49 protein-coding genes and 1 pseudogene (1 of these 50 running past the window's edge) are annotated in these 57,671 nt (G+C 67.2%); 31 read left to right on the plus strand and 19 right to left on the minus strand.

Translation table 11 applies throughout. The features are described 5' to 3' along the window. On the plus strand, positions 1–307 hold a 307-nt coding region (locus AC1RU4_RS15810; RefSeq protein ID WP_492892068.1), incomplete at its 5' end, for a hypothetical protein. Positions 308–591: 284 nt separating this feature from the next. Beyond that, positions 592–1,557, plus strand: coding sequence for an IS481 family transposase (locus AC1RU4_RS15815; RefSeq protein ID WP_492892069.1), 966 nt, complete (start codon positions 592–594; stop codon positions 1,555–1,557). Positions 1,558–2,096: 539 nt separating this feature from the next. On the opposite strand, the gene AC1RU4_RS15820 is transcribed toward AC1RU4_RS15815, so the two are convergent. From AC1RU4_RS15820 to AC1RU4_RS15855, 8 genes are all read right to left on the minus strand, one after another. Then, a complete protein-coding gene (locus AC1RU4_RS15820) occupies positions 2,097–3,272 on the minus strand; it encodes a fumarylacetoacetate hydrolase family protein (protein WP_492892070.1) in 1,176 nt (391 codons plus the stop codon). Positions 3,273–3,292: 20 nt separating this feature from the next. Further along, a complete protein-coding gene (locus tag AC1RU4_RS15825; protein ID WP_492892071.1) occupies positions 3,293–4,321 on the minus strand; it encodes a heme-dependent oxidative N-demethylase family protein in 1,029 nt (342 codons plus the stop codon). Between the two features lie 15 nt (positions 4,322–4,336). After that, on the minus strand, positions 4,337–5,278 hold the full coding sequence (locus AC1RU4_RS15830; protein ID WP_492892072.1) for a PDR/VanB family oxidoreductase: 942 nt from the start codon (positions 5,276–5,278) through the stop codon (positions 4,337–4,339). After that, on the minus strand, positions 5,275–5,733 hold the full coding sequence (locus AC1RU4_RS15835) for a dimethylamine monooxygenase subunit DmmA family protein (protein WP_492892073.1): 459 nt from the start codon (positions 5,731–5,733) through the stop codon (positions 5,275–5,277). Before AC1RU4_RS15835 ends, AC1RU4_RS15830 begins: the two co-directional genes overlap by 4 nt. Before the next feature lie 40 nt (positions 5,734–5,773). Then, complete coding sequence (locus AC1RU4_RS15840) at positions 5,774–6,532, minus strand: SDR family NAD(P)-dependent oxidoreductase (protein ID WP_492892075.1); 759 nt, start codon at positions 6,530–6,532, stop codon at positions 5,774–5,776. A gap of 61 nt (positions 6,533–6,593) precedes the next feature. After that, positions 6,594–7,553, minus strand: coding sequence for an ABC transporter substrate-binding protein (locus AC1RU4_RS15845; RefSeq protein ID WP_492892076.1), 960 nt, complete (start codon positions 7,551–7,553; stop codon positions 6,594–6,596). A 63-nt stretch (positions 7,554–7,616) separates the two neighbouring features. Next, positions 7,617–8,672 (minus strand): ABC transporter permease, encoded by a 1,056-nt coding sequence (locus AC1RU4_RS15850; RefSeq protein WP_492892077.1) that lies wholly within the window; start codon positions 8,670–8,672, stop codon positions 7,617–7,619. Positions 8,673–8,725: 53 nt separating this feature from the next. Beyond that, entirely contained in the window at positions 8,726–9,508 is a 783-nt protein-coding gene (locus AC1RU4_RS15855; RefSeq protein WP_492892078.1) for an ATP-binding cassette domain-containing protein, read from the minus strand. Positions 9,509–9,858: 350 nt separating this feature from the next. Here AC1RU4_RS15855 and AC1RU4_RS15860 point away from each other — a divergent pair, with 350 nt between their 5' ends. Both AC1RU4_RS15860 and AC1RU4_RS15865 read left to right on the plus strand, forming a co-directional pair. Further along, positions 9,859–10,866 (plus strand): LacI family DNA-binding transcriptional regulator, encoded by a 1,008-nt coding sequence (locus tag AC1RU4_RS15860; protein WP_492892231.1) that lies wholly within the window; start codon positions 9,859–9,861, stop codon positions 10,864–10,866. Positions 10,867–10,903: 37 nt separating this feature from the next. Beyond that, positions 10,904–11,761 carry an amidohydrolase family protein gene (locus AC1RU4_RS15865; RefSeq protein WP_492892079.1) on the plus strand — a complete coding sequence of 286 codons (858 nt, stop codon included), beginning with the start codon at positions 10,904–10,906 and terminating at the stop codon, positions 11,759–11,761. 50 nt (positions 11,762–11,811) lie between these two features. On the opposite strand, the gene AC1RU4_RS15870 is transcribed toward AC1RU4_RS15865, so the two are convergent. Beyond that, on the minus strand, positions 11,812–12,276 hold the full coding sequence (locus AC1RU4_RS15870) for an NADAR family protein (RefSeq protein ID WP_492892080.1): 465 nt from the start codon (positions 12,274–12,276) through the stop codon (positions 11,812–11,814). Positions 12,277–12,369: 93 nt separating this feature from the next. Between AC1RU4_RS15870 and AC1RU4_RS15875 the strand changes: the two genes are divergently transcribed. Then, positions 12,370–13,290 carry a threonine/serine dehydratase family protein gene (locus AC1RU4_RS15875; RefSeq protein ID WP_492892081.1) on the plus strand — a complete coding sequence of 307 codons (921 nt, stop codon included), beginning with the start codon at positions 12,370–12,372 and terminating at the stop codon, positions 13,288–13,290. Positions 13,291–13,742: 452 nt separating this feature from the next. On the opposite strand, the gene AC1RU4_RS15880 is transcribed toward AC1RU4_RS15875, so the two are convergent. After that, the gene (locus AC1RU4_RS15880; RefSeq protein WP_492892082.1) at positions 13,743–14,597 is read right to left on the minus strand and encodes a response regulator transcription factor; all 855 of its coding nucleotides are present in this window, start codon (positions 14,595–14,597) and stop codon (positions 13,743–13,745) included. Between the two features lie 276 nt (positions 14,598–14,873). Here AC1RU4_RS15880 and AC1RU4_RS15885 point away from each other — a divergent pair, with 276 nt between their 5' ends. The 3 genes from AC1RU4_RS15885 to AC1RU4_RS15895 are packed head-to-tail and all read left to right on the plus strand — an operon-like array spanning position 14,874 to position 22,811. Next, a complete protein-coding gene (locus tag AC1RU4_RS15885) occupies positions 14,874–21,905 on the plus strand; it encodes a hypothetical protein (RefSeq protein ID WP_492892083.1) in 7,032 nt (2,343 codons plus the stop codon). A gap of 31 nt (positions 21,906–21,936) precedes the next feature. Further along, positions 21,937–22,275 carry a GCG_CRPN prefix-to-repeats domain-containing protein gene (locus AC1RU4_RS15890; RefSeq protein ID WP_492892232.1) on the plus strand — a complete coding sequence of 113 codons (339 nt, stop codon included), beginning with the start codon at positions 21,937–21,939 and terminating at the stop codon, positions 22,273–22,275. 35 nt (positions 22,276–22,310) lie between these two features. After that, entirely contained in the window at positions 22,311–22,811 is a 501-nt protein-coding gene (locus tag AC1RU4_RS15895) for a hypothetical protein (protein WP_492892084.1), read from the plus strand. A 96-nt stretch (positions 22,812–22,907) separates the two neighbouring features. Here the strand turns inward: AC1RU4_RS15895 and AC1RU4_RS15900 are convergent. Continuing rightward, a pseudogene (locus AC1RU4_RS15900) lies at positions 22,908–23,177 on the minus strand (pyridoxamine 5'-phosphate oxidase family protein); the annotation flags it as partial. 438 nt (positions 23,178–23,615) lie between these two features. Between AC1RU4_RS15900 and AC1RU4_RS15905 the strand changes: the two are divergent. The 15 genes from AC1RU4_RS15905 (at position 23,616) to AC1RU4_RS15975 (ending at position 41,773) form a co-directional block, all read left to right on the plus strand. Continuing rightward, positions 23,616–24,509 carry an ABC transporter substrate-binding protein gene (locus tag AC1RU4_RS15905; protein ID WP_492892233.1) on the plus strand — a complete coding sequence of 298 codons (894 nt, stop codon included), beginning with the start codon at positions 23,616–23,618 and terminating at the stop codon, positions 24,507–24,509. 69 nt (positions 24,510–24,578) lie between these two features. Then, positions 24,579–26,204 carry an amino acid ABC transporter permease/ATP-binding protein gene (locus tag AC1RU4_RS15910; protein WP_492892085.1) on the plus strand — a complete coding sequence of 542 codons (1,626 nt, stop codon included), beginning with the start codon at positions 24,579–24,581 and terminating at the stop codon, positions 26,202–26,204. Between the two features lie 57 nt (positions 26,205–26,261). Next, on the plus strand, positions 26,262–27,500 hold the full coding sequence (locus AC1RU4_RS15915) for an acetamidase/formamidase family protein (RefSeq protein WP_492892086.1): 1,239 nt from the start codon (positions 26,262–26,264) through the stop codon (positions 27,498–27,500). Positions 27,501–27,589: 89 nt separating this feature from the next. After that, complete coding sequence (locus tag AC1RU4_RS15920; RefSeq protein ID WP_492892087.1) at positions 27,590–29,926, plus strand: acetamidase/formamidase family protein; 2,337 nt, start codon at positions 27,590–27,592, stop codon at positions 29,924–29,926. Between the two features lie 334 nt (positions 29,927–30,260). Continuing rightward, a complete protein-coding gene (locus AC1RU4_RS15925) occupies positions 30,261–31,115 on the plus strand; it encodes a MurR/RpiR family transcriptional regulator (protein WP_492892088.1) in 855 nt (284 codons plus the stop codon). Positions 31,116–31,415: 300 nt separating this feature from the next. Next, the gene (locus AC1RU4_RS15930; RefSeq protein ID WP_492892089.1) at positions 31,416–32,978 is read left to right on the plus strand and encodes an ABC transporter substrate-binding protein; all 1,563 of its coding nucleotides are present in this window, start codon (positions 31,416–31,418) and stop codon (positions 32,976–32,978) included. Between the two features lie 68 nt (positions 32,979–33,046). Then, entirely contained in the window at positions 33,047–33,970 is a 924-nt protein-coding gene (locus tag AC1RU4_RS15935; RefSeq protein ID WP_492892090.1) for an ABC transporter permease, read from the plus strand. Between the two features lie 5 nt (positions 33,971–33,975). Continuing rightward, the gene (locus AC1RU4_RS15940) at positions 33,976–34,884 is read left to right on the plus strand and encodes an ABC transporter permease (protein WP_492892091.1); all 909 of its coding nucleotides are present in this window, start codon (positions 33,976–33,978) and stop codon (positions 34,882–34,884) included. Continuing rightward, positions 34,881–36,587: an ABC transporter ATP-binding protein gene (locus tag AC1RU4_RS15945; protein WP_492892234.1), complete on the plus strand. Its 1,707-nt coding sequence runs from the start codon at positions 34,881–34,883 to the stop codon at positions 36,585–36,587. The genes AC1RU4_RS15940 and AC1RU4_RS15945 overlap by 4 nt, the downstream gene beginning before the upstream one ends. Next, positions 36,584–37,546: a DUF6963 family protein gene (locus AC1RU4_RS15950; protein ID WP_492892092.1), complete on the plus strand. Its 963-nt coding sequence runs from the start codon at positions 36,584–36,586 to the stop codon at positions 37,544–37,546. The genes AC1RU4_RS15945 and AC1RU4_RS15950 overlap by 4 nt, the downstream gene beginning before the upstream one ends. Positions 37,547–38,263: 717 nt before the next feature. Continuing rightward, the gene (locus AC1RU4_RS15955; RefSeq protein ID WP_492892093.1) at positions 38,264–38,680 is read left to right on the plus strand and encodes a VOC family protein; all 417 of its coding nucleotides are present in this window, start codon (positions 38,264–38,266) and stop codon (positions 38,678–38,680) included. A gap of 12 nt (positions 38,681–38,692) precedes the next feature. Further along, complete coding sequence (locus tag AC1RU4_RS15960; RefSeq protein WP_492892094.1) at positions 38,693–39,778, plus strand: WD40/YVTN/BNR-like repeat-containing protein; 1,086 nt, start codon at positions 38,693–38,695, stop codon at positions 39,776–39,778. Between the two features lie 22 nt (positions 39,779–39,800). Further along, positions 39,801–40,121, plus strand: a complete 321-nt coding sequence (locus AC1RU4_RS15965) for a ubiquitin family protein (protein ID WP_492892095.1) — start codon at positions 39,801–39,803, stop codon at positions 40,119–40,121. 27 nt (positions 40,122–40,148) lie between these two features. Then, positions 40,149–40,520: a YciI family protein gene (locus tag AC1RU4_RS15970; RefSeq protein WP_492892096.1), complete on the plus strand. Its 372-nt coding sequence runs from the start codon at positions 40,149–40,151 to the stop codon at positions 40,518–40,520. Next, entirely contained in the window at positions 40,517–41,773 is a 1,257-nt protein-coding gene (locus AC1RU4_RS15975) for an RNA polymerase sigma factor (RefSeq protein WP_492892098.1), read from the plus strand. The genes AC1RU4_RS15970 and AC1RU4_RS15975 overlap by 4 nt, the downstream gene beginning before the upstream one ends. 136 nt (positions 41,774–41,909) lie before the next feature. On the opposite strand, the gene AC1RU4_RS15980 is transcribed toward AC1RU4_RS15975, so the two are convergent. The 5 genes from AC1RU4_RS15980 to AC1RU4_RS16000 form a co-directional block, all read right to left on the minus strand. Further along, on the minus strand, positions 41,910–42,614 hold the full coding sequence (locus tag AC1RU4_RS15980; RefSeq protein WP_492892235.1) for a DUF2161 domain-containing phosphodiesterase: 705 nt from the start codon (positions 42,612–42,614) through the stop codon (positions 41,910–41,912). 30 nt (positions 42,615–42,644) lie between these two features. Then, complete coding sequence (locus AC1RU4_RS15985) at positions 42,645–43,358, minus strand: spermidine synthase (RefSeq protein WP_492892099.1); 714 nt, start codon at positions 43,356–43,358, stop codon at positions 42,645–42,647. A gap of 75 nt (positions 43,359–43,433) precedes the next feature. Further along, positions 43,434–43,598 carry a hypothetical protein gene (locus AC1RU4_RS15990; protein WP_492892243.1) on the minus strand — a complete coding sequence of 55 codons (165 nt, stop codon included), beginning with the start codon at positions 43,596–43,598 and terminating at the stop codon, positions 43,434–43,436. After that, positions 43,588–43,887, minus strand: a complete 300-nt coding sequence (locus AC1RU4_RS15995; protein WP_492892100.1) for a putative quinol monooxygenase — start codon at positions 43,885–43,887, stop codon at positions 43,588–43,590. Before AC1RU4_RS15995 ends, AC1RU4_RS15990 begins: the two co-directional genes overlap by 11 nt. Positions 43,888–43,900: 13 nt before the next feature. Then, on the minus strand, positions 43,901–44,692 hold the full coding sequence (locus AC1RU4_RS16000) for an SDR family NAD(P)-dependent oxidoreductase (RefSeq protein WP_492892101.1): 792 nt from the start codon (positions 44,690–44,692) through the stop codon (positions 43,901–43,903). Between the two features lie 97 nt (positions 44,693–44,789). Here AC1RU4_RS16000 and AC1RU4_RS16005 point away from each other — a divergent pair, with 97 nt between their 5' ends. Next, complete coding sequence (locus AC1RU4_RS16005; protein WP_492892236.1) at positions 44,790–45,710, plus strand: LysR family transcriptional regulator; 921 nt, start codon at positions 44,790–44,792, stop codon at positions 45,708–45,710. A 21-nt stretch (positions 45,711–45,731) separates the two neighbouring features. Here AC1RU4_RS16005 and serA read toward each other — a convergent pair whose 3' ends face one another. Next, positions 45,732–47,000: a phosphoglycerate dehydrogenase gene (gene serA, locus AC1RU4_RS16010; RefSeq protein WP_492892102.1), complete on the minus strand. Its 1,269-nt coding sequence runs from the start codon at positions 46,998–47,000 to the stop codon at positions 45,732–45,734. Positions 47,001–47,312: 312 nt separating this feature from the next. Here serA and AC1RU4_RS16015 point away from each other — a divergent pair, with 312 nt between their 5' ends. Beyond that, a complete protein-coding gene (locus AC1RU4_RS16015; RefSeq protein ID WP_492892103.1) occupies positions 47,313–49,637 on the plus strand; it encodes a Tex family protein in 2,325 nt (774 codons plus the stop codon). 181 nt (positions 49,638–49,818) lie between these two features. Here the strand turns inward: AC1RU4_RS16015 and AC1RU4_RS16020 are convergent, their stop codons facing one another. Beyond that, positions 49,819–50,202, minus strand: a complete 384-nt coding sequence (locus tag AC1RU4_RS16020) for a transposase (protein WP_492892105.1) — start codon at positions 50,200–50,202, stop codon at positions 49,819–49,821. Between the two features lie 398 nt (positions 50,203–50,600). On the opposite strand from AC1RU4_RS16020, the gene AC1RU4_RS16025 reads away from it, so the two are divergent. From AC1RU4_RS16025 to AC1RU4_RS16050, 6 genes are all read left to right on the plus strand, one after another. Next, positions 50,601–51,851, plus strand: coding sequence for a transporter substrate-binding protein (locus AC1RU4_RS16025; RefSeq protein WP_492892106.1), 1,251 nt, complete (start codon positions 50,601–50,603; stop codon positions 51,849–51,851). 73 nt (positions 51,852–51,924) lie between these two features. Beyond that, on the plus strand, positions 51,925–53,529 hold the full coding sequence (gene urtB / locus AC1RU4_RS16030; protein WP_492892107.1) for an urea ABC transporter permease subunit UrtB: 1,605 nt from the start codon (positions 51,925–51,927) through the stop codon (positions 53,527–53,529). Continuing rightward, the gene (gene urtC / locus AC1RU4_RS16035) at positions 53,526–54,623 is read left to right on the plus strand and encodes an urea ABC transporter permease subunit UrtC (protein WP_492892108.1); all 1,098 of its coding nucleotides are present in this window, start codon (positions 53,526–53,528) and stop codon (positions 54,621–54,623) included. Before urtB ends, urtC begins: the two co-directional genes overlap by 4 nt. Beyond that, positions 54,620–55,348, plus strand: a complete 729-nt coding sequence (gene urtD, locus AC1RU4_RS16040) for an urea ABC transporter ATP-binding protein UrtD (protein WP_492892109.1) — start codon at positions 54,620–54,622, stop codon at positions 55,346–55,348. Before urtC ends, urtD begins: the two co-directional genes overlap by 4 nt. Positions 55,349–55,350: 2 nt before the next feature. Then, positions 55,351–56,043 (plus strand): urea ABC transporter ATP-binding subunit UrtE, encoded by a 693-nt coding sequence (urtE, locus tag AC1RU4_RS16045; protein ID WP_492892110.1) that lies wholly within the window; start codon positions 55,351–55,353, stop codon positions 56,041–56,043. A gap of 47 nt (positions 56,044–56,090) precedes the next feature. Beyond that, entirely contained in the window at positions 56,091–57,026 is a 936-nt protein-coding gene (locus tag AC1RU4_RS16050; RefSeq protein ID WP_492892111.1) for an acetamidase/formamidase family protein, read from the plus strand. Between the two features lie 78 nt (positions 57,027–57,104). Here AC1RU4_RS16050 and AC1RU4_RS16055 read toward each other — a convergent pair whose 3' ends face one another. After that, positions 57,105–57,671 carry the 3' portion of a helix-turn-helix domain-containing protein gene (locus AC1RU4_RS16055; protein ID WP_492892112.1) on the minus strand. 165 nt of this gene lie beyond the right edge of the window, so 567 of the gene's 732 nt are visible here — the last part of the coding sequence; the start codon falls outside the window, past its right edge; the stop codon is at positions 57,105–57,107.

Below are 57,671 nucleotides of genomic sequence, written 5' to 3' on the forward strand. Positions count from 1 at the left end.
GGACGTGCCGCTCCAAGCTGAACTCGTAGAACAGCGCCTCCTGCGCCACCGCCCGCTCACCCATCATCGCGTCGCCCTCAGGTTGAAGACGACTGAATCAGGACTTCACCCCCGCAGCAACGCCGACTTTTTCAACGACATCCGCCAGAAGCGGACATTCGAGGAGCTTCTGGTACCCCGCTCCCGAACGAGCCAACCTGGCCGCCAGACAACCGGCGGCTTCGGGACTAGCTCTGGGCATACCTGCGATTCCGTGGCCACCCTCAACCTTCCGAAATTTGTGCCGCGTGCCTGTCAGCCGCGTTGAAATGCAACCCCGGACCCGCCCTCAGCCGTTCGACCAACCATCGAGCGCCGGGGCCAACCGGTCTCCCGTGAGATAGGCACATCCCATGACTAGACGAGCGATACGAGGGTCGAAGTCTGCCGGTTGGATGACATTCAAACGTCCCCGCTCGATGTCATCTTCAACTATGTGGAAGGGCATGTTGCCCTAGCCGAGGCCCGCCAGCAGCATCGACCGCTTGGCACTAGCTGTTTGATCCCGGACTTTGATGGTGCAGTCTTTTCGCAGGGATGGAAGGATGCACTATGGGTCAGGTTCTGCACGGGAGCGCCATGACGACGGAGGCGGTCCGTCGAGCGATACAACATAGTCAAGAGAGCCTGAGAGCCCCGGCCAAGCGCTACGGGGTCAACCAGAAGACCGTCGCGAAGTGGAAGAAGCGGACCTCGGCCACCGATCTGCCGACTGGCCCGAGGGAGCCGAAATCGACGGTTCTGTCGATCGAGGAAGAGGCGATCATCGTCGCCTTCCGGCGGCATACACTGCTTCCGCTGGAGGACTGCCTCTACGCGCTGCAGGCGACGATCCCGCATCTGACGCGCTCATCGCTGCACCGATGCCTGCAGCGGCACGGCATAGGCCGGCTACCGGACATCGAGGGCGACAAGGAGCCGAAGAAGCGGTTCAAATTCTACCCGATCGGCTTCTTTCACATCGACATCGCCGAGGTTCAGACCGCCGAGGGAAAGCTCCATTTGTTCGTCGCCATTGATCGGACGAGTAAATTCGCCTTCGTGCAGTTGGTGGAAAGCGCCAACCGCGTCACCGCCTCGGCCTTCCTGGTCGCCCTGATCGCGGCCGTGCCTTACAGGATCCACACGATCCTGACCGACAACGGCATCCAGTTCCGCTTCCCACCGCGCTACGCCGACGGCTCGACCGCCCGCTACATCACCCACATGTTCGCCATGCGCTGCCGCGAGAACGGCGTCGAGCACCGCTTCACCAAGATCAATCATCCCTGGACCAACGGCCAAGTGGAGAGGATGAACCGCACGATCAAGGATGCGACCGTCAAGCGCTATCACTACGACAGCCGCCACCAGCTCGAACGCCACCTCGGCGACTTCCTCAGCGCCTACAATTTCGGGCGCCGGTTGAAGACCCTGAAAGGCCTCACTCCCTACGAGTTCATCTGCAAGTGCTGGACTTCACAGCCGGAACGATTCACGCTCGATCCAATCCATCAAATGCCGGGACTGAACAACTAAGGTCTGCCAACCGCCCCTACTCTGACCCTCGGAACATCCGCTGTGGGGAATTCTCAATGAAGCGAAACGCGGTGCTCATCGCCTGCTTTTGACGGAACTAGCCACGACCCGCCACTACTGCTTCAGCTTGCCGCACCACGAGACGGGCGGCAGCCTTTTGGACATCGCGTGCACCGGCAACGTACGGATTCTCGACCCGAATCCCAACTCGCGCGCTCTCCATTCGTGTCCAGTCAGGCCGATCCAACCGGTTCGAACGCCTTCCAAGGCTAGTTATCCGAGAATAAATGCCCGTGCATGGTCCTGAATGGGATCGGCTTTTCGGGTCGTTCTCGTCGTGCGCCATGTGGACACCCCCCGATCGCTGCAAGATCGACAGGGGTAAGTGTCTTCTTCGCAACAGCCTCGGCGCTCGCCTCAAGGCTTGCGACGCGGTCCTGCGCAACCTTGACCTCGGCTTTCAGCTGCTTGATCTCGGCTGCCGTGACCGTCTCGCCCGCTACCGCGCGGGCTTCGGTCCCATTTTGGAGAATTGTCGCCTAGCGCCCCAGCAGGCCGCGGCGGGCAAGATTGTCCATCAGCGCCAGCACCCCGAAGGTCCATTCCGCGATCGCGTCCGAGCGCTCCACCCAGTTGATCAGCGTGCCGAGCTCCGGCGTGTGGATTCGCACCTCGTCACCCATGTGATGGGTGAAGCCCAGCCCCTCGCCGTCGCGGTCGACCACCGGAGCGAACATGGTGCCGAGGAACAGCACGAAGCCATCCGGATACTGGTGCGAGCGATTGATGGTCTGACCGACGAGATCGGAAATGCTGCGGGAGATGCGCGCCATCTCGCTGACGCTTTCCAGCTTGAACCCGTCCGCACCCTCGACGTCGAGGCTCACCGTCATCCGTCCGGCATCGGCGAGGGAGAACCCGGCGTCTAACAGGCGGATGAAGGGACCGATGGCGCAGGAGCCGTTATTATCCTTCGCCTTGCTGAGCAGCAGCGCCGAGCGCCCTTCGACATCGCGCAGATTGACGTCGTTACCGAGGGTGGCGCCGCGGATCTCGCCCCGCGCATTCACCACCATCACCACTTCGGGCTCGGGGTTGTTCCATTGCGAAATCGGGTGCAGGCCGACCTGCGCGCCGCAGCCAACGCTCGACATGGGCGGCACCTTGGTGAATATCTCCGCATCCGGCCCGATGCCGACCTCCAGATATTGCGACCAGTAGCCGAGTTCCTGCAGCAGCGCTTTGACGCGCGAAGCCGCCTCGGAACCCGGCACGATGCTGCTGAGCCGGTCGCCGATCGCCGCATGCAGGTCGCGACGGATGGTGTCGGCTACAGAAGCGTCTCCCTTGGTGCGCTCGTCAATGACCCGCTCCAGCATGGAATCGACGAAGGTCACCCCCGCCGCCTTCACCACCTGCAGGTCGATCGGCGCCAGTAGCCGCCCGGCCGGCCCCTCGCCATTCTCGCCGAGATAATCGGCCAGCGCGCCGAGATCGGGATAGGCAGCAGCCTCCTGCGGGAACCAGTCGGGCAGGTTCATCAGTCCCGCTACGGTTGGCGCTGCCGCCGATAGGTCGCGCACGTTCCCCTCCGCAATCAGAACAGGGCATGGCCCGCCCGCTTGGTGCGACCAGACGCGTCCGATGAGAACGGCACGCCCGTCGGACGGAAGGATCTCGGCGGGCGTGAGAGGGCGGGGTTTCGACAGGGACATGGCAGACGCTCCGGCTTCGGTCAGAACGGCGCCCGTCCAGGCGCGAGCGGTGCGCCGTCGTCGAACGGCGCAAGATAGGCGATGATGTCGGGCAGGAAGGGCAGCCCCTTGGCACGGGCGACGGTGGGATCGAGATCCCGCAGCACGCGGTGCAGCCGTGCCGCCCATTTCGGTACCGTCGCGATCTCGGCGAGGCGCGCCATGTACACCCGGATGGCGAACAGGATCACATGGCTGCGCCGCAGCCGGTAGAGCTGCTGGATCTCGACGCGCAGCAGCAGATCCGCGCCGGGATCGGCCGGTGGAGCCCCGCCATAGAGTCCGCTCCATTCGGCCGCTGTCTCCAGCCCGTTGTCGAGGCGCGGCGTGACGCAGATCACCCAGTTGGGCCGGCGTACCCGGGTCTCCGGCTGCATCTGCAGCGCGAAGGCGAGGCCGCGCTCGATCGCCGCCTGCTCGCGGGTGCCGGTCACCTCGCCATGGATCTCCCGCCAGCTCATGCCGAGGTCGAAGGGCAGCGACCACCCTTGCGCGGCCGTGAGCATTCCGCCGTCCAGATAGAGCATGTCGCCGCGCTGGCCGAGCAGCACCATGTCGCCCTGCGTCTGACGGGCAATGTACTCGAAGGGCCGGCACGGCAGGCTGTCGACCTCGCCGAAGACGAAGCGCTGGTCGATGTCGAGTACCTTGTTGCGCCAGCGCCAATCACGCCCCACCCGGTCGAGGTGGAAGAGCTGCGGGAAATCCTGCGCGAGGCTGGTCATCGTGAGTTCGACCACGTCCCATTCGGCGAGATCGAGATGCGGCATCAGCGTGCAGCGCTGCGGATCGTGCGCAAGCACGAAGGCCTTCTCCTCCATCTCGTCTCGGTAGTGCTCGTCGACGTCAAACAGGGCATGGAGCGAGGTGGAGGGGCCGGTCCGGTCGTTCTGTTCGAGATTGGCCGCCGCCTCGTAGCGGTCGGCGGCGAAGGGGAAGGGAAAGCGCAGCAGCGTCTCGCGGCTGTTGCGGAAGGTGAGTGCGTTGCGAAAGGTCTGCGGTTCGGCCATGCTCGCGTGCTCCCCCTAGAGGTCCAGCGTCAGCGCAGCGGTATGTGCCCGCGATACGCAGGCGAGCATCACCGCGCCTGCAGCACGCTCCGCCGGCTCCAGCACATGGTCGCGATGCTCCGGCGTGCCGGCGAGCACGCCGACGCGGCAGGCGCCGCACACCCCGCCCCGGCACAGATGATCGACCGCCACACCCTCTGCCTCCAACACCTCCAGCAGTGACTGACCGGCGCCGACGGTGAGGCGCCGTCCGGTGCGCGCCAGCCGGACCTCGAAGGGCCGGCCTTCGGCGGCGGCGAAGCGTTCGACATGTACCCGCGCCGGCACCCAGCCAGCCGTGGCCGCCCCCAGCCGGATCGCCTCCAGATAGGCGGCGGGACCGCAGGCATAGAGGTGTGTTCCGAGCGGCTGATCGAGCCAATCCGGCAGCGCGCAGGCCTCGCGACGATCGAGAAGGGTGACGCGGGCGGGATCGAGCGAGCCTGTGAGCCGGGCGAAGGCGGTCCGCTCCTCCTGTCGGCAGATCTGCACCAGATGCCAGTCCGCATGGCGGCCGAAGGCCTGGGCATAGGCAAGGAAGGGGGTGATGCCGACCCCGGCGGAGAGGAGGAGATGTCGCCGAGCCCCGGCGACCGGTGCGAAGAAATTGCGCGGTGCGCTCACCGTCAGCGGCGTGCCGACCTCAAGTGCGTGCAGTCGCTGCGACACGCCCTCGCGCCGCTCCGAGCGGCGCACGACGATCTCATAGGCACCGATCACATCCGGATCGGCGATCAGCGAATAGGCGGTGGTGCGGCCGGCAGATGGCACCGTCACCAGAATGTGCGAGCCGGGCGAGGCCGCTTCCGGCTCGCCGTCGAGAGGATGAAGCCGCAGCCGGCGCAGCCGAGGGGAGAGATCCTCCATCTCCACCACCCTTACCTGCCGCCCCGCCGGCGCGCTGCGCGGATGGCTCATGGGCACGGCACTCCGAGGCAGGCGCCGAGCCGGGGCGAGAACTGGCGGCGAACCGCCAGCCGCAGGCCGCAGGCGCAAGCGACTGTGGCCGCTTCGACGGGTGCGATCTGGATGCGCCGGCACGTCGCGCAGACGACGCGCCGCCCCGACCCGTCCACGACCTGCTGGCGGATTTCCTCCGGCAGCATCCCGGCCGCGCGCGCCACCGCGGTGAGCCGCGCGAGCAAAGGCTGGCCGCCCTTGAGATGGAGCCGTTCGCCGATCCGCGCCGCCGCCAGCCGCGCCGCCAGCGTTTCGGCGAGGTCGTCCGGCGTCGCGTGGCTCGAACCGAGCTGCCAGCGCTCGACCGGCGCCAGCGCCGCGTCGTCGGGCGCCGCGACGCCGGCATCGAGGATCAGCAGATGCCGCCGGCCGGTCGGGTCGAGGCAAAGCGGCGGGGAGATGAGCTCCTGCATGTGCGTGCCTGCCTCTTGCCGCGCCCTCCGGTCGGCGCACCTAGCACTTGCCTTCCGGCAGCGTCTGGCCACCATCGATCAGGATCGAGGTGCCGGTCACGAAGCCTGCTTCCGCCGAGGCGAGATAAGCCACGGCCCCGGCGACGTCCTCCGGCGTTCCGATCCGGCCGATCGGGATGGAGCGGGTCATGATGTCGATGAAGTCAGCGCTGCGGCCGGCGGTCAGGCCCTCGGTCATGATGTTGCCGGGCTCAACCCCGTTCACGGTGATGCCGAAGCCGGCGAATTCCAGCGCGGCAGTCTTGATGAGGCCGTTCATGCCTGCCTTGCTGGCCGAATAGGCGGCCGTCCCGCAGGCGGTGACACGCGGGCCGGTGATGGAGGAGGTGAAGACCATGCGCCCGTAGCGCTGCGCCTGCATGGCGGGCAGCACGGCGCGGCAGGCGTAGAAGGTGCCGCTGAGGTTGACGCCCAGCACGCGCTGCCATTGCGCGGGCGAGGTCTCGGCGATCAGGCTCGCGGGATAGATGCCGGCGTTCTGCACGAGAATGTCGATGCGCCCGAAGCGCGCGAGCGTGAAGGCGGCGAGCGCCTCCAGCGCTTCCGGATCGGCGATGTCCACGCCCATGGAAGCCGCCGCGCCCGGCAAGGCGTCGGCCACCTCGGCGGCGCCCTGCGCGTTGAGGTCGGCGACAACGACGCTCGCCCCCTCGGTCGCCAGACGCTGTGCGATGGCTCGTCCAATTCCCTGTGCCGCCCCGATGACGATCGCGGTGCGGCCGGCCATGCGCGCGTGCATGCCTTACTCCTTGTTCATGCCCGTCGGGAGCCGGCGGCGACATGCGGCCGGCTCCCCGTTCTCACTTGCAGGACGTCTTGTAGAAGGCGCCCTTGATGCTCGGATCGTTCATGTTGGCGCGGGTCACCACCACCGACGGCAAGAAGTGGTCGTGCTGGACGTCCGCCTTCTTCACCTCGCCGCGCAGGATGGCGGCGAGGTTCTTCACCGCGTCGTAACCCATCTGGTAGGGCTCCTGGACGATCAGCGCGTCATAGACTCCGTCGCGCAGGTCGCGGATCTGCTGCGGGTCGGCGTCGAAGGAGACGAGCTTGACCTTGCCGCGCAGGCCGGCCTCGAGAATGGCGGCCGAGGCGCCCTCGGCCGCCGCCGAATGGGTGACGTAGACGCCCTTGATGTCGGAGTTCGCCTGGATCGCCGCCGCCACCTGCTGCGCCGCCTTGGTGGAGGAGGTTTCCGGATAGAGCACCGGCAGGACCTTCGCCTTGGGATTTGCCTTGCTGAAGCTGTCGATGAAGCCTTTCATGCGGGCGTCGATGTCCGGCAGGCCGGGACGCATGCCGACCACCACAAAGGTGCCTTCGCCGCCCGCGACCTCGCCCATCGCCTTGCCGGCTGCCTCACCGCCCATATAGTGATTGGACTGGATGCTCTGGGTCTCGACCGGCTTGTCGAGCGGGGCGTCGACGGTGATGACCGGCGTGCCGGCCTTCTCCAGCGCCTCGACCTGGGAAACCAGCGCGCCGCTGTCGGTCGGGGCGAGGATCACGCCCTGCGGCTTGAGCTGCAGGGCGGCGTCGATGAAGGGCTGCTGCTTGGCGATGTCCCAGTCCGGCGGGCCGTCCCAAGACAGCGTCACGTCGAACTCGCCCGCCGCCTTCTCTGCCCCGCACTGCATGGAGGTGTAGAAGGGAATGCCCACCTGGCCCGGCAGCGCCGTGATGGTGACGGTCTTGGCGAAGGCCGGGACCGCCGCCAGCAGCACGATGGCCGCAACGCCTGACGTCAATGCGAACTTCATCAGCGGTTCTCCTGTGAGGATCTGGAAGGTTGCTGTTGTTTCTTGGAAGGCACGCGAAACGGCTCAGCGGCTCATGCGCTGGCGGTTTTTCTGGTCGATGGCCACCGCGACGATGACGATGATCCCGACGACGATGAGCTGGTAGAAGGCGTCCACCCGCATGATGACGAGGCCGGTGGCCAGTACGACGGGGATCAGCGCGCCGATCACCGTGCCGCTCATCGACGCGACGCCGCCGAACAGGCTGGTTCCACCGATCACCGCCGCGGCGATGGCCTGCAGCGCGTCGGTCTGGTGCCCAGAGATGTTGGTGGTGGCGAAGCGCGAAATGTCGAGCATGGCCGCAGCGGCCGACAGGCAGCCCATCAGCACGAAGAGCGCGAGCACATGCCGATCGACCGAAATGCCCGCGCGCTGGGCGGCCTCCGGCGAGGAACCGATGGCAAGAGTGTGAGCGCCGAAGCGGGTCTTGGCGAGCACGAACCACAGCACCGCCAGCACCAGCGCCACGATCACCACCGGCATCGGCACTCCTCCGAGCACCCGGCGCACCGCGAAGCCGGTCTGCAGCGCACGAGGAATGTCGGGCACGTTGGCGCCATGGGTGATGACCAGCGCCGCGCCGAGGCCGATCGCCGTGGTCGCCAGCGTGACGAGGAAAGACGACAGCTTGTAGCGCGTCACCAGCACCCCGTTCACCACGCCGAACAGCGCCCCCGAGAGGAAGGCGACGGCGGTGCCGGCGACGATTGCGCCGGCGAGGTTCGGGTAATCGCCCATCGCCACCTCGTCCGGCGAGCCGGCGAGCGCGGTGATGGTCTTGCCGGCCAGAACCGAGGCGAGTACCACGTTGGAGCCGACCGAGAGGTCCATCTGCCGGGCACCGAGCAGGAAGGTCATGCCGGCGGCGAGAAGGGCGAGTTGCGCGGTGTTGAGCGCAATGGTGAAGAGGTTGTTCACGCTCAGGAACACGTAGTTCGGCGAGATCAACGTGAATCCGGCCACCAGCGCGATAAGGATGATGAACATCCAGAAGGCGGTGGCCTCCATGAGGCGCAGTCCATGGGCGCCGGAGCCGGCATCCGGCGCGGCGTCGGCCGGGAGGGAGGCGTCGCTCATCGTGGTCTCCGCTGTCCTGGACGCAGGCGTGGAAGAGGTGGGCGGATTCCGGCTCATGCCGCCTCCCGCGCGCCCAGCATGATGTCGACGATGTCGCGCACGCTGACCTGCGCCGGCATCACATTCGCCACTGCCCGGCCCTGCCGCATGACGATGATGCGGTCGGCGAGCTCCAGCACCTGCGGCAGGTCGTGGGAAATGAGCAGCACGGCGAGGTTGCGGGCCGCCGACTTGCGAATGGCCTGGTAGACCATGTCGCGCTGGCGGGCGCCGAGCGCAGCGGTCGGCTCGTCGAGCAGGATGGCATGGCGGGCCCATTTCAGTGCACGGGCGATGGCAACGCCCTGCCGCTGGCCGCCGGAGAGCGACTGCGTCGCCGCGCGGTAGGACTTGATGCGCACCCCGAGCTCGACCAGCACGGCATGGGATTCCTCCAGCATCCGGCGGCGGTCGATCATGCCGAGCGTCCCGCGAAGGCCGGGCTGCAGCAGTTCGCGGCCGAGAAAGATGTTGGCGGGGATGGTCAGGTCAGGTCCCAGGGCGAGGTCTTGGTAGACCGTTTCGATGCCGTAGCGCTGCGCATCCTGGGTGGAGCGGAAGGCGACGGGACGGCCGCCGATCCGCAATTCGCCGGCGTCGGGAATATTCTCCCCGCTCAGCGTCTTCATGAAGGTCGACTTGCCGGCGCCATTGTCGCCGACCACCGCCGTGACCTCTCCCCGACGAAGCGCGATCGACACGCCGCGCAGTACATTCAGCGAGCCGAAGTTCTTGACGATATCGACCGCCTCGATTGCATAGCCACCCTCGGTCGGGCCAGCCGCATGTCCGCTCATGGAACCCCCTGAACCTTTCGGGCTATCAGCGCGGAGCTGATATACGTAATCGATTACTTATCGCACCCGGGAACGCAAGCCGGAAATCGCGGGAGCGCGGCTGGAAACGGCCGAATTTTTCGAGAATGTTCGGTTTTGTCTATAATTTGCGCCTGCCGCACACCGAATAGGCGGGTAGCGACTACGTAACGTGCATGAAGGGACGCTCTCCGGCGCGCCGTCAGAGGCGGCCGGGCGGTGATCTCAACCGCCTGTTCTGCTTGCAAATTTTGCGACGTGAAGGTAATTCATCAATCGATTGCTCGATCGATAGGAAAACCAGCGCGCCCATGCCGCCACGCCGACCGACCATGCAGGATGTGGCGAAGGCCGCGGGCGTCTCCAGCGCGACGGTGTCTCGGGTCTTCTCCGGTCAAAAGGGGGCCATGTCGAGCGAGACCGCCGAGCGGGTCCGCAAGATCGCCGACGAACTTGGCTATGTGGTCAACACGCTCGCCGCCAGCCTGCGCGTCCAGCACACAAAATCTGTCGGGCTCATCCTCGCCGACGTCGCCAACCCCTTCTTCGGAAAGCTGGCGAGCGGCGTCGAGAACACGCTGAGCGCGGCGGGATTCGGCGTCATTCTCGGCAATTCCAGCAACCGTATCGAGGAAGAGACGCGGCTGCTGCGGCTGATGATCCAGAAGCAGGTCGACGCCATCATCCTCGCCAGCGTCGCCAGCGACGGCGAGCATCTGCGTGACGTGCTCGCCCAGGGCCAGACCATCATCCTCGTCGACAGCGACCTGCCCGATACCCCGCTCGATTCAGTGGTGATCGACAACCGCGCCGCCGCCGCCCATGCGGTCGGCCATCTGCTCGATCTCGGTCACCGGCGCATCGCCATCGTTTGCGGCCCGATGACCGCCTCTTTTGATCGTGACCGGCTGGAAGGCTTCCGCAACGCCTTCCGCCAGCGCGGGCTGGAGCCGCCGGAAGACCTCGTGCTCTACGGCGATTCGACCTATGACGGCGGCAAGGCCGCGGTGGAGGAAATGCTACTCGGCGAGGCGCGCCCGACCGCGCTGTTCGCCTCGAACAACATGATGACCATCGGCACGCTGGCGGCGCTGCATGATATAGGCCTCAGCATTCCCGGCGACGTCTCGGTAGTCGGCTTCGACGACCTCGAATGGTACGCCATCTTCAAGCCGCGCATCACCGCCGTCGCCCAGCCGGCCTTCGCCATCGGCCGGACCGCGGCCAGGCGCCTGCTCGACCGGCTAAAGCTCGACACGCCGCCGCCGCCGCGCCGCTTCGTGCTGAACACCGACCTCATCGTCCGCGACAGCACCGCACCCCTTCGCCCCGCGACCTGAGACGGCCGCAGCCGGACCCGCCGAGAGACAGTCCTCCATGCCCGATTTTTCCGTCATCGACGCGCATGTCCATTTCATCGCGCCCGCGCGCCTTACCTATCCATGGCTCGCCAGCGTGCCGGCGATCGACGCTCCGCACGGGCCGGCGCAGTATCGCGCCGCGACCGGTGCAACCACCGTCGACAGGCTGATCTTCGTCGAGGTCGATGCGCGGCCCGAGGACCGCTTCGCTGAGATGGAATATGTCGCGGAGCTGCGGGCCGAGGAGCCGGGCATCGCCGGCATCGTCGCCTCCGCCCTGCTCGAGCGCGGGGCGGCGGCAGCCGGGGAGATCGAGCAATTGCGTGCGCTCGGCCCCCTGAAGGGCATTCGCCGGCAGATCCAGAACCGCCACGAACCCGGATGGTGTCTGGCACCGTCCTTTCTGGAGGGCGTGCGGCTGCTCGCCCGCTACGACCTGCCATTCGATATCTGCATCAAGCACCACCAACTGGGGGATGCGACGGAGCTGGTGCGACGCTGCCCGGAGGTCACCTTCGTGCTGGACCACATCGCCAAGCCTCCGATCGCGGCAGGCGGCTTCGAGCCGTGGGCCCGCGAATTGAAGGTGATCGCCGCGTTGCCCAACGTGGTGTGCAAGATGACCGGAGTGACCACCGAGGCCGATCACGCCTCCTGGCGCCCCGAGACCATCCGGCCCTATATCGACCACGCTTTTTCCTGCTTCGGCGCGGAACGGCTGCTGTTCTGCAGCGACTGGCCGGTTATCAATCTCTCCGACAGCTTCGAGGGCTGGGTGGCGACGCTCGACCGGGTGCTCGACGGCACCGATGCCCGGGCTCGCCGCGCCTTCTATCGCGACAATGCCATCCGCACCTATCGGCTGGAGGCCTGACCGCGCCATGCGCCGCTAGCCATCCCTCGTGGCGGAAGAGCGGCCTCGCGTCAGCGCCCGGCTGTCTCGTCGCGCAACTGCTGGCGCAGCGCCATTAGCAGGCGGCCCAGATGATTATCACCTTCCCCCTCGAATTCCCCCCAGAAGCGGGCGATGGCGCCGTCCTCTGGCGACCATTCGACCAGATAGGTCTCCCCCGTCGACAGTAGAAGGCTGCGAAAGGGCTCGGCAGCGAACTTGGCCGCAAGGATACGTGCCATGACCGCAAGCTGGACGCTCTCCCAACCTGGCGTCGTCTGCTCCGGGGTGAGTGCGTCGCCTGCCACCGCACTCAGCTCCGGCGTGGGCGCCGCTGCCAGCCAGGCCTTCATCCCGGCATCGCGCGCCCGATAGGCCTGAAAGGCGTGCTCCGGCGTCGCATAGATGACGCCCTCGAACAGCAGCGGCACCGGGTGGAGATTGCTCAGGCCGCAGAACGGGCCGAGGCGCGGATCATAGAAACGGATGGCGGGCACGACATCTCCGTTGACAAGGCGAGCAGAGGTCGCGAGTGTCTACGTAATCGATTGCGTTCGTCAAGGATTACCCGTGTGATTAGCCTTGCTGATGTGGAAGCCGCCGCCGCGCGCATCGCGCCGATGATCCGCCGGACGCCGATGATCCGGTTCGACTGCGCCCGCGAACCGTTCTGCGCGAATGAACTGTTCCTCAAGCTCGAATTCCTGCAGCCCACCGGCTCCTTCAAGGCCCGTGGGGCGACCAACAAGCTGCTCACCACGCCGAGGGAGGCGCTGGCAAACGGCGTCGTCACCGCTTCCGGCGGCAACCACGGGCTGGCCGTCGCGCGCGCCGCCTTCGTGAGCGGGGTGGCCGCCACCATCTTCGTGCCCAACACAGTGACAGCGGAAAAACATCAGCGCCTTCTCGGCTGGGGCGCGGATGTCCGGGTCATCGGCTCCGTGTTTGATGAGGCGAACGAGGCCGCGCAGGCCTTCGCCGCCAAGCGACAGGCTGCCTTCTTCCACCCGTTCGCCGATCCGGCGGTTGCCGCCGGCCAGGGAACGATCGGCCTCGAGATCCTTCAGGATCTGCCGGATGTCGACGTGATCATCGTCGCGATTGGCGGCGGCGGGCTCATGGCCGGCATCGCTACGGCGGTGAAGGCGCTGAAGCCCTCGGTACGCCTTGTGGGCATCGAGCCGGAAGGCTCCCCCACATTGCACGATTCACTGGCCGCTGGCCGTGTCGTGCGGTTGCCGACGGTCACCACCCGCGTTGCCACCATGGCCTGCGGGCGCACCGACGAGCGCATCTTCGAGATCGTACGCCCGGCGATTGATCACGTCGCGCTGGTCTCCGACGCGGAGATGGTGGCCGCAGCAAAGCGGCTGTGGGAGGAACTCGGCATCGCGGCCGATCTCAGCGGTGCGGCGGCCCTTGCCGGACTTGCGTCGAGCCGCATCCCGCTCAAGGCGGGAGAAAAGGTGTGCGCCTTGGTATGCGGAGCTGGCAGCGATATCTTCCGCTGACGCAAGTTGCTGACAGGCGAATGTTCCCACTGATCAAAATGCGAATGTAACGTCGGAAATCAAAATAATTTCAATGAGATACACCCGTTCGGTTGCCCTCTATAATGCGCTATAGCCGCCTAAACGACGCTCGCGCAAAGAGCAGAGGATAACCCATGTGTGAAAAATTGTAGAAATAGTGGCGATTGGCAGCGAAGAAGGTTCGTATCTCTCACGGTTGATTGGTAGATATTTTGACCCCGTAGCGACTCTGCAATTGTCTGCTTCTGGGTAGATCGTCCACTTCGGCTGCAACAACCGATGTTGAGCTGGAAATGGACCACGAATCCCGCCTATGCGCCAAGTCCACTTTGGCGTCCAAAGGCGCGGGGGGCAAATAGCTGCCAGATTTCGTGCGCGGCAGGTAGACCGGGGACGTCGTGCGGTTGCAGAGCGGCCACGGTCGCTCCCGCTTACGCAGGTGGATGACCGCCCCAGACCCTCTCGCCGATCCGCCACAGGGGCGGCATGCGGGCGAAAGGCGGGACGGTGTGTGCGATCACCGCAATGGCGAGACGTCCATCCGCGCCGATCTTGGCGTGGATTGCTTTCACATGCGCCTTGATCGTCTCGATACCGACATCGAGGATCGTCGCGATATCCTCGTTTGACTTGCCCCTGGCGACCCAGGACGCCACTTCGAGCTGGCGCGGGGTGAGCTCGGGAAAGGCGATGCGCAGCCGGTCGGTGGGCGTCATCGAGGCGAGCGTGCGGTCGCAGGCCTGCCGGTAGCTGCGCAGAACGTGCGGCCGGTAGGCTTCCAATAAATCCCGCTGCCGATCGCTGAACGCGGCACGCCCGATCACGCGGTGCCCGGAGATGGTCAGCACATAGTCTCCGCTCTGCATGACGATCGACATGATGCGCCGGGCCATGGATGGCAGGAACACTTCACGCGCGATCGGCAGGGTCGCGAACTCCTCCTCGCCGAAGAAGTCCGATTCGCGTAGCGCCCGCTCGCCGAAGAAGGCCGGATGGCAGCGCCAGAAATCGTGGCTGTGCATGTGGCGGGCAAAAGCGGCCATCGCCTCGGCGCGCCGCGAAGGGTCGTCCTCGATCGACAGCACGGAGCGGAACTCGCCGCTGGCGTGATGAAATTCGGAATAGGTCACGACATCGGCGTCGATCAGGCGGCCAACGCCGGCGAATAGAACTTCGGGCAGGTTGATCAGATCGGCCTCCGCCTCGTAGAGCTTGATGATCTCGCCCGGGAGATCCGCCTCGTCCGCTTCACTCTTCCGAGTAATGGCCTGATCTATCAGCAGCATTGCATCATCATCCCATCGGAACGCTTACCGGTCCACATGCTACGGCAAGACCGGAGCAGGCGTGAAATTTTTGTGTCTTCCGGCGGGGCCGGGAACGCCGATTGATTGCTTGGGGTAAAAATAGTGAAAATCGGAACAAATCGCCGGAATTGTGAAGCCAACAATTCCGACGCGTTCGATCCCGGCATCACGTCATCGTCTCCGAGGCTCCTTCCGCCGCGCCTTCCCACCCCCGGACATCCCGCGGGCCGCGGCAATCTGCTGACCGGCCTTCTGATGAGCACCGCCTGGTTCGCGCTTCCCGGACCGGCGTCGGCGCAGGCGACCTGCGCCGCGTCGGGCAGCGGCTATAGCTGCTCCATTCCCGGCGGGAGCTACTCCTCGCCCATTACCGTCACCGAGCCGGGTAATGCCCCCTCCGGCACGGCGCTGACCGTGAACAATGCCGGCGGCATCGGCATCGGCGTCGGCACAGCCCCGACATCCTCGGTCGGCGTCTACGCGCTTGGCGCGTCGATCACCGGCGACAGCGCAGTCAACAACGGTGATGCCTCCGGCCTGACCATCGTCAATACCGGGGCGATTACGCTCGGGGACGGCGCGTCCGCCTACTATAATTACGACATCTTCGGCATCTGGGCCCAGCAATCGGCGAGCGGGCTCGGCTCCACCACCGCCGATGTCGCGGTGTACAACTACAGCACCATCACCATCAATCCCTCGTCGGGCATCCAGGTGCCGGGCGTCGCCGGCATCTGGGCGGATGATCAGGGCGGGCCGACCTTCGGCAATTCCCATGGCGCCTCCGTCTACAATGCCGGCGCGGTCACGATCGTGGCGACCGGGCAGGCGGGGGGCGGCGGCATCCACGCGATCTCGACGGGCGCGTATCAGGGCACCGCCGGTTCCGATTCGGGAACAGGCGGCGCGGTTTCGGTGGTCAACGCGGCGCCGGTGAGCGTCGACTGGACCTGGCAGAACGTGGGCGCGACCAATGGCGGCGTCTACGGCATCCACGCGATCTCGACCGGCAGCAACGGGGCGAGCTTCAACGAGACGACCAATGGAAATGGCGGCGACGGCATCTGGGCCGGTAGCGCGCAGATCATCCTGAACGCCGGCGGCGACGTGACCGTGACGGCAACCGGCGCGCCGCCATCGGGCACGATCACGGGCACCTCGATCCTGAATTCCGTGTCCCCCGGCAGCGCCATCCAGGGCGCCGGGCTTTTCGCGGGAACCTTCGGGGGTAATGGCGGGGCGGGCTTCGGCACCGACCTGCAGGTCGGCGGCGACGGGGCGCCGGGAGCGCCGGCTCACATCTCGATCCTCGATGCGAATGTCACGACGACCGGGAACGGCCTGCCGGCTCTCGCGCTGCTGGAGCAGTCCGGGAACGGTGGACAGGCCGGCTGCCAGGACACCTATTATTGTTCGCACTACCAGACCGGTACCTATGGCGAGGAGAACAACGGAGGCTCGGGCGGAACGATCTATGACGATGGCGGCGGAGCCATCCATGTCGACGCGCGCACCGTGCCGGTCACCATCTCGACCAATGGCGACAATTCGGCGGGTATATTGGCGCTCCTGCTGGCCGGAAACGGCGCCGCCGGCGGGGCCAACGAGGCCAAGGGCACGGCCGGCAACGGCGGCAATGGCGGCGATGTCCTGGGTGCCATCGCCATCGAGCTCACCGGGCAGGGCCAGACGCTCGCCGTGGTGACGCAAGGCACCAACTCGCCCGGCATCGCCGCGTTCAGCATCGGCGGCAATGGCGCCGATGGTGGCCGGGCGGATGTCGGCCTCGGGGCGGTCACCAGCGGCAGTGGCGGTGCGGGCGGCAGTGGCGGCCCCATCGACATCGATCTGACGGCGGCTTCCGTGACCACCTACGCGGACACATCGCTTGGCATCTACGCCCTGTCGAAGGGCGGCATGGGCGCGGATGGCGGCTATGCCGACGGCGGCGCCGGAGGATCGACGGCCGGAACCGGCGGGGCCGGCGGGGCGGCAGGTGAGATAACGGTGACGCTCCATGAAGGGGCCGCCGTCACCACCTACGGGCTCTCCTCGTCGGGCATCGTGGCGACGAGCGTCAGCGGCGCGGGCGGAGAGGGCGGACAGGCGAGCGGCGGCAGCAGCGACGCCGGCACGGGGGGTGCGGGAGGCAATGCCGGCAATGTGACGGTCTCGAATGACGGGACGATCACCACCCACGGGGCCTCGGCACGCGGCATCGTCGCGCAGTCGATTGCCGGTTCGGGCGGCGGCGGCGGCTATTCCTATGGCACCTTCGGCAGTTCGGGCGGCACCGGCGCCTCGTCGGGGACGGCCGGCACCACCACCGTCACCAATGGCGGCGCCATCACCACCTATGGATCGAACGCGCATGGCGTGTTGCTGCAATCCATCGGCGGCGGCGGCGGTGCCGGCGGCCAGGCCGGCGGCTCCTTCGACACGGTCGGCGGCAGCGCCAGCGACACCCCCAATCAGTCCGACGGCGGTGATGTGTACTTCACCTCGGACGGCGGCAGCATCGTCACGGACGGCTTCGCGGCCTTCGGCGTGCTCGGCCAGTCGATCGGTGGGGGTGGCGGCGATGGTGGCGGCGCAGCCGGCGGCAATGTCGTCGTCGGCGGCAATGGCGGCGCCGGCGGCGCGGGTGGAACCGTGACCGCCGAGCTCAATGCCGGCACCGAAATCCTCACCCTGGACGATGGCTCGGCCGGCGTGGTGATGCAGTCGATCGGCGGCGGCGGCGGCAATGGCGGCAATGCCAGCGCCGACAGCATCTTCCTGACGGCAGCGGTCGGAGGTGCTGCCGGCGGCGGCGGCGACGGCGGCGCGGTCACCGTCAATGCTTCCGACAGCTCCATCACCACCGCCGGCACCAAGGCGCCCGGCATTCTCGCGCAGTCGATCGGCGGCGGCGGTGGCAATGGCGGCTGGGCGATCGCGCAAACGGCGTCGGCGGCCTTCGGTGTCTCCTCGGCGGTCGGCGGTGCCGGTGGAACCGGCGGAGACGCCTCGACGTCGACCGTCACCCTGGCGGGCACCTCGGTGCTGACCGGGCTGCAGATCATGCTGCTCGGCGAGGGCATCGTGCTCGACCAGTCGCACTGCACGGACGCGACCTGCAACATACTGCCCGTCGACAGCTACGGCGTCGTCGTGCAGAGCATCGGCGGCGGCGGGGGCGTCGGTGGTGCCGCGACGGCGCAGTCGCTGGTGCTGGCGGTTCCCAACCCTAGCGGCGACCAGGTCGCACTGGCCGTGAGCATCGGGGTGGGTGGAAAAGGCGGCGATGGCGGCAACGGCGGCACGGCACAGTTCTTCCAGACCCAGGGCAGCACCATCACCACCTATGGCCAGGGCTCTGCCGGCGTGCTGGCGCAATCGATCGGCGGCGGCGGCGGCGCGGGCGGCGATGCCTCCGCCAATGCCTCCGTGCTTGGCTACGATACGCCGGGAGACGTCACGTCGCTTGCCATCACCACGACCGTCACCGTCGGTGGCTCGGGTGGCAACGGCGGCACGGGCGGCGAGGTGATCGTGGCGCTGGGCGGCACGCTCGACGGCAGCGGCGATTTCACCGCCGACCCGGCCGGCAGCGCGGCGACCTCGATCACCACCTATGGCGACTACGCCAATGGCATAACGGCGCAGTCGATCGGCGGCGGCGGCGGCGATGCCGGCTTCGGCGCCGGCAACACCCAGTCCTTCGGCACCGGAAGCAGCACCTCGATCACCGCGACGCTGGGTTCGCAGGGCGGCGCGGGCGGTGATGGTGGCCAAGTCTACGCCTTTATCGGTCCTGGCGACGGCATCACCACCTGGGGCTCCGGCTCGGTCGGCCTGCTGGCGCAGTCGATCGGCGGCGGCGGCGGCACCTCGCAGGGCGGCTCGTTCAGCCTGGCGCAGACCATCGGCACCGGCGAGAACAATCCGGTGCTGAAGCCGAGCGTGACGGTCAATCTGGGGCTCGGCTCCAACGCCGTCGGTGGCAATGGCGGCAATCTGAACATCGACATCGCGGCACCGATCACCACTCATGGCGGCGACGCGGTCGGCGTACTGGTGCAGTCGATTGGCGGCGGCGGGGGAACGGCCGGATCGGCGGGCTCGGACGGCTCGGCGGACAACCCGATCGTCGCCACCAATGACGGCTATGCCGAGCGTGAGTTCTCCAGCGAGGTCTCCAGCTTCCTGCAGAACGTGTTCCAGGGCGATAACGACGGCAACAACATCCCTTCCATCGATACGAGCTTTACGCTGTCCGTCGGCGGCACCGGCGCGCAGGGCGGCACGGGCGGGAATGTCGGGGTCGTCATATCGGCGCCGATCACCACGTCCGGCGACTGGGCGAGCGGTGTGGTTGCGCAATCCATCGGCGGCGGCGGTGGCAAGGCTGGCTCGGCGGTGGCGACCGGCACCGGCGGCATTCCCGAGATCACCATCAATACGACCGTCGCGCTCGGCGGAAACGGCGGCTCCGGCAACAACGCCGGCGGGGTGGTCATCGACCTGCAACAGGGCGACGCTGTCATCCAGACCGCCGGCTATGCCGCGAGCGGCATCATCGCGCAGAGCGTCGGCGGTGGCGGCGGCATGGGCGCGGATGGTTCGGACAGCGCGACGGGTATCGTGACACTCGGCCAGGATGAGGGCGGGAATGCCGGCAGCGGCGGCACCGGCGGCCCGGTGCAGTTCGAATATGGCGATGACATCAACGGCTCGACGGTCGCCACCACCGGCGTCGCAGCCGATGCCATCATCCTGCAATCGGTGGGCGGCGGCGGTGGCATCGGCGGCGCGGGCAGCAGCCTGTTCGCCGGCGCGACGCAGCAATCCACCCAATGGAAGCTCACCGCCGGCGGGAATTCCGGCTCCGGCGGCGATGGCGGCACCGTGCTGGTGCAGCAGGGCGAGCCGAACGGCATATTGAACGTCTCCACCACGGGCGCCTATTCGATCGGCCTGCTGGCGCAGTCGATCGGCGGCGGCGGCGGCCTGATCAGCGTCCAGCCGACCGCCGAGACCGTGACCGCCAATCTCGGTGGCGACATGTCGAGCGGCAATGGCCAAGAGGTCACGATCAACGCCAGCAACGTCAATCTCAGCACGCAAGGCGTTGCCGCGCACGGCATCGTCGCGCAGTCGATCGGCGGCGGCGGCGGCTATATCCGGGTGAACGACACCAGCGATGCGTCGGCGAACACGTCGCTGACCACCACGTGGAGCACGTCCGATTCCGACACCCTCACGCAGGGGGCAGGAAGCGGCGGCGACGTGAACGTCACGCAGATCGGCGGCAGCGTCACCGTCACCGGCACGGGGGCGGTCGGCATCCTCGCGCAGTCGCTCGGCGGCGGTGGCGGCATTCTGGTGAGCGACGGCTCGATCTTCGCCGGCTCGGCGGCATCGACCTCGGGCATCTGCATCGATTCATGCACCGGCGGCGGCAACGTCACTGTCATCGCTAACGGCAATGTGTCGGCTACCGGCACCAACGGCATCGGCATCTTCGCCCAGAGCCAGGGTAGCAGCGCCCTAACCAGCACCCTAAACGGCACCGTCGCCGTCACCGTCCTCTCGAACGTGACAGGTGGCAGCGGCACCGCCGCCACCGCCACGCAATCCGGCGCTGCCGGCGTCTGGATCGATGGCGACAATTCCGGCAACTCCGTTACCGTCAATACCGGCGCCACGCTTACCACCGGGCTCGGCACGAGCGGGACGGCGATCCTGCAGACGGGAGGCGGCGTCACCACCGTCAACAATTCCGGCACGGTGACCGGCGCCGCCTATCTCAACGGAGGCACGTTCAACAACGTCAATGGCGGCGTCCACAATACCGGCAGCGTGAATGACGGCGATGTCGCCAATGACGGCGTCCTCAATGTCGGCTTCTCCCGCGAGGTGCGCACCACCCGGGTCACCGGCGACTTCACGCAGACCGAGAATGGCCGGCTCGGCGTGACCATCCACTCCCTGGCCAAGACCGCCGACGAGCTGCGGATCGAGGGCTCCGCCGCCATTGGCGGTCTCATCGTCCCGACGGCGATCAGCCTGCTGCCGGGTACCGTCGCCGTTGCAAGGGCGACCGACATGGTCCTGACCGCCGAGGCGGAGGATTCGCTGCTGTTCGACTGGGACGCCGAGCAATCCGACAACGCGCTGACGCTGACGCCGCATGCTGACTTCGCGCCCGCCGACGTGCCTCTGAACCGCAGCCAGGCCTCGCTTGCCAGCTATTTCACCCGCGCCTGGGACAATGCCGATGCCGCCTTCGCCACCCAATTCGCCGACATGTCGGGGATCGGGACCGCCACCGAATACACGACCATGCTGAACCAGCTGTCCGGCCAGGACATTCAGGCGCAATCGCTCGCGCTGGCCAATTCGGCGGGGGCGATCCTGGGCGCCTCAATGAGCTGTCCGGTCTTCGTCGGCGACGGGGTGCTGCTCGGCGAGGACAATTGCAGCTGGGCCACCATCTCGGGCCGCTGGACCGATCAGGATACGACCCGCGACATACAGGGCTACGAGGTGGACACCACGAGCTACCGCATCGGCGCCCAGCATGAGGTCGCGCCCGACTGGTATCTCGGCGGCTCCTTCGCTTATGGCGAGACCTCGTCGTCGACGGATAACGGCTCCTGGGGCGATGGCTATACGCTCGACGGGTCGCTCGCGCTGAAGCATGTGAAGGGGTCGTGGTTCTTCGCCGGCTCGCTCGCCATGGCCTACGGTTCCTTCGATTCCTACCGCCAGATCAGCCTGCCCTACGCCTCCGAGACGCTGGAGAGCGATCCCAGCATCTTCCTTGCCGGCGCCCGCCTGCGCGCCGGCTACGAGTTCACCTTCGACGACTGGTATGTGCGGCCCTATGCCGATGCCGATGTGATCTACACCGACCAGCCCGGCGTCACGGAAACGGGTGCCTCCATCTATGCGCTCGACGTCGAGGGCAGCAGCAAGACCAGCGTGGCGCTGTCATTGATGATGGAAGTCGGCGGGCGGGTGGCTCTGGATCCCGGCACGACGCTCAGGCCCTACGCCACCGTGGGCGTGAGCTACCTGCCGGACAACACGCGCACCTTCGAGGCGAGCTTCGTCAACGCCACCGCCGACAATGGTACCTTCAGCACCTATGTCGAGACCCCCGAGGTGCTCGGACGGATCGACCTCGGCTTGCAGCTTTATCGGACCAATGGCTTCGAGATGAGGTTCGGATATGCGGCCGATTTCGGGGATTCCTATCTCAGTCAGGCCGCCAGCGCGCGGCTGGCCTACCGCTTCTGATCGGCTCGTACTTCTGCCCAACGTCATGGAGATTCGAATGATTTTCACTCGCCTGCTGGTGGGCGCGGGACTTTTCGCGGCCGCTGTCCTGCCGGCTTCCGCCTGGCCCGTTTCGAGCGTGCCGGATCGCCCGGCGGCCTATCTTCCGGTTGCGGATGGATGCGGCCTCGGCGCGTGGCGCGGTCCGTGGGGGCACTGCCGCGATACCCCTTATAGCGGTCCGTTGCCGGGAGGGGGCGTCGCCGTGCCCCCGGCGGCCTATGGCGGCTATTACGGCAATGGCTGCCCTCCCGGCTTCTGGCGCGGCCCGTGGGGCAACTGCCGCGACACGCCCTATCACGGACGCCTGCCGGACGGTTCGTGGCAGTGAGCCCGCTTCTCTCAATGTGGATCAGGAACCAGAAAATGCCCAAGCCCATCTTCGCGCTGCTGCTTGCCGGCGCCGGCCTTGCCTGTCTACCCGCCGCGCACGCCCAGCAGACGCCGCCCGCGCCGGCCCCCCAGATCGTCGAGCTCTATACCCGGGACGATGCCCAGGCGGTGCTCAATGCCCGCATCGTCGCGCTCAAGACCGTCATCGACCTGCAGCAGCCCGGGCAGGCGGCGCTGTGGGAGCCTGTGGAGGCGGCGATCCGCAAGATCGCGACGGACGCGGCCGCCCGCAAGCAGGAGCGCGGCAAGATGCCGGCGCCGACGGATTTCGTCGACCTGATGGAGCGCACCGCCGATGCCGAGGCGGTGCGGGCCGGGGAGTTGAAGGCGCTGGCGACAGCGCTCAAGCCGCTCGCGGCATCGTTGAGCGAGGAGCAAAAGCGCCGTATCCCGGCCTTCCTTGGCTTGCGGGAAAACTCCTTCGGTCTGCCCCAGCCGACAGCCGAGCTCTGGCTGTTCGAAGATGAGCAATAGAATGCTGGGCAGTGCTATCTTTCCCTCGATGTGCTCATCGATGTCGCTTTAGGTCGCCTGTCTGTACGGCGTTGCGCGCCAGACAATCCGCGACCCCAGTGTCGATGCGTCGACGACCGTGAGAAAGCCCGCCGGTCCGCCACGGTACTGCACATAGGGCCAACCGGTCTCCGACACGCTCGCGAGGTAGAAACCGTCGCGCGCGGAGATAAAAGCGAGCTCCTGCGGGCCGAGGGGCGGGCTCTGCCCGGCGTGGTCGGCATGACCGCCCGCCCCCATACGCGCCCATTGCGCCGCGCTGCCGTAACGCTCCTGTGCGGCGGCGCCGGAGGGCGTCGTGGCGATGTCGAGATATTTGCGGCTCACGGCTTTACCTTCCCGGCGCTCCGGAACTGAGGTCCGCCGCCTCGGTTTTGCAAGGCCCAGTCAGCCGCCTGCCAACGCATCTGCCCGCGATCATTGACGACACGGCCGAGCCCGGGGAACGGCATGTGGGTCACGGCGATGAGCGCGCCTTCCGAGGCGGTGCAGGGAGCCACACATCGTCGCGTGCCTCGAGGCCGCCCCGGGCCCAAGATGGTCGCATTGGCGTGGCCATCGATGAAGCGGCGCCCATCGAATGAGCAGTATCTGCCTGAAAGTTGGAAGCGACCCATCCAACAATCGGTGCGCCCATAGACAAGTCTCCCGAACATCCCTGCGTAAGACTTCTCCCCGGTCCCGTCATCGTGCCCACCGGCACGCGGAAGCAGAGGAGAAGGTCCAGTGGCACTCAATCTCGATACCTATTTCGGCGGGCGCCGCATGTCTGTCGCCGCACGCCTGCGGTCCGCGCTCTTCGGCGTTCTCGGCGTCGCGGTCGCCGCCGGCAGCATGAGCGCCGGCCTGCCGCAGAAGGCCGAGGCCGCGGCGCCGGCCGCCTGCGCCGCGCTGCAGGCCAAGTATCCCGCGTTCAAGGGCAAGACGCTGGTCAACGCGGTCAACCCGCACACGCCGGGTTACGAGACGATCGATCCGAACGACCCGACCAAATATATCGGCTTCGACATCGACCTCGGCGAGGCGATCGGCGAATGCCTGGGCTTCAAGCTGACCTACAAGGCGGTGACGTTCGCCTCGCTGCTCACGACCCTGCAGGCCGGGCAGGCGGACATCGTCATCTCCGACATCTACGCCACCAAGGACCGCGCCAAGGCGGCGGACTTCATCACCTATCTCAAGGTGTTCGACGGCGTGCTGGTGGCCAAGGGCAACCCGAAGGGCATCACCGGCATCAATGCCTCGCTCTGCGGCGCGGTGGCGGCCGAGAACACCGGTTATGTCGAGGTGCCGCTGATCCAGGCGCTGGAGGCCGAGTGCAAGGCGGCCGGCAAGCCGGCGCCGGAAATCCTGCTGTTCGACAACAACGCCAACTGCATCCAGGCGATCCTCGCCGGGCGCGCCGACACCTACATCAACGACGTGAATACCGTCGACGGTGCGGTAAAGGCCTATCCCGACAAGCTGGCGAAGGCGACGGCGGTGACGCTGCCCTATTCGGTCGGCATCGCCGTGCCGCGCAACAATGTCGAGTTCCGCGACGCGGTGATGGCGGCGCTGGTCGAGATCCAGAAGGCCGGCCTGCAGGCTGAGCTGATGAAGAAGTGGAACCTGCCGGCCGAACAGCTCGAGGCGCCGAAGCTGGTTCTCGCCGACTGACATCCGCGATGATGCGGGCGGCCGCGGCAAGTCCGTGGCCGCCCTTTCCGACAGACCGCGGAAAGGCCGATGGATCTCTTCCTGCACTATCTGAGCATGCCCTACCTCGTCGACGGGATCGGCTACACGCTGCTGATCACCGTGCTCGGCCTGCTGGGTGGCCTTGTCATGGGGCTGGTCCTGGCGGCCATGCAGCTCAGCCGCTTCCGCACGCTCGCCATCATCGCGCGAGGCTATGCGATCATCTTCCGCGGCACGCCGCTGATCCTGCAGATGGTGTTCTGCTACAACGCCCTGCCGCTGATCGGCATCAAGCTCACCGCCATCGCCGCGGCAAGCCTGGCGCTCGCCCTCAACGAGGCGCCGTTCATCGCTGAGATCCTGCGCTCCAACGTCATCGGCGTCGATCGCGGCCAGGTCAGCGCCGCCCAGGCGCTCGGCATGACGCCGGCCGCCATCATGCGCCGGGTGATCGCGCCGCAGGCGATCCGCTCCATGGTGCCCGCGCTCGGCAACGAGGCGGTGAGCGCACTCAAGAACTCCTCGCTCGCCTCGGTCGTCGCGGTTCAGGAACTGACGCTGCGCTCGACCCAGCTCGCTTCGGCGACGTTCGATTTCTTCTCGATCTTCTTCGCCTCCGGGCTGATGTATCTCGTGCTGACCGGGGTGATCGCGACGATCCAGATCGTCGTCGAGCTGCTGCTCGACCTCGATCGGCCGCCGCCGAAGGAACAGCTCAGGCGCTTCCTGCACGCGCTGCTGCCGGGCCGGGACGAGCCGGCGCCGGCGGATGTCGCGGGCGTCACCCCGCCCGACGTAGCGGAGGAGATACTCGAGGAGATCGCCGTCGACCCGCTGCCGCCGGCTTCCGCCAAGGCGGCCCTGCCGCCTGCGGACCGCGAGGCTCGCGCCCGCCGCCTCGCCGGCAACAATGTCGCGGTCGAGGTGAAGGGCCTGCGCAAGCGCTACGGCAACCAGACCGTGCTGGACGGCATCGACCTGACGGTTCATGCCGGCGAGGTGGTGGCGCTGCTCGGCCCCAGCGGCTCCGGCAAGAGCACGCTGCTGCGCTGCATCAACCGGCTGGAAGGCTGGGAGGACGGCACGATCCGCGTCGGCGGCAGCTTCCTCGGCAATGACGAGGCGGGGCGCGCGCTCTCGCCGCGCGCAACGGCGCAGATGCGCGCCAGCGTCGGCGTGGGCATGGTGTTCCAGCAGTTCAACCTGTTCGGCCATCTGAGTGCCCGCGAGAACATCGCCGGCCCGCTGCGCTGGGTGCAGGGCCTGTCGCGGTCCGACGCCGACCGCCGCGCACAGGAACTGCTGGAACGCGTCGGCCTCGCCCACCGCGCCGATGCCCTGCCGCGGCATCTTTCCGGCGGCCAGCAGCAGCGCGTCGCCATCGCCCGCGCGGTGGCGCCGGGGCCGAGCGTGCTGCTGCTCGACGAGCCGACCTCGGCGCTCGATCCCGAACTCGTGGGCGAGGTGCTGGAGGTCATCCGCCGGCTCGCCGTGGAGGACGGGCTCGCCATGGTCATCTCCACCCACCAGCTCCGCTTTGCGGGCGAGGTGGCGGATCGCATCGTCTTCCTGGCCGGCGGGGGGATCGTCGAGGAAGGGCCCGCCGAGCGGGTCCTCAACGAACCGCGCCACCCGCTCACGGCCCGCTTCCTCAGCACGATGGCGCCCGAATAGGCCGCGCGAAGCGCGCTCCCACACCCGACCCGACACTTCCTCCAATCGAGGCCCGACATGACCAAGCACCACCTGCCCGCCACGCCCGACACCGTCCATTGGGGCTATTTCAGCAAGACCCTCGCGCCGGTGCTGACGCTCAAGTCGGGTGAGCGGGCCGTCATCGAGACGATCACCCACCATGCCAATGACGACTATGAGCGCATGATCGCCGGCGACCGGGCGGCCGAGGACATCTTCCTCTGGACCAAGGACGCGAAGACCCTGCGCCGGCGGGGAGCGGGGGCCACCGACGGCCCGTTCACCTATGGCTCCGGCGAGGGGCTCGGCGTGCATCTGCTCACCGGCCCCATCGCCATCGAGGGCGCCGAGCCGGGCGACATCATCGAGGTGCGGATCATCGACGCCTGGCCGCGTCCGAGCGCCAATCCCGCCTATCGGGGGCGTTTCTTCGGCTCCAATCCCGCCGCCAACTGGGGATTCCAGTACAAGGACCTGATCGAGGATCCGAAGCCGCGCGAGGTCGTCACCATCTACGAGCTCGACATGGATGAAGCCTCGGTGAAGGCGCTCTATTCCTATCGCTGGACGCCGCAGACCGACCCGGACGGCGTCGTCCACCCGACCATCGACTATCCGGGCGTCAGGGTCGACCACGGCACGATCGTGAAGAAGGAAGGCATCCTTTCCGGCATCAACGTGCCGGCGCGCCTGCATTTCGGCACGATGGGCCTCGCGCCGGCGGAGGCCGATTTCGTCTCCACCATTCCGCCGAACTACACGGGCGGCAACATGGACGACTGGCGCATCGCCAAGGGCGCGCGCGTCTATTACCCCGTCGCCGTGCCCGGCGGCCTGTTCTCCTGCGGCGACGCGCATGCCTCGCAGGGCGACAGCGAGCTTTCCGGGACCGCCATCGAAATCTCGCTCACCGGCGAGTTCGAGTTCGTCCTGCACAAGAAGGCGGACCTTGAAGGCACCATCCTCGAGGGGCTGAACCACCCTCTGCTCGAGAATGACGAGGTCTGGTCGGTCTACGGCTTCAGCGTGACCAATTATCTCGCCGAGCTCGGGCCCGACCACCAGCATGAAATCCTCAATCGCTCCAGCCTCGACAACGCGATGCGCGATGCCTTCCGCAAGCTGCGCCGTTTCCTGATGACGGTGCACAAGCTCTCCGAGGACGAGGCGATCTCGCTGATGTCGGTCGCCGCCGATTTCGCCGTCACCCAGGTGGTCGACGCCAATTGGGGCGTCACCGGCTCGATCCGCAAGAGCCTCTTCGCGGGCCGCTGAGCGCATATCCGGGGGCCGCTCCGGCCGCTCCCGCCCGCTCCCAAGGCATAATCCTTGCTTGAACGGACCTCTATGCCGAGGTTCGAACCATGACCGCCCAGCCGTTCACGAGCGAGTCCTATTCCGGGGACGCGCGCGAGCGCGCCTGGCAGGACGTGCTTGCCGGCTTCGGTCTGCAGTCGCTCGGCGTGCGCACCGGCTCGCCCGCGCATGCGACGGCGCTCTCGCGCCTCTCCTCGCTCGGGGTGCGGATCGGCTACCTCACGGCGGATGCGCAGGTCCTGCGGCCGCTACCCGCGCGCAGCGGCCTGCCGCTCCTGCTGCTGCCGCTGGAGAACAGCGCCGTCCTCACCACGAGCGGCGAACCTGAGATCGTTCCCGCCGGCCAGCTCATCCTCGCGCCGCGGGCGGCGGACTGGCAGATGCAGTTCCAGCGCGGCCTGCGTGCCGTCATGCTCGCGGTGCCGGCCGATGCGTTTCGCGGGCGCAAGGCACCCCCGCTCGCCGATTGCCGGCCGCGCGTCTTCGACGCCGACGGGCTGCCCGATGTCCTCGCCAGGACCGTGCAGGCGGCCGCCACCGCGCTCGACCGGCTCTCCGAGCCCGAATGGGAAGCGGTGGCGCAGAGCGCGGCCGATCTTCTCCTCGTGCTGTCGGCGGAGCTGACCGCGAACAGGGCCGACTCCTCGTCGAGCCGCGCCGCCCTGCTCCAGCGCATCTATGCGACCATCGAGCGGAGCGTCGGCAACGAGGACACCTCGATCGCCGAGGTGGCGCAGGCCGAGGGCATATCCGAGCGCTATCTGCAGAAGCTGTTCGAGAGCACCGGGGAGAGCTTCAGCCATTACGTGCGGGAGCGACGCCTGCAGCGCGCCTGGCACGACCTCGCCAATCCCGCCGAGGCGGCGGTGCCGATCTCCGAGGTCGCCTATCGCTACGGCTTCGCCGACTCCGCCCATTTCAGCCGCCTGTTCCGCGAGCGCTTCGGCCTGCCCCCGCGCGAGCTGCGCCGGCGAGAGACCGACCGTCAGAGCCAGAGTGCGTTGTCGAACGGCCAGCGCGGCTGGCCGCAGGAGGCGCTGGTGCAACTGCGCGCGCGCCAGACCAAGTCCGAACCGGACACGCGCCGGAGCGTCCTGCTCGACATCGGCGAGCCCGACGACCCGCCGGAGACACCGGCGCGCCACTATCTGCCGGTGCATGCCCAGCATGTGCACTGGGGTTATTTCAGCCGCTCGCTCAAGCCGTTGCTGGAAATCGCCTCCGGCGACATCGTCACCATCGAGACGCTGACCCAGCACGCCTCCGACGATCCCCAGCGCATGATCGACGGCGATCCGGGGGCGGAGAGCGTGTTTCACTGGACACCCAAGGCGAAGGCGGTGGACCGGCGCGGCGCCGGCCCGCTCGATGCCTCGGTGTTCGGGCGCGGCGCGGGGGAAGGGTTCGGCGTGCACATCTGCACCGGCCCCATCGCGGTGCGCGGCGCCCAGCCCGGCGACGTGCTGGAGGTGCATATCCTCGATATCGAGCCCCGCCCCTCGCGCCATCCCGACCATGCCGGGCGGGTCTTCGGCAGCAGCGTCGCCGCCTGGTGGGGGTTCCACTATTCGGAATTCCTCAGCGAGCCGCACCCGCGCGAGACGGTGACGATCTACGAGATCATCACCGACACCGACCAGCCCTATGCGCAGGCGGTGCACGCCTATCGATGGGAGGCGCAGACAGACCCCTATGGCGTCCGGCATGCGCTCTACGACTATCCCGGCGTCCCCGTCCTTCCCGGAACGGTGACGCTGCAGACGGGCGTGCTCGACGGCATCCGCATTCCGCTGCGGCCGCATTTCGGCGTCATTGCGGTGGCCCCGCGCGAGGCCGAGCTCGTCGATTCCGTGCCGCCCGCCTATTTCGGCGGGAACCTCGATAATTGGCGGCTTGGCAAGGGCGCGACGGTGTATCTGCCGGTGTCGGTGCCCGGCGCGCTGCTGTCGGTGGGCGATCCGCATGCGGCGCAGGGCGACGGCGAATTGTCGGGCACGGCGATCGAGTGCTCGATGACCGGCACGTTTCGCGTCGTGCTGCACAAGAAGGCCGACGTCGCCGGCACGCTACTCGCCGACCTGACCTATCCGCTGATCGAAACGCCGGACGACTGGATTCTGACCGGCTTCAGCCACCCCAACTATCTCGCCGAGTTCGGCGCCGACGGCCAGAGCGAGGTCTATGCCAAATCTTCGCTCGATCTCGCCATGCGCGATGCCTTCCGCAAGGTACGACGCTTCCTCATGACGACGAAAGGATTGAGCGAGGACGAGGCGATCGCGCTGATGTCGGCGGCCGTCGATTTCGGCATCACCCAGGTCGTCGATGGAAACTGGGGAGTCCATGCCATTCTGAGCAAGCGGCTGTTTCCCGATCGGGGATAGGAAAGCAGGATCGGCCTTCCGGCCCTTCCACCGTCAGCCCCGCGCCGCTAATTCGGCCGGTTTCTCCAATGACGGCTATGAAGTCCGGTTGTGAAGACGTACCCGTGACCAAGCCCCTGCACCGCCAGACTTGACCCATAGTGGTTTGGTCACCGACAGCTACCTCGACAAAGCTCTACCAATTGTTGCGATCGGCAAAATACCTTAGGTTCAAAAGTCCGGTTCCGGTCGTGGAGCCAATGTCCGTTATGCGCAAGTCGCTATATTGAATGCTTCACACGCGATCCGTCTTCGCGTAGAACGGCGCTATTCGTTTCATTTATGAAATTTGATCGTGAACGACGCCACGCTCTCCCAGCGCATCCTCGAAAGCTATGACGACCTGACGCGTCAGGAGCGGCGGCTTGCCGACCTTCTGCTGGAGAACCCCGATCTGCTCGGGCTGCATTCGGCGACGGAAATCTCGATCAAGGCCGATGTTTCCAAGGCGACCACGGCCCGCTTCTTCCACAGGCTCGGTTATGCCAGCTTCAAGACCGCGCAGAAGAAGGCGCGCGAGGGTGCCGGCACGACATCGGCGCCCCTGCCGAAAGGGCTGGAGCGCAAGGTCGGGCGCGGGCAACTCGCGGATCACCTTGCCAGCGACGTGCAGAACCTCATCCGTTCCATGGAGGCGCTGCGTTCCGACGAGCTCAACATGGCGATCCAGCACCTTGCCCGTGCCGACAAGCTCTGGGTAGTCGGCTTCGGCGACAATTATCCGCTGGCGCATTTCGCCCGCGCCATGCTGATCCGGATCAAGGCCGATATACGGATGATCCCCATCGGCGGATTCTCGGTGCCGGAGGAGTTCGCCTCGATCCAGCCGACTGACGCGATGATCGCTCTTGGCATCGGCCGCAAGACCCGCAGCTTGCGCTCGCTCATGCGCTCGGCGATCCACGCCGGTGCGCAGGTGATCTACGTCACCGACCAGGCCGGGCGCGGCTCGGCGGATGTCGCGAGCGTGACGCTGCGCTGCCGCACGCGCGGCGTATCGGTCTATGAATCTGTGGTCGCCCCAGTGTCGCTCATCACCTATCTCTGCTCGGCACTGGCGCTGAAGATCGGCCAGGGAGCGATCGAGCGGATGCACTACATCGAAAGCATCCACGAGGAATGGGGCGATCTGGTCCCCGGCGACCTCTGAGCGCGGAACGTTTCTGACGCGTTTTCAGGCTAGACGGCGCATTTTGTTTCGTTTTCGGAAATATTTGATTCATTTCTGAAATTTTATTGACTTGCTTTCCGCGCTCCCGCAGCGTGTCGGCAAGCGGAAAGGCATTCCGCGCGCCGCTCCTCCGAAGGCTTTGATCCTCCTTCCGGAACCGGCACGGGACATGATGCGAAGGGTATTATCGCTATCGATCTCGCGGAGCTGCATCCGGGAGCCCGACCCGTCATGTCTGGAGCCTGCCGTATCATGGGGTCTTAACGGGGACACAAAACGATGGGTGCATTTCGCGGTCTGTCACGGACCCTCGCTGTCGCCGGCGCGATCGGTCTTTCCTGTGCGGGCGCACAGGCCAAGGACATCGTCTGGGCGCGCTATGGCGACATCGACACGCTCGATCCGCACAAGGCGACGAGCACGCTGTCGCTGCAGGTGTGGAGCCTGATCTACGACACGCTTCTCGCCACCGACAAGGACGGCAATCCGGTGCCGAACCTCGCCAAGTCGTGGAAGGTGAACGATGCCGGCACCCAGTACACCTTTACGCTGAACGAGGGGGCCGTGTGTCACGACGGCTCGCCGCTCGACGCCAATGACGTGAAATACACGGTCGATCGGGCTTTCGACGCGACCAACCCCAGCGTGACAAAAGCGAGCTGGGGCCCGATCAGCAAGGCGGAAGTCATCGATCCGCTCACCGTCAAGCTCACGCTCGACAAGCCCTTCGTGGCGCTGGTCCCGTTCCTCGCCGACAGCTTCTCCTCGATCATCTGCGACAGCAACAAGGGAAAGGACGGCTTCGGCACCACGACGGCGATCGGCTCCGGCCCGTGGAAGCTCACCTCCTGGACCAAGGGCGACAAGATCGTCCTGGCGAAGAACGAGGCCTATAAAAACTTCGGCAAGCTCGCGGCCAACAAGGGCGCGCCCTACATGGACGGTCTTGTCATCAGCGTGGTCCCGGAGCCGCAGGCCCGGCTCGCGGCGCTGAAGACCGGCGAGGTCGATATCGCCGAGCCGCCGCTCGACGACGTCGAGGCGCTCAAGGGCTCCGGTGCGCTGAAGGTGACGGTTGCGGAGAACACCGGGCAGAACGTGTTCTGGGAGTTCGCCGCACACCGCGCGCCTTTCAACGATGAGCGCGCCCGGCAGGCGGTTGGCCATGCCACCGATGCCGCTGCCGCGATCAACCTCGTCTATGGCGACCTGTCGCTTCCCGAAGCCTGCCCGGTATCGCGCGGCGTGTTCGGCAATGATCAGGAGGCCTGCCTGAAGTACCGGACCAACTATGATCCGGCAAAGGCCAAGGCACTGCTCAAGGAGCTCGGCTATAGCCCCGAAAAGCCGCTCGAAACCGCGATGCTGGTGTGGACCGGCGGCAATCGGCAGAAGCTCGCCGAAGTGTTCCAGGCTCAGCTCGCCGAGGTCGGCATCAAGGCGAACATCGAGATGATGGACATCGGCACCATGAATGCCCGCGTCCGTCAGGAGAACGAGACCAAGACCGGCAAGGGCAGCATGGATATGATGACCTGGTCCTGGTACGACCCCGACATCCTCTATGCCCTGTGGCACTCGCCCGGCGCCTATCGTGGCTATACCTCGCCCGAACTCGACAAGATGCTTGACGAGACCCGCGTGCTCACCGACCCGGCCGCGCGCAAGGCCAAGGTGCAGGAAGTCTTCAAATACCTCCTGACCAAGGGCATCCACATCCCGCTCTACACGCCGGGCTGGGAATGGGTGTTCGCCGCGCGTCCCGCCGTGGAGGGGTTCCAGGTCGCGCCCTTCGTTTATCCGATCTTCAATGACGTGAAGATCTCCGACAAGAAGTCCTGATCACGTCCTGATCGCGCAAGGAGGGCCCGGCATGGCCGGGCTCTCCCCCTCCAAAGAGTTCACCAACCATGTGGCGTTTCATCTTCGGCCGCGTCGCGATGGCGCTTCTCACCATCTTCGCGACCACCGTCGCGGTGACGCTGCTCATTCATCTGGTGCCGGGCGATCCGGTGCAGATCATGTATGCGCAGAGCCAGGGAACGACGCCTGAGCAGATCGAGCAGATAAGGCACGGTTTGGGGCTCGATCAGCCGATCTACATGCAGTATTTCAGCTATGTCTCAAAGCTGCTTCACGGCGATCTCGGCTATACTATCCGGGGCCAGCAGCCGGTTCTCGACGTTATCCTGCAGCGCCTGCCCAACACGCTGATGCTGGCCGCGGCGGCGATGGCCGTGGCCATCGCGATTGGCCTGCCGATCGGCTTCCTCGCCGCGTACAAGTGTGGAACTCTGCTCGATACAGGGCTGATGATGGGCGCCATCGCCGGCGTCTCGATCCCGCATTTCTGGCTCGGCCTGCTGTTTCTGCTGTTCTTCTCGGTCGATCTCGGCTGGTTTCCGGTCAGCGGCACCGGTCTCGCCAATCTGGTGCTTCCCGCGCTCACACTCGGCCTGTCGAACGCAGCGGTGATCGCGCGCATGACGCGCTCGTCCATGATCGACACGATGCGGCAGGATTTCGTGCGCACCGCCGAGGCGAAGGGGTTGCCGAAGGCCATCGTGCTGCACCGGCACGTGCTGCGCGCCGGCCTTGTCCCGATCGTCACCATGATGGGCCTGCAGTTTTCCTTCATGATGGGCGGCGCCATCGTGGTGGAGAACATCTTCGCGTGGAACGGCGTCGGCCGCATGGCGATCGAGGCGATCTTCCAGCGCGACTACCCGGTCATCCAGGGCTTCATCCTGACCTTCGCCACCGTGGTGGTTCTGGTCTCGCTGTTGATCGACACGCTCTACGCGCTGATCGACCCGCGGATCCGCAGGAGCTGACAGCGGTGAGCGACCTTGCCGCCAATCCGGAAGCTACGCCTTTGGCCGCGCCCCTTGCCGCCCCGATACGTCGCCTGGGCGTGCTGGCTTTTCTCGGCCGGATCGCCCGCACGCCGGCCGGTTTCATCGGGCTCGCCGTGGTGATCCTGCTGATCGGTTCCGCTGGCTTCGCCGATCTTCTCGCGCCCTATTCGCCGATCAAGATGGGCGTGGGCAAACGCTTCCTGGCGCCGAGCCTCGTCCATCTGCTCGGCACCGATGAGTTCGGACGCGACGTGTTCTCGCGCATGCTGTTCGGCAGCCGGCTCACCCTGCTCATCGGCGCCATCGCCGTCGGTATCTCGCTCACCATCGGCATGCTGATCGGCCTCGTCGCGGCCTATCGCGGCGGATGGGTCGAGATGGTTCTCATGCGGCTGACCGACGTGCTGCTGTCCTTCACCGAGACGCTGATCGCGCTCGCCTGCGTCGCCGTGCTCGGGCCGAGCCTGACCAATGCGATGATCGCGGTCGGCATCGCCGGCATTCCCTTCTATGCCCGCACCTGTCATTCGGCGGCACTGGTGGAGCGTTCCAAGCCGTATTTCGAGGCAAGCCTCGCCGCCGGCGCGGGGCATGCGCGGCTGGTCTTCCTGCATCTCCTGCCCAATGTGCTGCCGACCATGATCGTCGTGGCCACGCTCGGCATTTCCTCCGCCATCCTCGCGGCGGCGGGGCTGAGCTTCCTCGGCCTCGGCGCCCAGCCGCCGCAGCCGGAATGGGGCGCGATGCTCTCCGGCGCCCGCGATTATCTCGGCCGCGCGCCATGGCTGATGGCAATCCCCGGCTGCGCCATCGCCATCACCGTGCTCGGCTTCAACCTGCTCGGCGATGCGCTGCGCTCCGCCCTCGACCCCCGGGAGAACGGCGAATGACGATATCTCCCATTCTCGACGTTGCCGATCTGAAGGTGGCCTTCGGCACCGGCGCACCGGCGCGGGAGGTCGTGCGCGGCATCTCGTTCGAAGTCGGACGCGGGGAGACGCTGGCGATCGTCGGTGAATCCGGTTCGGGAAAATCGATCACCTCGCTCGCGATCATGGGCCTGCTGCCGAGAGGCAGCGCGATCGCGGGCGGTGCGATCCGGCTGGAGGGACAGAACCTCGTCGGCCTGCCGCAGGGTGCGATCCGCCGCCTGCGCGGCGAGCGCATGGCAATGATCTTTCAGGAGCCGATGACGTCGCTGAACCCGGTCCTTTCCATCGGCCGGCAGATGACCGAAGGCCCGGTTGCCCATGGCCGCGCCGATGCCCGCGCGGCGCGGGATCAGGCCGCCGCCTTTCTGGAGCGGGTCGGCATCGCCGATCCAGAGGGATGCCTGCGCCAATATCCGCACGAACTTTCCGGCGGCATGCGCCAGCGCGTGATGATCGCGGCGGCGATGATGATGCAGCCCGCGCTACTGATCGCCGACGAGCCCACGACGGCACTCGACGTCACCGTTCAGGCGCAGATCCTCGACCTGCTTCGCCGATTGACGCGCGAGACCGGAACGGCGCTGATGCTCGTCACCCACGACATGGGCGTGGTGGCCGAGATGGCCGACCGGGTGCTGGTGATGCGCCATGGCGCCGTCGTCGAGCAGGCCGAGGTCTCCCGCCTGTTCGCCTCGCCACGCCAGCCCTACACGCAGGCACTGCTCGCCGCCGTGCCGACCATCGACGGTCCATCTTCCGGCTCGCCCACGAACGCGACGCAGAGCGTGCCGGTCCTCGTCGCGCGCGGCGTCTCGAAAACCTTCGGCGCGCGCGGCCTGTTCTCACGTCGCCGGACGACGCGGGCGCTGGAGGACGTCAGCCTGTCGGTTGGCAGGGGTGAGATTGTTGCTGTGGTTGGCGAGAGCGGGTCCGGCAAGACGACGCTCGGCCGCGCCATGGCCTGTCTGATGGATATTGACGGCGGCATCATCGAGTTGGATGGCGAGAGCCTGACCACGCTCTCCGGCGATGCGCTACGCCGCAGGCGCGCCGGCATCCAGACCGTGTTCCAGGACCCCTATGCCTCGCTCGACCCCCGCTTCACCATCGGGCGGACGGTTGCCGAACCGATGCTGATTCATGGTCTCGCCAGCCGCGCCGAGGCAGGTCAGAAGGCGGGTGACCTCTTGGAGCGCGTCCAGCTCGACCGGCACATGGCGCAGCGCTACCCGCATGAACTCTCCGGCGGGCAGCGCCAGCGCGTGGCCATCGCGCGGGCGTTGGCGGCGGGGCCACGCGTCATCATCGCCGACGAGCCGACATCCGCGCTCGACGTCTCGGTGCAGGCACAGATCCTTGCCCTGCTTGCCGAGCTGCGCGAGCAGGACGGGCTGTCCTTCCTGTTCATTTCGCACGATCTCGCCGTGGTGCGGCGGATGGCGGACCGTGTCGCGGTGATGCGGGCCGGCCGGATTCTCGAACTCGGGCCGACCGAGGCCGTGCTGCATCAGCCGGCGCACCCCTATACACGCGCACTGCTCTCGGCCGTGCCCGTGCCGGATCCGCAACGGCGCGACAGGCCGCGGATCCGCATCGCGCCGGGAGCCTACCCTTCCGGACCGCTCGTCGAGGCCGCAGCAGCGCATTGGGTTGCATCATGACAATTGGAATTGCCGCCTATGGACCGAATGCCGGTCTCGCCGTTTTGCGCGCGCTTGCGGCCGTCGAGACCGTCGGGCGCGGGGCGATTGGCGGTTTTGTCAGTGTCGCCGCGCTCGCATCCTCCGGCGAGGTGATCCGGGCGGAGACGCAGGATGGCGGAACCGGCCGGCTCTTTCCGGGAGGGCTCGCCTTCGCGCCAACCGCTCTTCTCGAAGCTCCCATGGCAGGGCTGATGTCGAGCGGACCGGATCGTCCCGAGCCGCTGCGGCAGTTCACGCCGATCCTCAGCGGGGTAGGGCTGGTGACAGGGCACCGCATGCCGAACACCATCGGCGCCAGCGGTGTCAGCCTGAATGAGGAAGTGCTCGCCCTCATGCAGCGCGATCTCTCGCCCGAGGAGGCGGTGAAGCGCGTTGTCGCGGCCAACCCGCAGGTCGACGCCGGCATCATCGCTCTCTCGGCCGATGGCCATATCTTCGCGGCCAACACCGCCCATGTGAGACGGCGCAGCGATACCGGTGAGGCGCTTTCCGGCTCCCGCGAGGCCGGTGCTGTCGTGGCGGTGCTGCACAACGCCATCCATCCTTTCCGGCCTCTCGCATCGCTGGCCAGCGAGGTCGCGCTCGATACCATGCAGCCGGCCGACAAGCCGGATGGCTGGATCCGCTTTCGCGAAGGAGCCCGGCTGCGCCAGGGGCTCGCCAATGCAGTGGATGTCGCGGGAGACGGCCTGGTCGACACGATCTTTGTCGAGGATGCGCGGTTCCTTGCCGGCTCATGGAGCCTGGGGCTCGGCTATGAGACCACGGTCATCCGCTCCGATGCGGCGTTCGGCGTCATGCTGTATGAGCCGTACATGGTGGTGCAGGACGGGCAGCTCCGGACGGTAGACGGCAAGCCCGAGAAGCTGGTTCCGATACGTTGCTCGAGCCCAGCGCCTGCCTTTCCTGCTAGTTAAACATCTTCATATCGCGACCTGCTTCAATGTCCGCTCGCGGTGAATGCTTCAATTTCCGCTTCTGGCGCGCAGCCGTCGATAGCTGGCTCAATGCTCGCGCTAGGCGCTATAATTTAAACTCAAGAGCTGCTATTTCCGTGCTTGAAAAAGGCTGTGGATAACCGTCAAGGTGAACCGAACCAACGCAAAAACTTGCGTTTGTTGGTATTTTTGTTGAGTAATGCTGCGTGGTACGCGGCATGAAATTGAGCGCTATCAACACTTTGATCGTTCAATTCGACTCCCTTCCGCGCACCATGCCCCCGCCCGAAGGGCCCGGCGGCGTCCGATAATCAAGCTGGATCGATCGTCTGGTGTCCTGGCTCGTCCGGTGGCGGCCGGGATGGCGCCGGTACGTGCGGCAGATTCCTGCCACCTGCAGATTCCTGTCGCCTGCAGATGCGGCCTGCCGCGACGTGACGGCAGTCGCGTCCCCCGGAAAATCCTTCGGATGGGGCCGGTTTGCGATTATCGTCCGGTCGATCCGCGCCGGAATGATGAAAACCGGGTCGCCCAAGCGATTTGCGCATGGGCGCGGATGAAGATCGCAGGAGGCCTCAAGAAAAATTTCCGCCGCGATGTCGGTCTAGCCTTTCGCCGTTCGTCCTCGTGTCATCGGCGCCGGCTCACTTGGCCGCGGCGCCGGGGCAAGGGGCTCGGCCAAGGGAGCGAAAAGCGATGAACGTGCAGGCTTATCTGATGTTCAACGGCCGCGCCGAAGAGGCCATCGACTTCTACAAGAAGGCGATCGGCGCCGAAGTCACCATGCTGATGCGCTTCAAGGAAGCGCCCGAGCCGCCGCCGCCCGGCATGATCCCGGACGGCTGGGGCGACAAGATCATGCATTCCAGCTTCAAGGTCGGCGATGCCGAGCTGATGGCCTCCGATGGCTGCCAGTCCGACGAGGCCGGGTTCAACGGCATCTCGCTGGCGCTCTCGGTCAAGTCCCCGGAGGAGGCCGAGGCGACGTTCGCGGCCCTCTCCGAAGGCGGCCAGGTGACCATGCCGCTGGCCAGAACCTTCTTCTCGCCGAGCTTCGGCACGCTGACCGACCGTTTCGGCGTGTCCTGGATGGTCATCGTCTCCACCATGTGACGGGAGGGTGTCATGGCGAAGCAGGTCTTCATCCTGGTCGGTACCCGCAAGGGCGCCTTCATCCTCGAGAGCGACGCCGCGCGCCGCTCCTGGGAGGTGCGGGGCCCGTTCTGCGAGACCTGGCCGACCAACCACGTCGTCGCCGATCCGGCGAGCGGCACCATCTATGCCGGCGGCGGCAATGAATGGTTCGGCCCGGCCGTGTGGAAATCGACCGATTTCGGCGCTAGCTGGACCCATTCGAGCCAGGGCATCGCCTATGAGGCCGGTCAGGCGCCGGTGAAGGCGGTCTGGAGCCTCGCCGCCACCGAGGACGGCGGTCTCTATGCCGGCGTCGAGCCGGCCGGACTGTTCCGCAGCGAGGATGGCGGCGAAAGCTGGACCCATGTCGAGGGCCTGCAGAAGCATCCGACGCGGCCGGAATGGAATCCCGGCGGCGCCGGGCTGATCCTGCACTCGCTGGCGCTCGACCCTGCCGACGAGAACAGGATCTGGGTCGGTATCTCGGCCGCCGGTGTGTTCGCCACCGAGGATGGCGGCGTCACCTGGGAGACCCGCAATCGCGGCACCCGCGCCGACTACCTGCCCGAGGGGCAGAACTATCCCGAGTTCGGCCAGTGCGTGCATTGCCTCGTCATGGCGCCGGGCGGCGGCGAGCGGCTCTACCAGCAGAACCATTGCGGCATGTACCGCTCGGACGATGGCGGCCGGCGGTGGGAGAGCATCGAGGCCGGCCTGCCGTCCTCCTTCGGCTTTCCCGCCGCGGCGCATCCGCGCGATCGGGATTGCCTCTACCTCATCCCGCTGAACGGCGACATCAAGGGCCGCTTCATGCCGGAGGGCAACACCGCGGTGTGGCGCACCCGCGATGCCGGGCAAAGCTGGCAGGCCAAGCGCGAGGGGCTGCCGCAGGGCGGCGCCTATTTCAACGTGCTGCGCCAGGCGATGGCCACCGATACGATGGAGCCGGCCGGGGTGTATTTCGGCACCAATGCCGGCGGCCTCTATGCCAGTATCGACGAGGGCGAGACCTGGGAATGCGTCGCCCCGCATCTGCCGACCATCACCTCGGTCGAGACGCTGGTCGTCGAGCGGTGAGGGGACTGCCGAGGAGGCTGCGATGAGCGAGGAGGCGCTGCAGGAGAAGCCGGACGAGGCGGGGATGCCGGGGCGAGCCCCCGTGCTGGTGCGGCTGCCGCCGCATCTCGTCGTGCTGTTCCCCGGCGCCGAGCGGCGCGTCTCGCTCGTCGCCCGCAGCGTCGAGGAGATGGTGGGGGCGCTCGATGCGCTCTGGCCCGGCATGCGCGAGCGCATCTGCGACGAGACGCCGGCGATCCGGCGGCATATCAACGTGTTCGTCGACGGGCGACGCGCGGGTCTCTCGACGCCGCTCGCCCCGGGCGCGGACGTCTTTGTGCTCACCGCGATCAGCGGCGGCTGATCCTGCCAGGATTCCGAAAGGCCACACATGTTCTACGCCCTGCTCTGCTACCATCAGGAAGACGTCGTCTGCGCCTGGACCAAGGAGGAGGACGACGCGGTGATGGCACGGCTCGCCGTGGTCCACGACAAGCTGGCCAAGGCCGGCAAGCTCGGCCCCGCGGCGCGCCTGTTGCCGACCACAGCCGCCACCACGCTGCGCAAGGACCAGGATCCGCCCTTGGTGCTCGACGGTCCGTTCGCCGAGACCAAGGAACAGTTGCTCGGCTTCTACACCATCGATTGCGCCGATCTCGACGAGGCGCTGGGCGTCGCCCGCGAACTCGCCCGCGCCAATCCCGGCGGGGCCTATGAGGTGCGTCCCATCCGTCTCTTTCTGCCCGGCAGCCTCACGCCATGACGGACGAGGAGGCGCGCTGGATCGGCACCACTCTCGCCGCCGCGCGTCCCCAGGCGCTGGCCGCGCTGCTGCGCTATTTCCGCGACCTCGATCTCGCCGAGGAGGCGTTCCAGGAAGCCTGCCTCCGGGCGCTCAGGACCTGGCCGCAGAACGGCCCGCCGCGTGATGCCGCCGCCTGGCTCGTCTTCGTCGGCCGCAATGTCGCGCTGGATACGGTGAAACGCCGCGCGAAGCAGACCGAACTGCCGCCCGAGGAGGCATTCTCCGACATCGAAGACGCCGAGGCCGAGATGGCCGAGCGCATGGACGGATCGCATTATCGCGACGACGTGCTGCGGCTGCTGTTCATCTGCTGCCACCCGGACCTGCCGACGACGCAGCAGATCGCGCTCGCGCTGCGCATCGTCTCCGGGCTCTCGGTCAGACAGATCGCGCGCGCCTTCCTCGTGACCGAGGCGGCGATGGAGCAGCGCATCACGAGGGCGAAGGCGCGCGTGGCGAAGGCCCAGCTAGGCGACGCCGGCGTGCCGTTCGAGGCACCCGGCGCGGTGGAGCGCTCGGAGCGGCTCGGCATTGTCGCCGCCATGATCTATCTCCTCTTCAACGAGGGCTATTCCGCGGCCGGCGACACCTCCGCCGCGCGCGAGCCGCTGTGCGAGGAGGCGATCCGCCTCGCGCGGCTGCTGCTGCGCCTGTTCCCGGCCGAGCCCGAGATCATGGGTCTTGCCGCGCTCATGCTGCTCCAGCATGCCCGCGCCGGCACCCGCTTCGACGGCGACGGCGCGGTGATCCTGCTCGACCGCCAGGACCGCGGGCTCTGGAACGGGCCGATGATCGCCGAAGGACTCGCCCTGCTCGACAAGGCGATGCGCCACCGCCGGCCGGGACCCTACCAGGTGCAGGCGGCGATCGCGGCGCTGCATGCGCGGGCTGCAACGCCCGAGGATACCGACTGGGTGCAGATCGACCTGCTCTACGGCACGCTGGAGATCATGCAGCCCTCGCCGGTGGTGACGCTGAACCGGGCGGTGGCGATCTCGAAGCTGCGCGGGCCGGAGGCGGCGCTCGCCATGGTGGAGCCGCTCGGCGACCGGCTCTCCGGCTATTTCCACTATCACGGCCTGCGCGGCGCGCTGCTGATGCAGCTCGGGCGAACGAGCGAGGCGCGCGAAGGCTTCATGACCGCGATCGGCCTCGCCACCACGGCGGCGGAGGCCGCCCATATCCGCATGCATCTCGATGTGCTGAAGTAAGGGCGCGCGGCAGGACAGATCGAGCCGCGAGGCGCCCAGCCCGCCGGGAGATGGCGGCGGCGATCGTTCATCGATACGGTCCGGGCGCCGCCATGGGGCGCCGCTTGCAGACGACGGGAGCGGGTCGTCGGCGCGCTCACGCGGTCGAAGCCGGGGGATCATCGGGACCGGCGGAGGCTTCGGGCTCCGGCGGCCGCTGCGGCCAGCGCGCCAATGCCTCCCGCCCGGCCGGCGTAAGGGCGTAGACGCCGCGCTCGGTACGGGCGAACCAGCCATAGACGTTGTCCAGCAGGATTTTCCCGGCATCCGGCGCGCCCGCGCGCAGGTCGCGCGGGCGCCTCGGCTCCAGCGCCATCGCCGCGGCGATGGTCAGTGCCTGCTGGCGGTAGGCGGTCATGATGGGCGCGCGCGAACCGCCGCCCACGGCCGGGTCGCCCAGCCGGCGCCGGTGCTCCTCCACCAGCCGCGACCGGCGGCGGGGGTCCTTGCGCGGCATCTGCGAGGCCGGGCTGACGATGATCGTCACCTCGCCGGACTGCGAGACCGAGAGCATGCCGAATCCCAGCCGGCGGCAGAGATTGCGAAAGCGCGCGTCGCTTTCGCGGCCATTCCCGCGAAGCGAGGCGCGCGCCGCCAGCCAGACCTCGTCGCAGGCGCTCGCGCGATCGACGGCTTGAAGGACCAGCTCCAGATTGAAGCTGAGCTTCATCTCGCCGATGACGACGAGCGGTGTTCCGTCCCCGGAGAGCGCAAGCAGGTCACAGCCGCCGATCTCTCCCTTGACGGCGAAGCCGAGGCCTTCGAGGAACCGTTTGACCGGCAGGTAAAGCGACGTCTCCAGGATGGATTCTCCAAGGGTCGGCGGTGGTCGTCACATCCGCGGGCGGGCCGCGGCGAGCCTGGCATCGTCGGTCGGCCTGACGGCGATCCAGATGACGTGCCGCGCGCCGCCGCCTTTGCCGTTCGCGCGCACCCTGACCTCATCCACTGCAAACCCCGCCCTGCGAAGGCGGAGGGTGAAATCCCGGTCCGGCGCCGACGACCATACCGCCAGCACGCCGCTGGGGCGCAGCGCCGCGCGGGCGGCGGCAAGGCCATTTGTGTCGTAGAGGCCGTCATTGGCGGCGCGGGTCAGCCCTCCCGGACCGTTGTCGACATCCAGCAGGATCGCGTCGTAGCCGCTCCGGTCGGCGCGTATCAGGGGACCGACGTCGCCCTCGAACAGGCTGACGCGCGGATCGGTGAGGCTGGTCCCGAAAATCCCCGCCATCGGCCCGCGCGCCCAGGCGATGACCGCCGGCACCAGTTCCGCGACCACGATCTCCGCATCGGTCCCGAGTTCGGCCAGCGCCGCGCGCAGCGTGAAGCCCATGCCAAGTCCGCCGATGAGCAGCCGCGGCTTCGGGCGCTGGCCGAGCCGCTCGCAGACGAGCGTGGCCAGCGCCTTTTCGGATCCGCTGAGGCGGCTGTTCATCAGCTCCGTGGCGCCGGACATGATGGAGAATTCGTCGCCCCGCTTCATCAGGCGGAGGTCGCCGAACCCATCGGGCACTTTCGCGGTATCCAGCAGGGACCAGGGAATCATGGGGCAACCCATCGGGCGACGATGCGTGTCGCGTACCGCCCTTTCATGGGACAGAACAAGACCTGCGGCGAGGATTCACTGCAGGCGCTTGACCAGCGCCCGGGCGACAGCGGGTGCCGAGGCCGGATTCTGGCCGGTGATCAGCTCCCGATCCGTGACGAGATGCTCGGAGAACCGCGCCTCGGCCTGGCCGAACCGCGCGTCGGTCTGCTCGAGCGACGCGCCCGTTTCAGCCCGCAACCCTGGTCAGGCGATGCAGGGCGAAATCGGCGAAACAGTCGCCGGCGCCGCTGGCCAGAAACCGCTGCATGGCGGCGCCTTCCATGTGGGCGCGCCACTGGGCTTCGCTTTCCCAGCTTTCGACGAAGATGCGGACGCGGCCGTCGTCGAGCGACTGGTGCAGCTCGTAGCGCAGGCAGCCGTCCTCCTGGAGCGTCTCGGCGACCAGCTGTTCCTGGGCGGCACCGAGGGCGGCCTCCTTGCCGGGCTTGGCGGTGGTGATGGCGATGATGGTAAGGGGCTTCGACATCGGGCAGTCTCTCTCAGGCAATGGTGTTGACGAGGCCGCCCTCGGCGCGCAGGGCGGCGCCGTTGGTAGCGGATGAACGCGGGCTGGCGAGATAGGTGACGAGGCTCGCGACCTCTTCCGCTTCCACCATGCGCTGCAGGATCGACGCCGAACGGGCCGTGGCGAAGAATTCGGCCTCGATCTCACTGATGGGAGCGGACGGATCGCTCGCCTGGCTGCGCAGGAACGCCTCGATGCCTTCCGAACGCGTCGGCCCCGGCAGCACGGAATTGACCGTGACGCCGGTGCCGCGCGTCAGTTGCGCGAGGCCGCGCGAGACCGAGAGCTGCGCCGTCTTGGTGGTCGCGTAGTGGATCATGTCCTGCGGAATGGCGAGGCCGGATTCGCTGGAGATGAAGATGATCCGGCCGCGGTTCCGCTCCAGCATGCCGGGCAGATAGGCTCGGGACAGGCGCACGCCGCTCATCACGTTGACCTCGAAGAGGTGCGCCCAGTCGGCATCGGAGATGTCGCCGAAGGCCTTGCTTTCATAAATGCCGAGATTGTTGACGAGGATGTCGACCGCGGGCGCGGCTTCCGTGATCGCGGCGGCGCCTTCGGCGGTGGCGGCATCGGCCAGGATGCCGCGAATATCGGCGCCGCCGGACGCGGCGAGGTCGGCGATCGCGCGGTCGAGCCTCGCCCGGTCGCGGCCGGTAATGATGACGCCGGCCCCCTCGGAAGCGAGGGTGCGGGCGATTTCGAGCCCGATGCCGGCGGTGGCGCCGGTGACGAGTGCCGTCTTGTCGTTCAGTTGCAGGTCCATGGCGCAGATCCAGATTGAAGCTGGACACAGGCTATGGCTTGAGGACGCGAAGAACTATTTCCATATTGGTACATGCAGCTGTGAATGGAGTTCATCAGTGCCACGCATTCCGATGGAACGGTCGGGGGAGATGGAGGTGTTCGCGCGGGTCGTGCAGGAAGGCGGCTTTTCCGCCGCGGCGCGCAGCCTCGACCTCACGCCGTCAGCCGTCAGCAAGCTGATCGCGCGCCTGGAAACCAGGCTTGGTGCACGTCTTCTGGTGCGCACGACGCGGGCGTTGACGCTGACCGAGGAAGGCGAGGCCTATCACCATGCCGCCCTTCGGATCCTGCAGGATCTGAACGACGCCGATCAGGAAGTCGCCGGCGGCGCGGTACGCGGACGGCTGCGCGTCAGCGCCACCATCCCGTTCGGAACCATGTTCGTCGCGCCGGCCATGCCGGCCTTCATCGCGCGCAATCCGCATCTCGTCGTCGATCTGAGCTTTACCGACGGCATTGTCGATCTGGTGGCGCAAAAGACCGATGTCGCCATTCGCATGGGAAACCTGCCCGACAGCGGCCTCATCGCCCGCAAGCTTGGACAGAGCCGGCGCGTCGTCTGCGCCTCCCCCCTCTATCTGGAACGCAAGGGGAGGCCCGAAACGCCGGCCGACCTCGAACGTCACGATTGCGTGACCTTCAACTTTCGCCGTGCACGACCGTCATGGCCCTTCCGCCGGAACGGTCGGGAGGTCGAACAGCCGGTCACGGGAAGCCTTGTGGTGAACAATGGCGAGACGATGAAGCAGATGGTGCTCGCCGGCGCCGGCATCGCGCGGCTGGGGCTGTTTCACGTCGCGGCCGATATCGCCGCCGGAAGGCTCGTGCCCCTGCTGGAGGAGTGCAATCCCGGCGACCTTGAAATGATCCACGCGATCTATGTCGGCGGCGGCCCGGTGCCGCACCGGGTCCGCGCTTTCATCGAGCACATGATGGAGACGCTGAAAGGACCCTCGCCGCTGCAGGCGGCTTCCTAGCGGCGAGAGGTCGGTGCCGGCTCAGATCTTGTATTCGTAGAGCAGGCGGGCGCGGATCGTTCCCTCCAGCGCGCGTATGTCGGCGAGGACGCGCTGGCTGTCGGCCGCCGACGCGTCGGCGTCGAGCACCACATAGCCGATATCGGCATGGGTCTCGTAATATTGCGCGGCAATGTTGACGTGGTGGCGCGCCAGCACTTCGTTCAGCCGGCCGAGCATGCCCGGCAGGTTGCGCTGAACCTGGATGAACCGCGTGCCCAGCGGGCGCGCCGGCAATTGCACCTGCGGGAAATTGACCGCGCCCATGGTGGAGCCGTTATCGCTGTAATCTACCAGCTTGCGCGCCACCTCGGCGCCGATGCGCTCCTGCGCCTCTTCGGTCGACCCGCCGATATGCGGGGTCAGGATGACGTTCTCCAGCCCCTGCAGCGGCGAGACGAAGCGGTCATTGTTGGAGCCGGGCTCGACCGGAAAGACGTCGATCGCCGCGCCCCGAAGCCTGCCCTCGCGCAGGGCGTCGGCAAGCGCGTCCAGGTCGACCACCGTGCCGCGGCTGTTATTGATGAAATAGGCGCCGTGCTTCATCGCCGCGATTTCCTCGCGGCCGATCATCCCGTGCGTGGCCGCGGTTTCCGGCACGTGCAGGGTCACGACGTCGCTCAGCGCCAGCAGCTCGTGCAGACTTGCGGTCGATTCGGTATTGCCGTGCCGCAGCTTGTCGGTGTGGTCGTAGAAGATGACCCGCATGCCCATGGCTTCGGCAAGGTTCGACAGCTGCGAGCCGATATTGCCGTAGCCGATGATGCCGAGGGTCTTGCCGCGGACCTCGTGGCTGTTGCTCGCCGACTTGTCCCAGCGGCCTTCATGCGCCGCATTGGACCGCGTCAGGATGCGCCGCAGCAGCACGACGATCTCGCCGATCACCAGCTCCGCCACGCTTCGCGTGTTGGAGAACGGCGCGTTGAAGACGGGAATGCCGTGGACGCGGCAGGCATCGATATCCACCTGGTTGGTGCCGACGCTGAAGCAGCCGATGGCGATCAGCCGGTCCGCCGCCTCGAGGACATCCGCGGTGATATGCGTGCGCGAGCGGATGCCGAGAAGGTGCACCCCCTTGATGGCGTCCTTCAGCGCTTCGCCGTCGAGGGCCTTGGGCAGGCGCGTCACGTTGGAATAGCCCGCGGCGGTCATCATTTCCACGGCGCTGTCATTGACGCCTTCGAGAAGCAGCACCCGGATCTTGTCCTTGGCCAGCGAGAGTTGCGGCGAGTGAGAATGACGATCGTGCACGATCCCGGCGTCCTTCGGCGATGAATGAGCGAAGCGTGGAAGACCGTGGCGGGAAGCAGGGTTCGGCTTGGCGCAGCGGATCATCCGCCCTTGGGGTCGATCCTCGGGCGGGCGGGAACTTATCCCTTTTGCGGCTGTCGTCTAGACGGGGAACCCGTTGCCCGGCGCGCCGCGCAACCCTGCCTTGACGGAGGCGGGCCGGTCGCCGGCCGGCAATCGAGGCGCCGCCATCCGCTCACCGGCGGCTTGTGCGTGGCGTTCGCCGGCGCAGGTGACTATGGTCGCCCCTCCTCAAGCGATTCCGTGTGCCGCATGACAGCCGACATCTCCTCCATCGCCGCGCGCATTGCCGTCGAGATCGGCGCGCAGCCCCGGCAGGCCGTCGCGGCCATCGCCCTGCTCGACGAGGGCGCGACGGTTCCCTTCATCGCGCGCTATCGCAAGGAGGCCACCGGCGGTCTCGACGATACACAGCTGCGGCTGCTCGGCGACCGGCTGGTCTATCTGCGCGAGCTGGAGGCGAGGCGGAGCACGATCCTCGAATCCATCCGCCAGCAGGACAAGCTCACGCCGGAGCTGGACGCGGCGATCCTTGGCGCCGCGACCAAGGCCGAGCTGGAGGACATCTACCTCCCCTACAAGCCCAAGCGCCGCAACAAGGCCGACATTGCCCGCGAGCGCGGCCTCGGTGCGCTCGCCGAGGCGATCCTGGCGGATCGCGTCCTGGCGCCGGCCGAGCGCGCGCGGGCCTTCATCTCCGACGACGTGCCCGACGTGAAGAGCGCCCTCGAAGGCGCGCGCGACATCCTCTCCGAGCAGTTCGCGCAGAATGCCGACCTGCTCGGCCGGCTGCGCGCCTATCTCCAGGGGCGGGCCAATCTGCGCTCGCGCGCGGTCGCGGGGAAGGAGGAGGCGGGCGCCAAGTTCTCCGACTATTTCGACCATGTGGAGCGGTGGGCGAACGTGCCGAGCCACCGGGCGCTGGCCATGCTGCGCGGGCGCAATGAGGACGTGCTGACGCTGGAGATCGAGGTCGACGCGGACGATCCGCGGCCGGTGAAGCCGGTGATACGCCTGATCGCCGAGGCCTATGCGATCGGCGAACGGCTGCCGGGCGACGTCTGGCTGATGGAGGTCGCCGGCTGGACCTGGCGGGTGAAGCTGTCGCTCCATTTGTCGCTCGACCTGATGACCGAGCTGCGGCTGAAGGCGGATACCGAGGCGATCAACGTTTTCGCCCGCAACCTCAAGGACCTGCTGCTTGCCGCGCCGGCCGGCTCCCGGCCGACCATGGGGCTCGATCCCGGCATCCGTACCGGCGTCAAGGTGGCGGTGGTCGACGGCACCGGCAAGCTGGCGGCGACCACGACCGTCTATCCGTTTCCGCCCCGCAACGACGTTCGCGGCACGCAGGCCGAGCTTGCCGATCTGATCCGCAAGCACGGCGTCGAGCTGGTCGCCATCGGCAACGGCACCGGCGGGCGCGAGACGGAGAAGCTGGTCGCCGAGATGCTGGCCGACATGCCGCCGCCCCGGCCGCTCAAGGTCGTCGTCTCCGAGGCGGGCGCCTCGGTCTATTCGGCCTCCGAGGCGGCGGCCCTGGAATTTCCGGGCCTCGACGTGTCGCTGCGCGGCGCGGTCTCCATCGCCCGCCGCCTGCAGGACCCGCTTGCCGAGCTGGTGAAGATCGAGCCGAAATCGATCGGCGTCGGCCAGTACCAGCACGATGTCGACCAGTATTACCTGGCGCGCGCGCTCGACGCCGTGGTCGAGGATGCGGTGAACGCGGTCGGCGTCGACCTCAACACCGCCTCCGCCTCGCTGCTGGCGCGGGTGTCGGGCCTCGGCACCTCGCTCGCCGAAGCCATCGTCGCGCATCGCGACGCCAATGGCCGTTTTGCCAATCGGCGCCAGCTGCTCGACGTCGCCCGGCTCGGCCCGCGCACCTTCGAGCAATGCGCCGGCTTCCTGCGCATTCGCGACGGAAGCGAGCCGCTCGACGCTTCCGCGGTGCACCCGGAGGCTTATGGCATCGCCCGCAAGATCGTCGCCGCCTGCGGGCGGGACCTGCGGGTGCTGATGGGCGACAGCTCGGTCCTCGGTGCGCTGGACCCCCGCGCGTTCGTCGACGAACGCTTCGGCCTGCCGACGGTGCGGGACATCATCGCCGAGCTGGACAAGCCCGGCCGCGATCCGCGTCCGGCCTTCCGCACCGCGACCTTTGCCGAGGACATAGACGACATCAAGCATCTCAAGCCCGGCATGGAGCTGGAGGGCACGGTGACGAACGTCGCCGCCTTCGGCGCCTTCGTCGATATCGGCGTCCACCAGGACGGGCTCGTGCACGTGTCGCAGCTGGCCGACCGCTTCGTGAAGGACGCGCATGAGGTGGTGAAGGTCGGCGACGTGGTGAAGGTGCGGGTGCTGGAGGTCGACCTCAAGCGCAAGCGCATCGGGCTTTCGATGCGGCGCGATGCCGGGGCCAGCGCTTCGAAGGACAAGGACCCGCCGGAGCGTGACAGTCGCGGCCTCGCCGACAAGGCCGCGACTGGCCGCGGCGCCCCGTCCAAGCCTGCGCCGCGGGAGCCCCAGGGCGCGCTCGGCGCCGCCCTGATGGATGCGCTCAAAAAGCGGTGAGAGCGGGAGCGGACGGCGTCGGCGCGCGGAGGACGGCGGAAGCCCGTTTATGTGCCGGCTAATCATCAATTTCCGATGTATTGATTTGCCGTCGTTTCGGCAGGCGTCGGCCCATGCCGCGCGGCGCCGGTCTTCATGGCGGATAGTCGGCGGCGCGATCCGCCGCCGCTGCCGTGCCGGTTCAGCGGGAGACGCGCACCGAGGCGAAGCGGCCGACGACCGAGCCGCCGCAGCGCTCGGCGGCCAGCGCCGAGGCGCGTCCGGGCGGCAGGGGAACGCCGCCACGCGCCGCCGTGCGGTCGGGCAGATGCGGCAGCTCGCCCGGCGGCGTGTGCAGGCGCTCGGACAGGTTGCTGACCAGCGCCCGCAACCGGCGATTCTCGGCTTCCAGCTCCTTCATCTGCATGACGGCCGGCGCGCTCAGCCCGCCGAAGCGCCGCCGCCAGCGGTAGAAGGTGCGCAGCGACACCTGCGCGGTGCGACAGATCTCGCCGACCGGCACCCCGGCATCGGCTTCGCGGATGAGGTGGATGATCTCGCTGTCGGTGAACTGCGAATGCCGCATCGGATCGTGCTCCGGGATCGTCGACGGTCGCGTTCCGTTATGGGGATGATCCCCGCTGGCGCTCGGCCGACATGCGGCGGCCGCCAGCCGCACATCGTTTAAGCGTGCGATTAATATGAGCAGTACCATAGACCATCCCTCTTCGCGAGGAATGAGTTAATTTCGATGCGGTTACCTCGCCGGGAAGGCAGCGTTTGCACCCGCTGCGACGGGACAGGTCGCCCCCTGGTCCGGCGGCGACCGCGGTGGCGGCACGTGCGCCGATGGCAATCCTGCCAGAATGCCCCGGCGAGGCCGCCGGTTGGCGCGCCTTTGGGCAGGGCTGAACATTATATGAAGTTGCGCGCGAGGCCTCGCTCAACAGAATTCAGGACATCTCCGAACATGAGGTGTCGTCCATGCTCAAGTTTTCGCGGCGTTCATTCCTGCAGGCAAGCGGCCTCGCCGCCGCCGGGCTGGCTTCCCCCATCGGAATGCCGGCCATCCTCCGCACTGCGCAGGCCGCCGGTCCGGTCAAGCTGGGCTGCCTGTTCTCCTCGTCTGGCACCATGGCCAATCTCGAGGGCCGCCTGAACTACGTGGTGAAGATGGCCGCCGACGAGATCAACGCCAAGGGCGGCGTGAACGGACGCACCATCGACGTGCTGGTCTCCGACCCCGCCTCCGACTGGCCGCTCTATGCCCAGTCCGCCAAGCAGATGCTGCAGCAGGAGAAGGTCTCCGCGCTGTTCGGCTGCTGGACCTCGGTGTCGCGCAAGACGGTGCTCCCCGTCGTCGAGCAGGAGAACGGCCTGCTCTATTACCCGCTGCATTTCGAAGGCGACGAGAATTCCAAGAACGTCGTCTATGTGAACTCGCCGCCGGCGAGCTCGGTGCTGCCGGCGGTCGATTATCTGATGGGCGACGAGGGCGTCTCCGCCAAGCGCTTCTTCATGCTCGGCTCCGACTATGTGTGGCCGCGCACCATCAACAAGCAGCTCAAGGGCTACTGGAAGTCCAAGGGCATCCCGGAGACCGCCTGGAAGGAGGAATACGTCCCCTTCGGCTTCTCCAACTTCCAGACGCTGGTGAACCAGATCCGTGCCTTCGCCGACCAGGGCGGCGGGCAGCCGATCGTGGTGCTGACGGTGGTCGGCAACTCGATCCCGGACTTCATGCGCGAATTCGCCAACCAGGGCATTCTCGCCACCGACATCCCGGTGCTCGGCCTCGACATGGTGGAGGCCGACCTCGAGGGCCTCGACACCACCAAGCTGGTGGGCCACCTCAATTGCTGGGCCTATCTGCAGAATGCCAAGGGCCCGGCCAACGAGACCTTCCTGAAGAACTGGGCGGCCTATGTGAAGGCCAAGAACGTGCCGTTCAAGGGCGACGTCTCCATCGACCCGATGGTGTCGGCCTACGACTCGGTGCACCTGTGGGCCATGGCGGCGGCGAAGGCCGGCTCCTTCGACGTGCCGGAAGTGACCAAGGCCTTCAACGGTCTCAGCTTCGACTGCCCGTCGGGCTACAAGATCGCGATGACCGGCGAGAACAACTACGTTTCTCGCGGAGTGTTCATCGGCTCGGTCAACGACAAGCAGGGCTTCGACATCCTCTGGCAGTCCAAGGACACGCCGAAGCCGGTGCCGTTCAGCCCCTACGGCTGATCGTCGTCGCCTCTTTCCCCGATCCCTGCAGCGACGGCCGTCCTCGCCCGATGGCGGCCGTCTTGAGTGCCCGATGAAGCGCTGGTTCCTGCCCATCCTCATGGCCGCCCTCCTGGTCGCGCTGCCGGCGAAGGCGGCGCCGCTCGACCGCGCCGGCCTGGTGCGGAATCTGTGCGGCAATGCGGGGCAGATGGGCGAGGCGGCGGCGGCGCTGACCGCGACGGCGGCCTCCGGGACCGGCGAGGACCGGATCTGGGCGACGCCGCTCGCCCGCGCGGCGATCGACCGCAAGCTCGCCTGCGACGATGACGGGGCGGTGCTGACGGAGGACGGGCTCGACGCCGTCGCCCGCCTGCCGCGCGCGGCGGCGGGCACGGCGCGCCTGCCGGTTCTCAGCCTGAAGAACCGGGCGGTGTTCGAGCTCGCCGATGCGGCGTCCGCGCTGCGCTCCGCCCCTGGGATCGGCCAGCGCGTGGCGGCGCTGCGCGCGCTGGAGCGGCGTCCCGCCACCATACCGGAAGGGTTGCTCGACGCCGCCGCACAGGCCGAGGCCGATGCCGGCCTCAGGGCGCAGATCGAGATACTCGCGCAGACCGCCGCTCTCAATGCCCCGGATCCCGCGGTCCGGCTACGGGCCATCGGCCGCGTTGCCGACAATCCCAGCCGGCGCGCCCTCGCCCAGATCGCGGCACTCAGGGACGACGCGGCGTACACGGCCGACCCGACCTTCCGCACGGCGGTGAACGCGGCGACGTCGCGGATCGAGCGCGGCATCGCCGTCGGCGACACGCTGGCCGCGCTCTATAACGGGCTGAGCTTCGCCAGCATCCTGTTCATGGCCGCCATCGGCCTTGCCATCATCTTCGGCCTGATGGGGGTGATCAATCTCGCCCAGGGCGAGCTCATCATGATCGGCGCTTATGTCACCTGGCTGGTGCAGCAGGGCCTACGCTACGCGGCGCCCTCGCTGCTGGACTGGTATCTGGTCCTCGCCATTCCCGTGGCCTTCCTCGTGACCGCCGCCATCGGCATCGTGCTGGAGGCGACGCTGCTGCGGCATCTCTACAAGCGCCCGCTGATGAGCCTCCTGGCGACCTGGGCGGTGAGCCTGTTCCTGGTCAACCTGGTGCGGGTGATGTTCGGCACCCAGAACCTGCAGTTCGAGACGCCGTTCTATGTCTCGGGCGGCGTGCCGGTAATCGGCGATTTCATCTTCACCTGGAACCGCATGTTCGCCATCGCCTTCGCCGCGGCGACGCTGGCGCTGACCTGGGCCGTGGTGCGCAAGACGCCGCTCGGCCTCAACATCCGCGCGGTGACGCAGAACCGCGACATGGCCGCCTGCATCGGCATCCCGACCCGGCGCGTCGACATGATGGCCTTCGGCCTCGGCTCCGGCCTCGCCGGGCTGGCGGGATTGGCGCTGTCGCCGATCTACAGCGTCAATCCGCAGATGGGCCAGAACTTCATCATCGACAGCTTCATGGTGGTGGTGCTCGGCGGCGTCGGTACCATTGCCGGCACGGTGGTCGCCGCGCTCGGCATTGGCCAGATCAACGTGCTGATCGAGCCGCTCTGGGGCGCGGTGGCCGCCAAGGTGATCGTGCTGCTGATGATCATCGCCTTCCTGCAATGGCGCCCCGAGGGGCTGTTCGCCGTGAAGGGGCGCCGCAAATGAAACGCTGGACCGCCGACCGTCCCTTCCTCGCGCTGGTCGTGCTGCTCGCCGCCGTCGCCGCGGCGATGCCGGTATTGGCCGGCACCTCGCTGGAGATGTCGCGCTATCTCACCAATGCCATCGGCCAGCTTGCCGCCTTTGCCGTGCTGGCGCTGTCGCTGGATCTCATCTGGGGCTATCTCGGCATCCTGTCGCTCGGCCACGGCCTGTTCTTCGCCATCGGCGGCTATGTCGTCGCCATGTACCTGCTGAAGCATTCCTTCGAGGTGACGGGCACGGTGCCGGACTTCCTCCAGTTCATGGGCTGGAAGGAGTTTCCCTTCTACTGGGCGGGTTTCGATGCCTTTCCCTACGCCCTCGTGGTCGCCGTCGCGGTGACGACGCTGATATCGGGCGTGTTCGGCTATGTGTCGTTCCGCTCGCGGGTGGGCGGCGTGTATTTCGCCATCATCACCCAGGCGCTGGTCTATGTCGCCATGCTGCTGATGTTCCGCAACGATACCGGCTTCGGCGGCAATAACGGCATGACGGGATTTTCCGTCATGTTCGGCTGGCCGATAGGCACCGGCTCGATGAACACCGCGCTTGCCGTCGCCTCGCTGGCGGTGCTGGTGCTGGTGCTGATCGGCTGCCGCTGGCTGGTCGGCAGCCGCTTCGGCGCGCTGATGCTGGCGACGCGGGACGACGAGACGCGGCTGCGCACGCTCGGCTACGAGACGTTGCGGCTCAAGCTCGTGGTCTGGTGCCTCTCCGCCCTGATCGCGATGATCGCCGGCATGCTCTATGTGCCGCAGGTCGGCATCATCAATCCGCGCGTGCTGTCGCCGGAACTGTCGCTGGAGATCGCGGTGTGGGTCGCCATCGGCGGGCGCGGCCATCTCGTCGGCGCGGTGATCGGCGCGCTGCTGGTGAACGCGGTGAAGTTCTGGCTCTCCTCGGCGGCGCCCGATGTCTGGCCCTTCATCCTGTCCGGCCTCATCGTGCTGGTGGTGCTGGTATTCCCGAACGGGCTGATCGACCTTGCCAGGCTGCGGCTGGTCCGCCCCATGGGAGCGAAGCGGCTCGCCACGGAGATCGGGGAGGCGCGCCCATGAGCATCACCGCACTGCTCGTCGACGGGATCACCGTGCGCTTCGGCAGCTTCCGGGCGATCGACGACCTTTCGCTCGCCATCGACTATGGCGAGGTGCGCGCCGTCATCGGCCCGAACGGCGCCGGTAAGACCACGCTGCTGGACGTGATTTCCGGCATCACCCGGCCGAAACAGGGCCGCGTGCTGCTCGACGGTGCGCTCGACGTCACCCGCCAGAGCGACTCCGCCATCGCCCGCGCCGGCATCCGCCGCAAGTTCCAGAAGCCGAGCGTGTTCGAGGGGCTGACAGTGCGCCAGCATATCGGCATCGGTGCCGATGTCGGCTTCCGCTCGAACCTCGACGGCCCGGCGCTGGATGATCGCATCGGCGAGGTTCTGGAGACGGTCGGCCTCGCCGATCAGGCGCATCGGCTCGCCGGCGAGCTCGGCCATGGCCAGAAGCAGTGGCTGGAGATCGGCATGGTGCTCGCCTCCGATCCGAAGGTGCTGATGCTCGACGAGCCGGTCGCCGGGCTGACCGACGAGGAGACGGAGCGCACCGCCGCGCTGGTGCGCTCGCTCAAGCGGCCGGACCGCGCCATCGTGGTGGTGGAGCACGACATGGATTTCGTCGAACGCATCGCCGACCGCGTCACCGTGCTGCACGAGGGTCGCACGCTGTTCGAGGGATCGATGGACAAGGTCCGCGCCGATGAAGGCGTCGTCGACGTCTATCTGGGGCGCTGATCATGAGGTTCCGGGTCGAGACGCTGGATCAGCATTACGGCTCGGCGCAGGTATTGCGCCATGTCGGCTTCGAGATCGCGCCCGGCGAGTGCCTGGCGGTGCTCGGGCGCAACGGCGCCGGCAAGAGCACGCTGCTGAAATGCATCATGGGCGTGCTGGCGCCGAGCGCCGGCCGGGTGCTGCTGGACGATGCCGACGCCACGGCGTGGTCGCCGAACCGCCGCTCGCGCGCCGGGCTCGCCTATGTGCCGCAGGGCCGCGAGATCTTCTCCGAGCTGACGGTGGGCGAGAACATCGAGGCGGCCGCCCGCGCGCACGGCACCTACGGCACCGCGGTCGTGGAGGAGGCCATCGCCCTGTTCCCGATCCTGCGCGAGATGTGGAAGCGCTCGGGCGGCGCGCTGTCCGGCGGGCAGCAGCAGCAGCTCGCCATCGCCCGCGCACTGGTCACACGGCCGCGCCTGCTCATCCTCGACGAGCCGACCGAGGGCATCCAGCCCAACATCGTCGCCGCCATCGGCGAGGTGCTGCGCTCGCTGAAGGGGCGGATGTCGATCCTGCTGGTGGAGCAATATCTCGACTTCGCCATCGAGACCGCCGACGCCTTCGTCATCCTCTCGCGCGGCTCCATCGTCGAGACCGGCCGCGCCGAGGCGATGAGCCGGGAGCATCTCACCCGCTTCATCGCCGTCTGACCCCGCCATCGCATCCCGACCCTACGCATCATCTCGAGGAGTTACGCATGTCGCGCCGCTTTGAAATCCCCTCCACGCCGGAGAACATGGTGTGGGGCTATCTCGACAGCTCGACGCCGCCCGTGCTGGAAGTCTCCTCGGGCGATGTGGTCACGCTTCACTCGTTCCCGGCCGGCGGCAAGGAGACCCTGCCGGACAACCTGCCGGTGCCGGAGGACTACAAGCTGGCGCTGGACACGCTGCCGCAGGGCGCCGGCCCGCATTTCATCACCGGCCCGGTCTATGTGAAGGACGCCCGGCCCGGCGACGTGCTGCAGGTCGACATCATGGACGTGAAGGTCCGCCAGGACTGGGGCTTCGTCTCCATCCTGCCGCTGCTCGGCACGCTGCCGGACGAGTTCACCGAATACGAGACCATCCATCCAGTGGTGGATCACGCGAAGAATGTCTGCGTCATGCCCTGGGGCACCGAGATCCCGCTCGACCCGTTCTTCGGCATCATCGCCACCGCACCGCCGCCGGCCTGGGGCCGTTGCGGCTCGCCGGTGCCGCGCGCCTTCGGCGGCAACATGGACAACAAGGAACTGCGCGCCGGCACCACGCTCTACCTGCCGGTCTTCAACGACGGCGCGCTGTTCTTCGCCGGCGACGGGCATGGGGTGCAGGGCGATGGCGAGGTGTGCATCACCGCGCTGGAGACCGGCGTGACCGGCACGTTCCGCCTCACCGTGCGCAAGGACATGGAGCTGAGCTGGCCCTTCGCCGAGAGCGCGACGCATCTCATGTCGATCGGCCTCGACGAGGATCTCGACGACGCGGCCAAGCAGGCGACGCGCGAGATGGTGAAGCACGTCTGCGAGCGGACCAATCTCTCCCGCAACCAGGCCTACATGCTGTGCTCGCTGGCGGGAAACCTGCGCGTCACCCAGCTCGTCGACGGCAACAAGGGCATCCACATGCTGCTGCCGAAATCGCTGCTCTGACCTCGGGCGGTTCGGCGGCGCCGTTTTTCCCGGAGAGGATGGGAGGCAGAGCGCTTGGGGGCACTGCCTCGGGGAGACTCAAGCGGCCATTGCCGGCTCGTTGCTCAGGCCGGCGAGCCGGGTCGACAGCATGGTCCGGTTGCTGACCTCGAGTTTCTGGAAGACGTGCAGCAGGTGCGTCTTCACGGTTCCCAGCCCGATATTCAGCGTTTCCGCGATGTCGTGATTGGTCAGCCCGTTGCCGATCAGCTCCGCGATCTCGATCTCGCGGCTGGTCAGCCCGTAGACGCTGCGCAATTGCCGATGGCGTCGATACTCGCGCCGCCGCGGGTGGTTGCCGAGGTTGAACTCGATATAGGGCTGCAGCGTCGAGGCGATCCGCAGCGTCTCCTCGGTGATGGACGGATCGCGCGAGGACTTGAGGATGCCGAGGCCGGCGAACGGTTCCTCGTCGCGCCAGAACACGAAGTCAAGCACATCGCTGACATCGCTGTCGCGCATGTAGCCGCAGTAATGCTCGAACTCGCTGGCGGGCGCGAGATGGCGGTCATGGCCCATGGTGGCGATGCGCTTGCCGGACGATACCAGCCGCTCGATGTTCAGCGGGTCGAACGGCTTCATGTCGCGGATATAGCGGTCCATGTG

It is taken from the genome of Ancylobacter sp. GW821-FHT10E12 (assembly GCF_058809335.1).

What these genes read in the sequence shown, in the direction of transcription:
- AC1RU4_RS15835 (WP_492892073.1), bottom strand. Translation starts at nt 5,733, where the DNA reads ATGCAGGAGCTCATCTCCCCGCCGCTTTGCCTCGACCCGACCGGCCGG.
- AC1RU4_RS15830 (WP_492892072.1), bottom strand. Translation starts at nt 5,278, where the DNA reads ATGAGCCATCCGCGCAGCGCGCCGGCGGGGCGGCAGGTAAGGGTGGTG.
- AC1RU4_RS15840 (WP_492892075.1), bottom strand. Translation starts at nt 6,532, where the DNA reads ATGCACGCGCGCATGGCCGGCCGCACCGCGATCGTCATCGGGGCGGCA.
- AC1RU4_RS15945 (WP_492892234.1), top strand. Translation starts at nt 34,881, where the DNA reads ATGACGATATCTCCCATTCTCGACGTTGCCGATCTGAAGGTGGCCTTC.
- AC1RU4_RS16000 (WP_492892101.1), bottom strand. Translation starts at nt 44,692, where the DNA reads ATGGACCTGCAACTGAACGACAAGACGGCACTCGTCACCGGCGCCACC.
- AC1RU4_RS15930 (WP_492892089.1), top strand. Translation starts at nt 31,416, where the DNA reads ATGGGTGCATTTCGCGGTCTGTCACGGACCCTCGCTGTCGCCGGCGCG.
- AC1RU4_RS15915 (WP_492892086.1), top strand. Translation starts at nt 26,262, where the DNA reads ATGACCAAGCACCACCTGCCCGCCACGCCCGACACCGTCCATTGGGGC.
- AC1RU4_RS16020 (WP_492892105.1), bottom strand. Translation starts at nt 50,202, where the DNA reads ATGCGGCATTCGCAGTTCACCGACAGCGAGATCATCCACCTCATCCGC.
- AC1RU4_RS15985 (WP_492892099.1), bottom strand. Translation starts at nt 43,358, where the DNA reads ATGATTCCCTGGTCCCTGCTGGATACCGCGAAAGTGCCCGATGGGTTC.
- AC1RU4_RS16015 (WP_492892103.1), top strand. Translation starts at nt 47,313, where the DNA reads ATGACAGCCGACATCTCCTCCATCGCCGCGCGCATTGCCGTCGAGATC.
- urtD (WP_492892109.1), top strand. Translation starts at nt 54,620, where the DNA reads ATGAGCATCACCGCACTGCTCGTCGACGGGATCACCGTGCGCTTCGGC.
- AC1RU4_RS15950 (WP_492892092.1), top strand. Translation starts at nt 36,584, where the DNA reads ATGACAATTGGAATTGCCGCCTATGGACCGAATGCCGGTCTCGCCGTT.
- urtE (WP_492892110.1), top strand. Translation starts at nt 55,351, where the DNA reads ATGAGGTTCCGGGTCGAGACGCTGGATCAGCATTACGGCTCGGCGCAG.
- AC1RU4_RS15965 (WP_492892095.1), top strand. Translation starts at nt 39,801, where the DNA reads ATGAGCGAGGAGGCGCTGCAGGAGAAGCCGGACGAGGCGGGGATGCCG.
- AC1RU4_RS15970 (WP_492892096.1), top strand. Translation starts at nt 40,149, where the DNA reads ATGTTCTACGCCCTGCTCTGCTACCATCAGGAAGACGTCGTCTGCGCC.
- AC1RU4_RS15860 (WP_492892231.1), top strand. Translation starts at nt 9,859, where the DNA reads ATGCAGGATGTGGCGAAGGCCGCGGGCGTCTCCAGCGCGACGGTGTCT.
- AC1RU4_RS15825 (WP_492892071.1), bottom strand. Translation starts at nt 4,321, where the DNA reads ATGGCCGAACCGCAGACCTTTCGCAACGCACTCACCTTCCGCAACAGC.
- AC1RU4_RS15815 (WP_492892069.1), top strand. Translation starts at nt 592, where the DNA reads ATGGGTCAGGTTCTGCACGGGAGCGCCATGACGACGGAGGCGGTCCGT.
- AC1RU4_RS15935 (WP_492892090.1), top strand. Translation starts at nt 33,047, where the DNA reads ATGTGGCGTTTCATCTTCGGCCGCGTCGCGATGGCGCTTCTCACCATC.
- AC1RU4_RS16025 (WP_492892106.1), top strand. Translation starts at nt 50,601, where the DNA reads ATGCTCAAGTTTTCGCGGCGTTCATTCCTGCAGGCAAGCGGCCTCGCC.
- AC1RU4_RS15855 (WP_492892078.1), bottom strand. Translation starts at nt 9,508, where the DNA reads ATGAGCGGACATGCGGCTGGCCCGACCGAGGGTGGCTATGCAATCGAG.
- AC1RU4_RS15910 (WP_492892085.1), top strand. Translation starts at nt 24,579, where the DNA reads ATGGATCTCTTCCTGCACTATCTGAGCATGCCCTACCTCGTCGACGGG.
- AC1RU4_RS15845 (WP_492892076.1), bottom strand. Translation starts at nt 7,553, where the DNA reads ATGAAGTTCGCATTGACGTCAGGCGTTGCGGCCATCGTGCTGCTGGCG.
- AC1RU4_RS16050 (WP_492892111.1), top strand. Translation starts at nt 56,091, where the DNA reads ATGTCGCGCCGCTTTGAAATCCCCTCCACGCCGGAGAACATGGTGTGG.
- AC1RU4_RS15820 (WP_492892070.1), bottom strand. Translation starts at nt 3,272, where the DNA reads ATGTCCCTGTCGAAACCCCGCCCTCTCACGCCCGCCGAGATCCTTCCG.
- urtB (WP_492892107.1), top strand. Translation starts at nt 51,925, where the DNA reads ATGAAGCGCTGGTTCCTGCCCATCCTCATGGCCGCCCTCCTGGTCGCG.
- AC1RU4_RS15920 (WP_492892087.1), top strand. Translation starts at nt 27,590, where the DNA reads ATGACCGCCCAGCCGTTCACGAGCGAGTCCTATTCCGGGGACGCGCGC.
- AC1RU4_RS15865 (WP_492892079.1), top strand. Translation starts at nt 10,904, where the DNA reads ATGCCCGATTTTTCCGTCATCGACGCGCATGTCCATTTCATCGCGCCC.
- urtC (WP_492892108.1), top strand. Translation starts at nt 53,526, where the DNA reads ATGAAACGCTGGACCGCCGACCGTCCCTTCCTCGCGCTGGTCGTGCTG.
- AC1RU4_RS15955 (WP_492892093.1), top strand. Translation starts at nt 38,264, where the DNA reads ATGAACGTGCAGGCTTATCTGATGTTCAACGGCCGCGCCGAAGAGGCC.
- AC1RU4_RS15880 (WP_492892082.1), bottom strand. Translation starts at nt 14,597, where the DNA reads ATGCTGCTGATAGATCAGGCCATTACTCGGAAGAGTGAAGCGGACGAG.
- AC1RU4_RS15995 (WP_492892100.1), bottom strand. Translation starts at nt 43,887, where the DNA reads ATGTCGAAGCCCCTTACCATCATCGCCATCACCACCGCCAAGCCCGGC.
- AC1RU4_RS15975 (WP_492892098.1), top strand. Translation starts at nt 40,517, where the DNA reads ATGACGGACGAGGAGGCGCGCTGGATCGGCACCACTCTCGCCGCCGCG.
- AC1RU4_RS15960 (WP_492892094.1), top strand. Translation starts at nt 38,693, where the DNA reads ATGGCGAAGCAGGTCTTCATCCTGGTCGGTACCCGCAAGGGCGCCTTC.
- AC1RU4_RS15850 (WP_492892077.1), bottom strand. Translation starts at nt 8,672, where the DNA reads ATGAGCGACGCCTCCCTCCCGGCCGACGCCGCGCCGGATGCCGGCTCC.
- AC1RU4_RS15885 (WP_492892083.1), top strand. Translation starts at nt 14,874, where the DNA reads ATGAGCACCGCCTGGTTCGCGCTTCCCGGACCGGCGTCGGCGCAGGCG.
- AC1RU4_RS15905 (WP_492892233.1), top strand. Translation starts at nt 23,616, where the DNA reads ATGTCTGTCGCCGCACGCCTGCGGTCCGCGCTCTTCGGCGTTCTCGGC.
- AC1RU4_RS15895 (WP_492892084.1), top strand. Translation starts at nt 22,311, where the DNA reads ATGCCCAAGCCCATCTTCGCGCTGCTGCTTGCCGGCGCCGGCCTTGCC.